Raw genomic sequence first — 57,671 nt, 5'->3', positions numbered from 1 at the left:
TTCAAAAACGAATCCGAAGAATTGAATTTCTGGAACTGGACGGAAACCTTCTAGTGCTAAACCAAAAGCTAAACCGCCGATACCAGATTCAGCAAGAGGGGTATCGAAAACACGATCTTCACCGAATTTTTCTTGTAAACCTTCTGTTGCCCGGAAAACCCCGCCGTTTTTACCGACGTCTTCACCAAAGACTAAAATTTCTTTGTCGTTTTCCATTTCAACAGCTAAGGCATCTGTAATTGCTTGAATCATTGTTTTTTGTGCCATGACTATTTCGACTCCTTCGCTTCGTAAGTTGCAATTTGTTCTTTAATGTTTTGAGGTTGTACTTCAAACATATTTTTCAAGAAATCTGAAACTTTTTGTTTAGGTACACGGTCAGCTTCAGCGATTGCAGCTTTGATTTCTTCTTTAGTTTGTTCAATGATTTGTTCTTCTTTTTCTTCAGACCATAGTCCTTTTTCAGTCAAGTACGTACGGAAGCGAACCAATGGGTCTTTTTGTTGCCATTCGCTGTCCATATCTTTTGAACGGTAACGCGTTGGGTCATCCCCTGATAATGTGTGTGGACCATAACGGTAAGTCAATGTTTCAATCAAAACTGGTCCATTGCCATTTGCTGCCCATTCACGAGCTGCTTTTGAGACAGTGTAAACTGCTAATGGATCCATACCATCCACTTGGATTCCTGGGATACCAGCTGCAGCTGCTTTTTGAGCTAATGTTGGCGCAGCACTTTGAACTTCACGAGGTGTTGAAATCGCAAAACCGTTGTTTTGGATGTAGAATACAGCGTTTGCATGGTAAGCACCAGCAAAGTTGATTGCTTCATAGAAGTCCCCTTGTGAAGAACCGCCATCACCTGTATAAGTGAAGACAACATTTTTCTTGTTGCGCTTTTTCAGACCAAGAGCTACACCAGCAGCTTGCACGTATTGCGCACCGATAATGATTTGTGGTGGTAAAGCTTGCAAGTCTTCTGGATAAAGGTTTCCAGCTACGTGTCCGCGAGACCATAAGAACGCTTCTTTCAATGGAAGGCCGTGTTGGATCAATTGAGGGACATCACGGTAACCCGGTAAAAGCACATCTTCTTTTTCAAATACAAAATGACTTGCTAATTGACTTGCTTCTTGACCAGCTGTTGGCGCGAAGAAACCTAGACGACCTTGACGGTTTAACGCAGTAGAGCGTTGGTCTAATACACGGGACCATACCATGCGAGTCATCAACTCGACTAATTCGTCGTCACTTAGATCAGGTACTAAATCTGGATTTACGATTTTTCCGTCTTTATCTAATGCTTGATAAGTTGGAAAATCTGCATTGACTTGCTCCAAAATTGCTTGGAAATCAAGTGCTTTTTGTTTTTTTGCCATCTTGACACACTTTCCTCTCTGATATAAAAATTCACTTTCGAATGTAACAGGGATAAAATCTGTATCATCGAAAAATCATTTACTACTATAAATTATCATTTAAACGAGAATAAGACAAGTGAAAAGGTATTTTTTTTTAATAAAACGATTCCCATTAGACCAACTCTTAAGAAACGATTAGTGAAAACAATCACATTTAAGCAATCACTTTCTTGCTTTGCTCCTTATTAAATTCTTTTTTTCTTTTAAGAATAGTACAGACTTCGCCTTTTAACTAAACAGAAACGTAACACCTCGAGGACTTTCCCTTGTGAATGTTCCGACTTAGTAAAATTAGTTTTTTTTGATAATGAGAAAAAAATAATACAGAATAGAATAAAAAAGAAACAGATAGCATAAAAGTTAAAATCTTTTATGACTATCCGTTTCTTTTCTCAGATCCACTCTTTTGTATAATGGATATAGATTCTCTTAGCTACTTCTACGCTTACCAGGTAGGCAAGAATAATGCCGACAAACCATGGCCAGTAAGAAGATGGTAGCGCTGCAAAATCAAAGACTGTGTGCAGCGGCGACAAGATAATACCGAAACCCACCAAAATCGCAAGAACGCTTGACAGTAAGACTGCTGGCGATGCGATACTTTGGAAAAATGGCAGTTTACGCGTCCGGACCATATGCACGACTAATGTTTGCGTCACAAGACCGATCATGAACCAGCCGGCTTGGAACAGCGCTTGTTCTTGAATGGCATTTGCTTGGAACACATGCCACATCACGAAGAATGTCAAGATATCAAAAATACTGCTGACTGGTCCAATGCTTACGGTGAATTTCAATAAGCCTCTGACTTGCCACTTGACTGGTTTTTCTAGTTCTTCCACATCCACATTATCCCAAGGAATAGTCAACTGTGCCATATCATAGACTAGATTTTGCACCAGCAATTGAATAGAAAGCATTGGCAAGAAAGGCAAGAATGCACTAGCGACAAGAATCGAAAAAACATTCCCAAAGTTTGAACTCAATGTCATCTTGATGTATTTCATCATGTTTGTGAAAACTTTACGGCCTTCAATGACGCCTTTATCTAACACATTCAAGCTTTTTTCTAATAAAATGATCGAACTTGCGTCTTTGGTAATGTCTGCGGCCGTATCTACAGAAATACCGACATCAGCAGCCCGCAGTGCAGGCGCATCATTGATTCCATCTCCCATAAATCCGACAGTATGACCATCGGCTTGCAGCGACTGAATGATGCGTGACTTTTGCATAGGATTCAACTTAGCAAATAGATTGACCGCTTCTGCTTTTTCAGCCAATTCTTCATCAGAGAGACGATCAACGTCTATCCCTAGAAGATAGTCGTTCACTTCGATCCCCACATCTTTACACACCTTTTGCGCCACGATCGCATTGTCACCAGTCAAAACTTTCACGTTGACACCATGACCATGTAATGAAGCAATAGCTGTTTTTGCGGACTCTTTCGCTGGGTCTAAAAAGCCCATGAATCCGATCATGATCATATTTTGTTCATCTTCAACTGTGTAGACGGCTTCTGCGTGAGCATCTCGCTTGATTGCTACTGTTAGGACACGCATGCCCTGTTTGTTCAAGCGGTGATTTACCTCACGAAGTTTTTCTCTTAATTCATCTGTCAATTCCAGAACTTGTCCGTTGACTTCCACGTATTTGCAGACTTTCTCCATTTCCTCAGCAGCACCTTTTGTGACCATGATTTGGTGTCCATCTGCTTTGACAACCACTGTTAAACGCCGGCGGGAAAAGTCAAAGGGGATTTCATCCACTTTGATGACTTCTTGATACGGTGCTTGGCGCTCTGTATCTTCGAAGTAGTTCAATACCGCAATATCCATCAAATTTTTCCAACCTGTTTGATAGTAGGAATTCAAATAGGTCATATCCAACACTTGTTGGTCTTCTTTACCAAACGGATTCAGATGCTGCACTAATACGACGCGATCTTCAGTGATCGTGCCGGTTTTATCCGTACATAAAACGTCCATACTGCCCAAGTTTTGAATCGAAGGCAATTCTTTGACGATCACTTTTTCTTTAGCTAACGACATGGCACCTTTTGCCAAATTACTTGTGACGATCATTGGCAACATTTCCGGAGTCAAGCCAACAGCTACAGCGATTGCGAAGAAAAGGGCTTCTCCCCAGTCGCCTTTTGTCAATCCATTGATCAAAAAGACGATGGGAAACAAAACCATTACCATTCGCAGCAACAATTTACTGACTTTCGTCAAACCATCCTCAAAAGTAGTCTTTCCTCGTTTTGACGTTGCATTTTTGGCAATATCACCAAAAAAAGTACTTTGACCGGTTTTTAAAATAATTGCTTTACCTTGTCCACTAAGGACATCCGTTCCCATGAAAACCAAATCTTGCATATCTAATGCGGAAATCGTTTCTTTAGAATCTTTGATCCCAGCATCGACAAATTTTTCCACCGGCATAGATTCTCCGGTCAGAGAAGATTGATTGATAAATAAATCTTTTGTCCAAATCAAAATAGCATCTGCCGGAATCATATCCCCGGTTGCCAATGTCACGATGTCTCCTGGTACGACTTCATCCATCGGAATCTCGATCGTTTCGCCGTCTCGAGTGACAGAACATGTATTTTCAATTAATTCTTTTAAAGCCAAACTTGCTTTTTGCGAACGATATTCTTGCACGAATGTGATCGTAACACTTGCTAAGATCATGATTTCCATCACGACCACTGCTTCATAATCACCTGTGAAAAAAGAAATGACCATCAGCAAAGCCAAAACTAATACAAAAGGATCTTTGAAAGCACTTAAAAACATCAGCCAAGCAGGTGTTGGTTTTTGTGCATCTACTTGGTTTGGTCCATATTCTTCCAGACGTTCTGCTGCATCCTCTTTTGATAGTCCATTAAACGAAGTCCGCATTTCCATCAGCAACTCTCTTTCCGAAAGTTGTGCAAGTAATTTTAATTCTTGATCTTTAGATAATTTTTTTAACATCTTCTTTTCCTCCTATAACTAGGAGTTGCATTTGCTACCCCTAGCATTCTTTTTATTGTTCATCTGGGGACTGGGGTATTCCATGTTCATCTTCCTCTCTGTTTATCAAGCAAGAAACTCTGGATCATGCAGAAGTGTTGGTCAAAAATAAAGGCAGTCAGCGATTGTCTTGCAGCACCTCATAAAGGTCTGTATGTATCAGCTAAAATAAAGGCATCAGTGACCATTAACACAAAAAAACGCATGCTCCCAATAAGCATGCGTAAAAAACTCATGATCATTGTAGAGCTTTAGCACTATAGGGCGTAGATAACTTGACGTTATCAGCTGCTTTGGGTTTAACCTTCACGATTAGACCTGTCCTACCAACTAAGCATCTCTCGATACTTTTGCGGCAGCAGCTTGTGTCCATATAGGAGCCTCACCTAACAATTATTTATTTCTATCCTCACTATAGTCTATCTAATTATATAGGTCAACCATTATGTGAAAATACTTTTGTTATTTTTCAATTCCATTTTCAGTTTTTGGATCATTGGATCGAAGGATCTGCCATTCCGGACAGACGGTAATATTGAGCCAACACTTCTTTGATTCGCTGACTTGCTTTACCATCACCATAAGGATTTTCAGCATGCGCCATTGCGGTATATGCAGCGTGATCCTGCAACAACTGCTTCGTTGCTTGATACACATCCTCTTCCCCTGTACCGACCAATTTCAACGTTCCTGCCGCAATGCCTTCTGGACGTTCAGTTGTGTCCCGCAACACCAATACAGGAACACCGAGAGAAGGGGCTTCTTCCTGGACACCGCCGGAATCAGTTAGAATCAATGTGCTTTGGTTGGCAAAATTGTGAAAATCGATGACATCTAAAGGTTCAATCAATGTAACATTCTCTAAAGCACCCAGAGTTTCTTGGGCAATTTCTCGAACTTTGGGATTTTTATGCATCGGAAAAACGACTGAGACTTCTGGAAACTCGCCTGCGATTCGAGCCAATGCCTGAAAAACATTCTTCATCGGCTGACCTAAATTCTCTCTGCGGTGCATCGTCAGCAAAATCTTTCGCTGTTTTTTGTCTGTTAGTGTAGGATGCTGATAGTCTTGAGAAACAGTGTAGCGCATGGCATCAATCGCGGTATTGCCAGTGACAAAGATGGCTTCTGGATCATGATTTTCCGCAAGTAGATTTTCTTTACTTTGAAGCGTTGGAGCAAAGTAAAGATCCGCTAGCACATCGATGAGTTGCCGGTTGGCTTCTTCCGGATAGGGTGATCGTTTATTCCACGTCCGCAAACCAGCTTCAACATGACCGATCGGAATCTGAGCGTAAAAAGCTGCGGTTGCTGCGGCATATGCCGTTGTTGTGTCACCATGAACAAGCACAATTGACGGTTTTTCTTGGTGGAGAATCGGTTCTAATTCCAGCAAGACTTTTGTAGTGATGCCGGTCAACGTCTGTCCCAATGTCATGATATCCAAGTCGTAATCAGGTTCGATCGCAAAAACCTCTAATACTTGATCTAACATCTCGCGATGTTGGGCTGTCACCACGACAATTGATTGAAATCGAGGATCAGCCTCTAATTCTTTTACCAAAGGCGCCATCTTGATGGCTTCCGGTCTTGTCCCAAAAACGGACATTACTTTGATAGTCAAACACTCACCTGCTTCTTTCTGCATGTTTACTTTATTGTGTTATTGCTCTTACTCACTTAGTCAACTGAATATCCGCTTTTAGCTCAGAATATTTTTTAGTTTTTTTTCATCATTTCTTCTATTATAACGAAAGATTAAGAAAAACCAAATAGTCGATAGAGATGATTCCACAAAAAGCAGAAGGTCAGCGCTGAAAATAAAAAAACCAAAAGACTTGTTGCCCTCAGCAGCAAGTGATAAGAATGTTTTGCTATCGCTTGCTGTAAGACCAAAGAAATCTTTTGGATCGAACTTTTATTCATGCCACTGTCAATTCTACAGCCGAAGCAACTTAAATTGTATCGCCATTGAAAATCGAGTTTTTCACGATCACATAATCAACTTTTCGAATCGATTCGAGGTCTTTGCCACCGGCATAGGAGATCGATGATTGTAGATCTTGCTGCATCTCAACCAAAGTATCTTTCAAAGAACCTTTGTAAGGGATCCAGATTTTTTTCCCTTCGACGTTTTTCTTTTCCCCTTTTTGGAATTCAGAAGCAGAGCCAAAGTATTCTTTTAAAACGACACCATTTTCGACTTTTGTTTCCCCGGGAGATTCTTCATGTCCAGCAAACAATGAACCAATCATGACCATCGTTGCCCCAAAACGAACAGATTTTGCGATATCTCCATGGGTGCGGATTCCCCCATCGGCGATAATCGGCTTGCGAGCTGCTTTTGCACACCAGCGTAATGCAGCTAATTGCCACCCACCAGTTCCAAAACCAGTTTTGATTTTAGTGATACAAACTTTCCCTGGTCCGATCCCGACTTTCGTTGCATCCGCGCCGGCATTTTCCAATTCTCGGACCGCTTCAGGTGTGCCAACATTCCCTGCGATCACAAAAGCATCTGGTAAATGTTTTTTGATATGTTGGATCATATTGATGACAGCATTGGAATGTCCATGGGCAATATCGATCGTAATATAATCAGGCACCAGTCCTTCAGCAGCCAATGTTTCGACAAAAGTATACTCATAGTCTTTGACACCGACACTGATCGAAGAGATCAGGCCTTTTTCCTTCATTTTTTTGATAAAAGGAATGCGGGCTGCTTCGTCAAAGCGATGCATAATATAAAAATAGCCATTTTCAGCTAAAAATTCTGCGATTGATTCATCAATGATCGTTTGCATATTTGCAGGAACGACCGGCATTTTAAATGAATGTTTGCCTAAAGTAACCGTCGTATCACATTCTGAACGGCTATTCACGATACATTTATTAGGGATTAATTGTATATCTTCGTAATCAAAAACTTTCATGTCAAACATAAAAATATCCTCCAAATCTTGATAAGAGTGAAGCAAGCATCAAATGGCTGTCGCCTATTTTTAATGCCCACAACAATTTAAACCAGCTCACTCATAAATACAAGTGTTTTAGAATCTTTTTTTTAAAAAGCAACAGGAATGTTCGTCTTTTACGAACATTCCTGAGATAGTTTCCATTAAATAAAGGGTTTCTTCTTTTTTTAAGGTAAAATATTGCCAGCTGCCAAATATACTTCATACCATTCTTGGCGTGTCAACACAATCGTAGATGCCTTAGCGATCTCTTCGATACGATGCGGCGTCATCGTGCCTGCGATCACCTGCATATTTGCTGGGTGCCGTAAAATCCAAGCAGATGCGATTCCTGTCGCAGTCGTTTGATACTTCTCAGCCAATTCTTCCAGTTTTGCATTCAGTTCTGGGAATTTCTCATTTCCGATGAAGACACCTTCAAAGAATCCATATTGGTATGGCGACCACGCTTGGATCGTCATATCATTCAGCCGAGAATACTCAAGAATTCCGCCATCATGATCGACACTGCCGCTATCCGTCATATTGACATGGATGCCTCGATCGATCATTCCAGTATGCATGATGCCAAATTGCAATTGATTGGCCAGCAATGGTTGAGAGACATATTTTTTCAACAATTCGATTTGACCAGGATTTTGATTGCTGACTCCAAAATACTTAACTTTTCCCGCTTTTTCCAGCTCGTCGAAAGCAGCAGCGACTTCTTCGGGCTCCACTAACGTATCCGGGCGATGCAACAGCAACGCGTCAAGATAATCCATTTTCAAGCGTTTCAAACTGCCTTCAACGGATTTAATAATGTGTTCTTTCGAAAAATCGAACATTTTCCCTGGGACGATACCACATTTCGATTGAATGAAAAGATCTTCCCTTTTATATTCGGTTTGTGCAAGGGCATCTGCAAAAATACTTTCGCATTCGCCACCGCCATAGATATCTGCATGATCAAAGAAAGTAATACCATTCTCGATTGCTGTCGTCAGTACAGCTACAGGATCTTTTGCATTATTGATTCGCATCAATCCCAAAATGACACTTGAAATTTCTAAATCGGTTGAACCAAATTTAATTTTTTTCACGTATTTTTCCTCCTCTGTTTGCTCTTCTATTTTAGCATATCCGTTTGAAAACGCTACCTCTTTTTAAGAAAAAAAGATCGCTGTTCTCTCATCAGCGATCTTTTGTTTAAACGATGGAACCAAAGAGAAGTTGCGGTTACTTTAATGCTTTGGCACCAATATCTTTTCGATAAAACATCTTGTTCAAAGGCATTTTTGCTAGCGCTTGGTAAACTTTCTTTTGCGCTTCCTCCAAAGAAGCACCTTGCCCTTCCGCTAAAAATACTCGCCCGCCTGCTGCCACCAATTCTCCTGCTCTTTCAGCAACCCCTGCATAAAACAGTTGAACATCTTCAGCCGCTTTTTGCGGAATGATCATTCCCTGTTGATAGGTTTCTGGATACCCTTCAGCCGCCACGACCACACCAACAGAAAACTGCTGATCCCAAGTAATCTCCGGCTGTCTTCCATTGAGCAATGCATCAATAATCTGAGCTAACCCACTCGTTAGCCGACTCAAAACGACTTGCGTCTCTGGATCTCCAAAACGAGCATTGAATTCAATCACTTTAGGTCCTTCAACTGTGGCAATCAGCCCCGCATATAAAATACCCGTAAAGGGTGTTCCTTGATCAATCATTCCTGTAGCAGCCGGGATCAAAACCGTCTCGATTGCTTGATCGATCATTGACTGAGGAATTTGCGGAACAGGAGAGTAAGCTCCCATTCCACCAGTATTCGGTCCTTCATCCCCATCAAACGCTCGTTTATGATCTTGCGCAATCACCATGGGATAAACTTGCTCTTCATGAACAAAAGCCAGCAGCGAAAACTCTTCTCCTTCCAGAAAATCTTCGATCACAACTTTGGCACCACTTTGACCAAATTTTTGTTCTTCCAACATTTCTTCTACCGCAGCCAGTGCCTGATCCACTGTTGCTGCGACAACGACCCCTTTTCCAGCAGCTAAACCGTCTGCTTTGATTACGATTGGGGCACCTTTTTCTTGGATATACGCTTTCGCTTTTTCACTATCTACAAAAGACTGGTATTCAGCGGTTGGAATCTGATATTTTGCCATCAATTCTTTGGCAAATTCCTTCGAACCTTCAATCATCGCCGCTGCTTTATTTGGGCCAAAAATGTTCAATCCTGCAGCTTGGAAATCATCAACGATGCCATTAAGCAAAGGAACTTCAGGGCCTACAAAGGTCCAATCGATGGCCATCTCTTTTGCAAACGCGATCAAGCTTTGATGGTCTGTTTCTGGGATAGCAACTACCTGAATGCCATCGCTGACCATGCCCGGATTCCCTTTCGCGCAGTAGACTGTTTCTACGATCGGATCTGCGAGTAATTTTTTGGCGATTGCATGTTCTCTACCACCACTACCAATAACTAAAAGCTTCATCTGCTCCTCCTGAATTTAATGTCTTTTAATGTCTAAAATGCCGAACGCCAGTAAAGATCATCGCTACTCCGTATTGATCTGCCATTTCGATAGACGCTTGGTCTTTAATACTGCCTCCAGGTTGAATGATTGCCTTGATTCCCCGTTTTGCAGCATATTCCACGCTATCATCCATTGGGAAGAACGCATCGCTAGCTAAAACTGCATCCGTTAATTTTCCAGCTTCAGCAGCTTGTTCAATGGCGATTTTTACAGAACCCACGCGATTCATTTGGCCAGCACCAATTCCAACTGTTTGATATTGGTTCGCTAAAACGATGGCATTTGATTTGACATGTTTTACCGCTTTCCAAGCAAAAGCCATTGCTTCCAACTCATTCTTGCTAGGCTGACGTTTCGTTACGACCGTCCAATCCTTAGGAGATTCTGCTAATGTATCTTGTTCTTGAACTAATAAACCACCTAATACAGAGACCATTTCTGTTTCGACAGGATTTGCTACAAAATCTAACGTCATCAAGCGAATGTTTTTCTTCTTCGTCAAAATATCCAGCGCCGCTGGTTCAAAAGCAGGCGCAATCACGATCTCAAGAAATATTTGATGCAATGCAGCAGCTGTTGCTTCATCAACGGGGCGATTCAATACGATGATTCCTCCAAAAATCGAAACTGGATCTGCTTCGTATGCCCGTTCAAAAGCGTCAAAAATCGTCGTCGCTGTTCCGATACCACAAGGATTCATATGTTTAAGAGCGACTGCAGTGGGTTCCGTAAATTCTTTTGCGATTCGCAAAGCGGCATCCGCATCTTTGATGTTGTTGTAGGACAATTCTTTGCCGTGAAGTTGTTTTGCACTAGCGATCGAATAAGGAACTGGCAATGCATCTTGATAAAAAGCAGCAGTTTGATGGCTATTTTCTCCGTAGCGCAACGTTTGTTTCAATTTATACGTCAGTGTCAACTTCTCCGGTTCAGATTCTTCAACTGCTTTTGTCAAATAATCGGCGATCAAGGCGTCATAAGCTGCTGTATGGCGAAATACTTTAGCCGCTAAGCGTTTGCGCGTGGCAAGCTGCGTCTGACCGGTTTCCGTCAATTCATCTAGAATGAGGGGATAATCTTTAGGATCAACGATCACTGTCACTGCAGCAAAGTTTTTTGCAGCGGAGCGCAGCATGCTTGGTCCACCGATATCGATATTCTCAATGGCTTGCTCTTCTGTCACATCCGCTTGGGCAATCGTTTCCTTAAAAGGATAAAGGTTGACAACAACCAGATCGATCGGCGCAATGTCATGTTTTTCCATTGCTGCTAAATGTTCAGGCAGGTCCCGGCGACCCAGCAAACCACCGTGGATCTTTGGATGCAATGTTTTGACACGTCCGTCCATCATTTCGGGAAATCCTGTGACCGTTTCTATCGCAATCGGTTCAAGACCAGCCGCTTCCAGAGCAGATTTTGTCCCTCCTGTCGAAATGATTTCGTAGCCGTTTTGTACTAAATTTTTGGCAAAAGATACGATCCCTTGTTTATCTGACACACTGATCAACGCTCTTTTTTTCACGATTGATGGTCTCCTTTATGAATGATTTCAGCTATGACCGCTGGATAGACTCGATGCTCTAATTGATGGATCTTTGCTTCTAAGCTTTCTAATGTATCTTCCGATTCGATACGTACCACTTCTTGCGCAATGATCGGCCCCGTATCGATACCACTGTCAACGTAATGAATGGTGATCCCAGTCACCTTCACTCCATAATGAAAGGCATCGGCAATACCGGATTTTCCAGGAAAACTAGGCAGCAATGAGGGATGCAGATTGATGATTCTATTGGGAAAAGCGGCTAGCAACGTAGGTCCAACGATCCGCATATAGCCTGCCAAAACGATCAGCTCAATCGAATGTTCCGCCAACTCGTTCAACAGTGCGGCTTCGAACGCTGCTTTCGAAGGAAATTTCTGCGGGGATAACTGCAATGTCGGTACCCCCGCGTCTTTAGCCCGTTCCAAGACAAATGCGGCGGCATTATCTGAGAACAGCAGCGCTAATGTAGCCCCTTTGAGTTCTTCTCCTCTAATCGCATCGGCAATTGCGGTAAAATTACTGCCGTTTCCTGATGCAAAAACAGCGATCCTCATAGCGGATCTCCTTGTAAAAGAACCGCATGTTTTTGAGCCTCCGTTACTTTACCAATAACGTAAGCTGCTTCATTCTGCTCGTTTAACAAAGCTAGCACTTGTTCTTTCTTCTCTGGTGCAACAGCAAGAACCATCCCAATCCCCATATTGAAGATCTCATACATTTCATGGGCCGGGATTTTTCCATAAGAAGCTAGAGCCTCAAAAATCGGCAGTTGCGGCCACGTTCCCAGTGTGATTTCTGCTGTTGTCTGCGGCGGCAACATCCGGGGAATATTCTCGATAAAGCCGCCACCCGTGATATGCGAGATACCGTCAATTAATTGTTTTTCAAGTAACGGCAGTACAGCGGATACGTAGATTCTCGTTGGTGTTAACAATTCTTCTCCGAGAGTTTTTCCGCCTAATTCCGGCAACTTCTCTGCCATTTGAAAACCTTGCTGTTCAAAAAAGATCTTGCGAACCAATGAATACCCGTTTGAATGGATACCAGAAGCAGGCAGCCCGATCAGAAAATGTCCCGGTTCAATCGATGCTCCCGTGATCAGACGAGATTTTTCAACAATTCCCACCGCAAAACCAGCCAAGTCATAGTCCTCTTCCGAGTACATCCCTGGCATTTCTGCTGTCTCACCGCCTATCAGAGCCGCTCCCGACTGAACGCAGCCCTCTGCAACCCCGGCGATAATTTGTTCGATTTTTTCGGGATCATTCTTGCCCACTGCGACATAATCCAAAAAATAGATCGGTTCTGCTCCTTGAGCGACAATATCATTGACACACATCGCAACACAATCGATTCCAATCGTTTGGTGTTGATTTTGTTGGATCGCTACTAATAATTTCGTTCCTACACCATCAGTACCGGATACCAGCACTGGTTCTTTCAGCGGATAGTTTGACAAGTCAAAACAGCCGCCAAAGCCACCGATGGCACCCATTACACCTAACCGTTCTGTTCTTTTGACATGTTTTTTGATTCGATCAACGACTTCATACCCGGCGTTCACATCAACACCAGCCTTTGCATAAGCATTTGCCACTTTGAGTTCCTCCTGTACCATTTATTCGAGCGACGCTAAATAGCTTTCTTCATAATCATAAAGCGGTGTAGGATAATCACCATTGAAATAGGCCATGCACAATCCAGAATAGGGGGCATCTAAATCTAACCCGATTGCTTCGATCAAGCCAGTCTCACTGAGAAAAGCCAACGAATCGGCACCGATCGTTTGGCGAATTTCTTCGACACTTTGCCGAGCAGCGATCAGTTCTTTCCGCGTCTGAATATCGATTCCGTAAAAACAAGGATATCTTAATGGCGGTGAAGCAATCCGAACGTGAACTTCTTTGGCACCGGCTTCTTTTAACAATTGAACGATTCGTCGGCTAGTAGTGCCGCGAACGATCGAGTCATCCACCATGATCACTTTTTTTCCTTCAACCACACCGCGGACGGCAGATAGCTTCATCCGAACGCCTTGTTCCCGTAATTCTTGAGTGGGCTGGATAAATGTTCGTGCAATGTATTGATTTTTGACTAATCCTAATTCGTAAGGAATGCCAGATTCTTCTGCAAACCCGCTGGCGGCCGATAAGGATGAGTTCGGTACACCGATCACCATATCTGCTTCGATCGGTGCTTCTTGGGCAAGATTACGTCCCATATTTTTTCGTGCAGTATGGACATTGACGCCGGCAATATTCGAATCTGGTCGTGCAAAATAAATGAATTCCATTGAGCAAATCGCTGGTTGGACTTCTTCCGTATATGTTTCAACACGGTAGCCCGCTTGATCCACAATGACAACTTCCCCAGGACAGATATCTCGAACAAATTCAGCTCCGATCACTTCTAAAGCACAAGTCTCTGAAGCAATCACATAAGCACCATTGACCATTTTTCCTAACGAGAGTGGCCGAAATCCATTTGGATCAAGAGCAGCGATCATCGCATCTTCTGTCAGCAAAAGATAGGCAAATCCACCTTTCACTTGATTCAGCGCTTCTTTGATGCGATCCAGCAAATTCGCTTGACCACTGCGGCGAATCAGATGCATCAAAATTTCGGTATCTGAATTTGAATGAAAAATGGCTCCTTCAGACTCAAGTGATTTCCGCAAACTCTTGGCATTGGTTAAGTTCCCGTTGTGCGCCAACCCAATCTGCTGATCAAAAAACTTAAAAAGAAAAGGTTGGATATTATCGACGCTGCCATTGCCTGCAGTAGCATAGCGAACATGTCCGATTGCTGCTTCACCTGTCAATCGTTGAAGAAGTCGTTCATCGGAAAAAACTTCTGCTAATAAGCCAAGATCTCGATGACCGGCAAGCTTGCCTTGCTGATTTGCGACGATCCCAGCGCCTTCTTGTCCCCGATGCTGTAAACTGTGCAAGCCAAAATAAGTAACTCGGGCAGCATCTGGGTGACCCCAGACACCAAAAACCCCGCATTCTTCATTCAAGCTTTTTACTTCAATAGACATGGAATTGCTTCCTCCCATTTCTTACGTGCTAAGGCTGTTTCCACTACGATCATTCCATCGCTACCTTGGATTTTTAGTTGCGGTTCTGCTGTAACTTTTCCGATGAGACAAGCGCTATCACCTGCCAAAGCTTCAAAAGCGGTTTGATTTTCTGGAGCAATGGACAGCACAAATCGCGTTTGTGTTTCTGAAAAAAGCCAAGATTGCGGCAAATCTAGTTGAACAGATATACCGACATTCTTCTTAAACGCAGATTCAGCTAATGCAACAGCTAATCCGCCTTCTGCACAGTCATGGGCACTTTTTACAAGTCCAGCCTGGATCGCAGATAAGACGATTGCCTGATTCTGTTTTTCTTCTAATAGATCAAATGCCATCAAACGGCCATTGATCGACCCATTTTGTAATTTTTGGAGTTCACTGCCGTTAAAGTCGGCCTTCGTTTCTCCAATCAAATAAATCAAATCCTCCGGTGTCTGGAAATGTTGTGTGGTGATATGTTCGACCTTTTCAATCAGCCCTACCATACCAATCACTGGTGTTGGATAGATTGCCTGCCCGTTGGTTTCATTATACAGCGAAACATTACCTGAAATAACAGGAGTTTCTAGAATTTCACAAGCTTTGGCAATCCCTTCTGCCGATGTCCATAACTCCCAAAAGCCTTCTGGTTTATCCGGCGAGCCATAGTTGAGACAGTCTGTGATCGCTAGTGGTCGTCCCCCAGAAGCAACAATATTGCGAGCTGCTTCTGCTACAGCAATCTGTCCGCCTCGTTCAGGATCAAGGTACAAGTAGCGAGCATTACAGTCCGTGGTCATAGCTAAAGCTTTGTTGGTCCCTTTGATCCGCAGGACTGCAGCGTCACTTCCTGGGCCAACAACGGTATTGGTTCTCACTTGAGAATCATAGGTTTCAAAAATCGATTTTTTTGAAGCAATCGTGGGTTGCTGCAACAATTGTAAAAAGACTGCTGTTGCATCATCAATGACTGGTTCAAAATCAGGCTGTTGACGAAATGCTTGGATTCTAGCAGGTTCTGCTTTTTCTTTATGATAAGTTGGCGCATCTTCTGCCAAAGCATCAACAGGTAAATTGGCAACTTCTTTTCCCTGATGGTACAAGCGATACGCACCATCATCGGTTACTTCACCAATCACTACCGCTTCCAATCCGTATTTTTGAAACAACGCTTCAACTTCTGCTTCATGTCCTTGTTTCACACAGATCAGCATCCGCTCCTGGGATTCTGATAGCATCATTTCATAAGGTGTCATACCAGTTTCTCGTTGCGGTACATCATCTAAATAAAGTTTTAATCCTGAACCAGCTTTTGAAGCCATTTCAGAACTGGAAGAAACGAGACCGGCTGCCCCCATGTCCTGAATACCGATCAAACTGTCTGAATGTTCAAGGATCAGCTCAAGACAAGCTTCTAATAACAATTTTTCCATGAAGGGGTCTCCTACTTGGACAGCCGAGCGCTGCTGTTCTTCTCCCTCCACGAACTCCTCGGAAGCAAATGTTGCACCATGGATCCCGTCTCTACCTGTTTTTGCTCCCACATACATGATTATGTTACCAACGCCTTTGGCCTGTCCTTTTTGAATATCTTTGTGGTCGATCAAACCGACACACATCGCATTGACCAATGGATTCCCTTCGTAACAGGCATCGAAGGCAACTTCACCACCGACTGTAGGGATTCCGATACAATTTCCATAGCCGCTGATTCCTGCCACGACTTCTTCTAAAAGGTATTTGGTCCGCTCATTCGTCAATTCGCCAAAACGCAACGAATCTAGGATCGCGATGGGCCGCGCCCCCATACTGAAAATATCACGAATAATCCCACCGACGCCGGTTGCGGCGCCTTCATAAGGCTCCACGGCCGAAGGATGGTTATGACTTTCCGCTTTAAAGACAACTGCTTGGCCATCACCAATATCGACGATTCCCGCTCCTTCGCCTGGCCCTTGTAAAACTTGCGGGCCTTCGGTTGGAAATTTGCGCAAGACCGGCTTGGAATTTTTATAGGAACAATGTTCGCTCCACATTACTGAAAAGAGACCCGTTTCTGTATAATTAGGTAGTCGACCTAATATTTCTTCTGAAATCATTTGGTATTCTTCATCAGTGAGCCCCCATTGTTGATAAAGCTTGGTTTCTTTGATTTCCTGTGGTGTTGGCTCTGCTATGATTGCTTTATTCATGTACTGGCACCTTCCCGAAATTTTTCAATAAAGACGCAAAGAACTTCTTGCCATCCTTTGAGCCAAGCAACTCTTCCATTGCCCGCTCAGGATGGGGCATCATCCCTAAAACATTGCCTGCCTTGTTGCAAATGCCGGCAATACCATGTAAACTCCCGTTAACGTTATCCACATAACGGAAGACAATCTGGTTATTGGCTTCCAGTTCCTGGTAGGTTTGATCGTCGCAATAGTAATTTCCTTCTCCATGAGCGACAGGGATCGTGATCCGTTCATCTTGCTGGTATTCAGAGGTAAAAGGCGTCTGGTTATTGACTTGCAACTGTACCGGCTTGCAAATAAAGTGCAGCGATTCATTTCTGCGTAAAACCCCTGGCAGCAAGCCAGCTTCTGTCAAGATCTGGAAGCCATTGCACGTACCAAAGACCGGTTTTCCTTCTTCTGCAAAACGAATGACTTCTGCCATAATATTCGAGAAACGTGCGATGGCTCCGCAGCGAAGGTAATCCCCGTAGGAGAAACCTCCTGGAAGCAATACACCATCAAAGCCAGCTAACGAGGTCTCGTCATGCCACACATATTCGGCTTCTTCGCCCATCACATCTTTGATGGCATACATTAAATCGACATCACAATTCGAACCAGGAAAAACGATTACTGCAAATTTCATTGTTCCTTGTCCTCCATCTCAATGATTTCATAACGATAAGTCTCCATATTGACATTTGCCAGTAACTTGTCACAAACTTCTTCAATTTCTGCCGCTACTGATTCTTTGTTGCTGTCTGTAACTTTGATCTCAAAATATTTCCCAATACGTATTTCAGAGACATTTTGATACCCCAAACGATGAACCGCTCCTTTGACTGCTTCTCCTTGAGGATCCAAGACCGACTCTTTATAAGTGACATAAACTTTGACTAAATACATGAACTATACTCCTTTTCTAAGCGATTTAATACTTCTTGATAAACAGGAATCAGATCCCCGATTTCACGACGATAGACATCTTTATCCAAATGTTCTTTCGTTGTCAGATCCCATAAGCGACAAGTATCCGGCGAAATCTCATCCGCTAAAAGAATTTTCCCATCACTTTTTCCGACTTCAATTTTAAAGTCGACCAAGTGGATCTTAATTTTCTCAAAGAGTTGGCACAATGCGGTGTTGATTTGTCGAGCAAGCATTTTGATTTGAGCAACTTCCTCAGGGGTGGCGATTCCCAAATAACGAATGTGATCTTCATTGATGAAAGGATCGTCTAAGCGGTCTTCTTTGTAATAAAATTCAATAATCGGAAAAGGCAGCTGCTCCCCTTCAGCAATTCCCAGGCGCTTAGAAAAGCTGCCGGCAGCCGTATTACGGACGACGATTTCCAACGGGATCATTTCAACTTCACAAACTAATTGTTCGTGTTTAGACAATATTTTGATAAAATGACTTGGAATACCCTGCTTTTCTAATTCTTGAAAAATAAGACTGGTAATCTGATTATTCAGTGCTCCTTTTCCTGAAACTGCATCTTTCTTCAATCCATTCAACGCGGTAGCCTGATCGAGATACTCCACACGGAGCTCTTCATCTTTGCTAGTCTTGAAGAGTTTCTTTGCTTTCCCTTCGTAAATCAATTGTTCTTGCACCACCGGACACCTCACAAAAGTTAGTTTTTTCACATAGATTTTTAGTCTCTTCTTGTTGTTTTCTATTCTAACAACGCAAAGAATAAGGGTCAACAAAATAATGTACATTAACAACTAATTTTTCTTTAAACGTTCGTGTTTAACTTAAAATCATTTTTTGTTCTGCAGATTTCCGACTTGTTCACACACTATAAAGCGTTTACATTTATTTTTTTTCATGTTATATTGATTTTGTGAATATTGGTATCTCCAAGGAGGAATTGATTCATGTGGTCACTGAAAAATCAAGCGCAACGATTTATCGCTCATTTATCGGACACCGACAGAAAACAGCTACATAATGAACTACTTGCCGTTCAACAAGTGTTGACCGCAAATCAAATGACATCTTTTTATTTATTCAGTCCATTCAAAAAACATGCCCGGCCTCATTATTCCGAACATCGAAAACGGGTACTCCAATATAAAAACGGATTAAACGAAGAATTGATTATCCATCAAATCCATCAGCAGACTTTCTTTAAACACACCTATTGTTTCCGTATTTATTTCAATATGGAAGAAATGCAAACTGCCTTTTTGGATGTCTTGCTAAACTTACTCAATGAGGAAAAGACTTTCACTCCTTTAAAACCTAATTTTATAAATAGTTAAACTCACTCTTAAAAAACGCCTAAATTGCGATTTTAAGGGTGTTTTTTGGCTCTATAATTTATGGGACTGATGAATCAGAATTGATTCTTCAGCCCCATTTTTATTTTAGGTATTAAAAAACATATCGTTCTCTAGTATGATTAAATCACGACAAAATAAACAACTGAGAGGACGATATGCTATATGAATGATTCTATCAAAAAAATGCTGCGATTAATAGAGAAAGATTTGATGATTACAGAGGTCTCTTACGAGACCTTTCAGAAGAAAAAGACGTTGATCGTCGATGCTGTTTTCTCACCTGCTCCCCATACCTGTAGAAATTGTGGTTCTACTGTGGTAGATGGAAACGGGAAAGTAATTGTAGTGAAAAATGGGAAGAAGGAAACGATTGTCCGCTTTGAACAATACAATCACATGCCTTTGGTTATGCGCTTAAAAAAGCAGCGCTATACCTGTAAAAACTGTCGAACCCATTGGACGGCTCAAAGTTATTTTGTTCAACCCAGACATTCAATCGCGAATCATGTCAGATATAAAATTGCTTCTTTGCTGACTGAAAAAGTATCTTTATCTTTTATTGCGAAAAATTGTCAGGTATCTTTGACCACCGTTATTCGTACGTTGAAAGAGTTTAAAAGCTACTTACCAAAGCAATCTAAGAGGATTCTCCCCAGAGTATTGATGGTTGATGAATTTCGTTCGCACGCTTCCATAGAAGATAAAATGAGCTTTATTTGCGCAGATGGCGAAACAGGACAATTAATTGATGTCTTGCCTACGCGTAAATTGCCTCGATTAACAAGCTATTTCTTAGGCTGCACTAATCCTGAAGAAGTAAAATTTTTAGTCACAGACATGAACGCCGCCTACTTCCAGCTTACCAAACGTATTCTGCCAAATGCGAAAGTAGTGATTGATCGGTTTCATATTATCAAACACATGAATCAAGCCTTTAATGAGTTGCGTATCCGTGAAATGAATGAACTTCGTAAAGTAGGACAGAAAAGTCAGGCAGAAAAACTGAAAAAGAACTGGCGCTTTTTGCTAAAAAATCGTGCAAACATCAACCATTATGAATACAAAACATGGAAAAGTTTTCGATCACCAAAATACCCATTTCTTACGGAAGCGATGATGATTGATCGATTGCTTGGCTTTTCTACGTCCCTGAAGGAGGCGTATCCCTATTTTCATGAATTAGTTGAAGCCTTTCGAGACAAAGACCCTGACTTATTTTTCTCCTTATTGGCAGAACTTCCCGAAACGTTAGATGACGGCTTTCGGGAAAAGCTCCAAAACCTTCTGACCTATGAAGAAGGCATCACCAACGCGATGATCTATCCTTACACCAATGGAAAAATAGAAGCGAAGAATACCCATATAAAGACAATGAAACGAGTATCCTACGGATTTAAATCATTTGAGAACATGAGAATTAGAATCTTTTTGATCAATCAATTAATCAAAGTAAGATAACAAAAAATCTGAGCCAGAATGAGGTTCATTCTGACCCAGATTTGATTTTGTACAACCCATCAGTCCTTATTGACAAAGAGCCTGTTTTTTTGCTATACTATCTCTTAGAATACAAGAAAGGAATTCTACTCTATGTTATTTACTAATAAAAGCTTTCACGTCTTCCAAGCTTCGAGCTTGGAAGAACGAATGCAGGAAATTCGTAAAGAGATCCAACCGATTTTTCAGCAAATTGGTGAAAAAGTCTGCCCTTTTTTCACAGAAAAGCTAGACACTCCTTTTTATCTGCATATCGCACAGCACCGACGGCGAAGTGTCTATCCTCCAGAAGAAACTTGGGCAGCTTTTGGACCAAACAAGCGAGGTTATAAGATGGATGCCCACTTCCAGATCGGTATTACTCGTGAGTATGCTTTTGTTTGGTTAAGTGTGATTGATCAGCCGAAAAACCAACAGCAAATCGCTCGCTGCTGGTCAGAGAAACCGGCACTGTTTGAAACTCTACCTCAAGATTTTGTCCTCTCTCTGGATCATACGCAATATGGCTATCAGCCGATCCGAGAATGGCCCGCTGCTCTAGAGCGGCTGACTACTGTAAAAAAAAGCGAATTACAGATTGGCAAAGTCTATCTCAAAGATCAGATTTCTACGCTCACTATGGAGCAACTGTTAGCAGATTATCGCTTGCTGCTGCCGCTTTATCGGAATCGCGAAGAGTTACCGATACTTAACCAAGAAGGGAATTAAGAAAAATGGAACGACAAAATCGCCGCTCTCAAAATCAACCACCAAAAAAACGGAAGACTTTACTGATTGTTCTTCCTCTGCTCTTATTGCTTGTAGTAGGTGGCTTTTTCGGCTATCGCTATTATGACAAACAGCAACGACAAAATCAGGCAGAGAAAGTCGTCCACTCATTCATTGAGAACCTTTCAAAAAACAAATTCGACAAATTACCATCCTTGATTCTTTCTGATAGCGCAGAAAGAAATGGTTATACCAATGATCAAGTAGCAGAAAAATATCAAACAATTTTCAGCGGAATTGATGCTGCCAACATCAAGGGTTCCAAAATCACTTTAAGCGACGATGTCAAAAATGCAGATTATCAGTTTACGTATCAGTTATCTCTCACTACTAGCTTGGGGGAAATCAAAGATCTGAATTATTCCGGAACCATCAAATTTGAAAAAGAACAGCCAAAAATCGATTGGGCTCCAAACCTGATTTTCCCTGACATGGCTGGACAAGATAAAGTAAGTATTTCTGTTGATGAGGCTGTTCGAGGTGAAATAGTGGATCGCAACAAATCACCACTGGCTGCTAATGGCACCTTGTACCAGCTTGGGGTGATTCCCGGACAATTAGGAGATGGAGAGGACAAAGAGTCAAGAATCAAAGCGATCGCTAAGCAGTTTGACCTGACTGAGAAAGCGATCCAGCAAGCATTGGATCAATCTTGGGTGCAAGACGATTACTTTGTTCCTTTGAAAATCGTGGAACCCACAGCTGATCTCCCAACCGGTGCAAGCATTCAAGAAACCGCGGGCAGAACCTATCCATTAGGTGAAGCCGCTGCACAATTGATTGGTTATGTAGGAGACATTACGGCTGAAGATGTTGAAAAAGATGATACATTAGCCAGCAATGGAAAAATTGGCCGCTCTGGTCTCGAGGCAGCTTTTGACAAAGAACTTCGAGGAAAAAACGGTGGTAAGATAGCGATCACCGATGAAAAAGGCACAGAGCGAAAAGCATTGATCGAAACGAAAAAAACTGACGGCAAAACGATTCAACTCACGATCGATGCCAAAGCACAGAAAATCGCTTTTGATTCCCTTAAGGATCAGGCTGGTTCTACCGTGGTCACTGAACCAACCACAGGGGATCTGCTCGTTCTAGCTAGTTCTCCAAGTTTTGATCCCAATAAAATGACCAACGGAATTTCACAAGAGGACTATGATGCTTACCATAACAACAAAGATCTACCATTTATCAGCCGCTTTGCAACTGGTTATGCTCCCGGTTCAACCTTTAAAACAATCACAGCAGCCATCGGTTTAGACAATGGAACGATCAATCCAGAAACCGTCCTTTCAATCAACGGATTGAAATGGCAAAAAGATAGCTCTTGGGGAGATTACTTCGTGACTCGGGTCAGCGATGTCGCATCCGTTAACTTGCGTAACGCTCTCGTCTATTCGGATAATATCTATATGGCTCAACAAACATTGGCGATGGGTGAAGACAAATTCCGTGCTGGTTTGGAGAAATTTATTTTCGGTGAAGAATTGGACTTGCCGATTGCCATGAACCCTGCACAAATCAGCAATGACAAATCCTTCAATTCTGAGATTTTGCTGGCAGACACTGGCTATGGCCAGGGAGAATTGTTGATCAATCCAATTCAACAAGCAGCGATGTACTCTGTTTTCGCCAATCAAGGATCTCTGGTTTATCCACGATTAGTGATGGGTGCAGAAACAAAGACGAAAAAAGAGTTGATTTCACCAGAGACGATTTCACTGATCAATGAGGATTTGAAAGCTGTCGTTACCGATGAGAATGGGACAGCCCATTCCCTAGCAGCTCTCGGTTTACCTCTTGCTGCCAAAACTGGAACAGCTGAGATCAAGGAGAAACAAGATGAGAAAGGACAGGAAAATAGCTTCTTATTTGCTTTCGATGCCCAGAATCAAAAGTATTTGATGGTGTCCATGCTAGAAGATCGACAAGAAAACTCTTCTGCTACAGCATTAGCCCCAGAACTTTTGTCTTATCTTTCCGAAAACTATAACTAAATAATAAAACTACCCCAAAAGGCACGCTGCTTACTGAAGCAGCGTGCCTTTTGTTTTTTTTGGGTTTATTCCCTATTCACCTAAACCTACGCGCGCAAAAATCGTATCCACTTGCTTTAAATGATGATGATAATCAAATGCATCATCCAAGTCTTTTTCACTTAACGTAGACATAATGGTTTGGTCAGCTTCTAACAATGGTCGAAAATCCCGTTGTTCGTCCCAAGCTTGTGCCGTCTTCGGCTGAACAAGATCATATGCCTGTTCTCGAGTCATGCCATGATCGATCAATTTCAACATAACACGTTGACTATAGATCAAGCCAAAAGTCGCATTCATATTACGTTTCATATTTTCTGGGAAAACAGTCAGATTTTTGACGATCGTTCCAAAACGATTGAGCATATAATCAATCAAAATCGTTGTATCCGGGATAATAATCCGTTCTGCAGAAGAGTGAGAGATATCACGTTCATGCCAAAGAGAAACATTTTCATACGCCGTCACCATATGACCGCGGATCACTCGTGCTAATCCCGCCATATTTTCTGAACCAATAGGATTGCGTTTGTGCGGCATTGCGGAAGACCCTTTTTGCCCTTTAGCAAAAAACTCTTCAACTTCTCTTGTTTCTGATTTTTGCAATCCACGGATTTCTGTCGCAAATTTTTCAATGCTTGTTGCAATCAGTGCCATGGAAGCAAAATATTCTGCATGGAGATCTCGCGGCAACACTTGCGTAGAGATTTCTTGAGGACGAATCCCCAACTTGTTACATACATATTCTTCAACAAATGGCGGAATGTTGGCAAATGTTCCTACTGCGCCGCTGATTTTCCCAGCTTCAACTCCAGCCGCCGCTCGTTCGAAACGTTCAATATTGCGTTTCATTTCAGAATACCACAAGGCAAGCTTCAACCCAAATGTCGTCGGTTCGGCATGCACCCCATGGGTCCGTCCCATCATGACAGTATATTTGTGTTCTTTTGCTTTTTCACCAATGATAGCTGTGAATGTTTCTAGATCTTTACGGATTAAGTCATTCGCTTGCTTCATCAAGTAACCATAAGCCGTATCTACCACATCAGTAGAAGTCAGCCCATAGTGGACCCACTTACTTTCGTCACCAAGCGATTCAGAGACAGCCCGGGTGAATGCGACCACATCATGACGCGTCTGTGCTTCAATCTCTAAGATACGGTCGATATCGAAAGTTGCCTTCTCTCTAATTTTTTCCACATCTTCTTTGGGGATCTCACCAAGCTCGGCCCACGCCTCATCAGCTAAGATTTCGACTTCTAGCCATGCTTGGTATCGATTTTGATCTGTCCAAATTTTGCCCATCTCAGGTCTTGTATAACGTTCTAACATGCGTTACTCTCCTTTAATCCCAAATATTCGTTTGATAGATTTCTTCCAATGAAGCAGTAATGTCTTCGGTCAACAACGTAATGTGTCCCATTTTCCGACCGCTCTTTGCTTCTTCTTTGCCATAATAATGGAATTGCCAATCTGGCTTATGAGCAATCAGGTCATATGTTTCAATGAGTTCATCACCTAAGATGTTCACCATGACCGCATCACTCAACAGTTTAACCTCTGCAAACGGCCAACCGCAGATCCCACGTACATGGGCATCAAACTGGCTCATAGAACAAGCTTCAATCGAGTAATGACCTGAATTATGTGGGCGTGGTGCCAACTCATTCACATATAGTCCGCCGCTTTTCGTTAAGAACAGCTCGATCGCTAAAACACCGCGTAAATCAAGGGCTTGTGCAATCACACGCGCGATCCGTTCTGCTTCCTCCGCTACCTCAGCATCGATTCGAGCAGGTGCAATCGTTTGATGCAAGATATTGTTGCGGTGGATATTTTCAACCACTGGGAAAGTGGTGATTTCACGACCATTCCCTGCCACCATGATCGAGAGTTCTTTTTCGTAAGGGATCCAAGCTTCTAATTCACAAGTTCCTTCCCGCAAAAGATTCATCGAAGGCGCTAAATCAGCTGTGCTGTATAAAACATATTGCCCTTTGCCATCATAGCCTCCTCGAGTCGTTTTCAATACACAAGGATAGCCGATACTCTCGATGGCATCTTGAATATCGGTAGGACTGATGATTGTCGCATAAGGTGCAATAACAATATTATTGGCTTCTAAGAAAGATTTTTCTAACAAGCGATCTTGGGTGATTGCCAATAGATCAGTTCCCTGGGGAATATTTGCATAGGGCAAAATCGAATTCAAAGCCTCTACGCTGACATTCTCAAATTCATAAGTAATCACATCAGAACGCCGCGCCATTTCTTCCAGTGCAAAGACATCGTCATAAGCAGCAACAATATGCCAGTCAGCTACTTGTGCTGTCGGACAATTGGCTGTTGGATCCAGCACGCCGACACGGAAACCCATTTTTTTGGCACTCATTGCCATCATACGCCCCAATTGTCCGCCGCCAACGATTCCGATCGTCGCATTGGGCATCAAAGGTTTAATCAAGTTGATCACTACTTTCCACTACTTTTTCTTTCAACGTCTTTCTTCGTTGATCCAACTTTTCCGCTATTCCTAAATCATACATGGAAAGCATCTGAGCTGCAAGTAGTCCCGCGTTGATTGCACCAGCTTTTCCAATCGCTGTCGTTGCCACAGGAACGCCTCCCGGCATCTGTACGATGGAAAGTAACGAATCCAATCCATTTAATGTTCGTGATTGAACAGGTACGCCAATCACGGGTAACGTTGTTTTTGCAGCGACCATACCTGGCAGATGAGCGGCACCGCCAGCACCAGCAATGATTACTTTCAGCCCTTTTTCTCTTGCATTTTCGGCAAAGGAAAACATCAAGTCCGGTGTCCGATGAGCCGAAACAACCTTTTTGATATAGGGAATCCCAAGCTCCTCTAAAATCTCACAACTGTGTTTCATCGTCTCCCAATCTGACGTACTGCCCATAATGACTGCTACTTGTTCCATAAGACAACTCCCTTCGATTATTCACTTAAATACTAGCAAGTGACATCCATAAAGTCAAAAGAAAATCGAACTATAGAAAAAATACGAGATATATTGTTCGTCTTTTAACAAAAGATCATTTCTTCTCTCTAAAACAAAAAAAGCATCCTGTTGACCAGAATGCTTTCGTAAATCAAACTTCGTTAAATTCTCCTGATTCGACCGCTTCTTTTTTTGGTAAGCCATTGAATAAAAGATTCAAGATAATCGCAGTCATGCTGCTCATAACAATTCCGTTACCAGTAAACATTTGCAAGGTTTCAGGTAAGCGGCTAAATAAAGTTGGCATAATGTTGAAACCTAAGCCGAATCCCAGTGAAACAGCGATAATCAGCAAATTTTTGTCATTTGAATAGTCGACTTTCGACAACATTCTCATCCCTTGGACAGCCACCATGCCGAACATGACTAACATCCCGCCACCCAATACAGCTTCAGGAATGATTTGCGCCAAAGCACCAACTTTCGGAAACAAACCTAATATAATCAAAAAGACCGCAGAGAAATAAATCGGTTTACGGGTTTTGATACCAGATAACTGTACGAGCCCTACATTTTGTGAGAAGCCCGTATAAGGGAATGTGTTGAAGATTCCGCCCAGAATCACTGCTAACCCTTCAGCCCGATAACCTTTTTTCAATGATTCTGATGAAACAGGTTGTCCTGTAATATCTCCCAGTGCAAAATAGACCCCCGTAGACTCCACCATACTAACGATTGAAATAATGATCATCAATAAAATCGACCAAATATCAAAGGTTGGTAACCCAAAGTAAAACGGCTGCGGCAAATGAAAGACAGGCGCGTGAGAAATCGCGGATAAATCAACTAACCCTAAGACAGTTGCTAGCAAAGTTCCGCCGATCAAACCGATCAAAACAGCAATCGAACGAAGAAATCCTTTGGCAAAAATCTGAATACCAATAATTAATGCAATCGTGACAAAACCTAAGAGTAAATTGTCTGGTGCGCCAAAGGAAGCTGCGGCAGCATCCCCACCACCGATTTTGGTAATGGCAACGGGGATCAACGTCAAACCAATCACTGTAATGACAGTTCCCGTAACCAATGGCGGAAACAAGACTTTGATTTTTGAGAAGACACCGGAGATCAAAACAACAAAAATACCAGAAGCAATAATGGCTCCATAAATGGCACCGATCCCTGACTTAGTTCCGATCAAAATCAATGGTGAAACAGCTTGGATGGCACAGCCCAAGACAACCGGCAATCCGATCCCGAAGAAACGGGTGACGGTCAATTGCAGCAATGTTGCTACCCCGCACATAAAAATATCAATGGAAATCAAATAAGTCATTTGGGCTTCATTAAATCCTAACCCGGTTCCAATCAATAGTGGTACTGCGACAGCACCCGCATACATCGCGAGCAAGTGCTGCAACCCTAAGACAGCAGAGCGTCCATTTTGTTCGTTCATTAAGCGTCACCCTCCAAGAAAGTTGCTTTACCCTCGGATAAGGAAGCGATCCGCGCGAGAGAAACAACAGGAATCGACATTTCTTCAAGCAATGCTCGTCCAGATTGGAAGGATTTTTCAATGACGATTCCGATACCAGCAACCGTTGCACCGGCTTGCTGGCATAATTCGATCAATCCTTTTGCTGCTTGGCCATTTGCTAAAAAGTCATCGATGATCAATACATTGTCTTCCGCAGACAAAAATTTCCGAGAAATCGATACTTGACTCGTGACTTGCTTGGTAAAGGAATAAACCGAGGCTGTCAATAATTCTTCGTCCATTGTCAGACTTTTGGCTTTACGGGCAAAAATCATTGGCACACCTAATGTTTGTGCCGTAAATAAAGCTGGTGCAATCCCTGAAGCTTCGATAGTCACTACTTTAGTAATCTGCTCTGCTTGAAATCGTTTGGCAAATATCGTGCCGATTTCCTGCATTAATTCCGGATCCACTTGGTGCGTTAAAAAACTATCAACTTTCAGAACGCCATCACCTAAAACATTTCCGTCTTTTTCGATCCGTTCGATCAACTTTTTCATCCTATACCTCTTTCCTTTCCATTTAGGCCTATCAACAAAAAAACACCTTTTTTGCTAAAGCAAAAAAGGTGCATCAATGGCACTTTTTTTACTTATAGTCCGATATTTACGGTATCGGGTAGAGACTGTCGACCTTATTACGACGATATACAAGTTAAATTTTATGAATGATAGGTTCGATTATGCCGAAGATTGATTAAAAAGGCAAGTTTAGAAAACTCTTCCAAAATAAGAATGTTCTCATTTTATTTCTCAACGCTCACTAATCAGGTTTTTCCATTTCCCGATAGTGCTGCATTTTTTTGCTGAATAACTCTCCATTGGAAGGTGGTGTATAGGTGATTGCATTGGCGCCTGCTTCGATCGTTTCTAAAATACTTTCATCTGTAGGGCCTCCAGTAGCGATGATTGGCAATTCAGGATACCGCTCGCGAAAATAACGAACAGTCTCAGCGGTTTTTTTCCCAGCACTGATATTGATCACTTTGACACCTAACTTCAATTTTTCATCAATTTTGGTATATTTACTAGTTACGGTACTGATCACAGGAATATCAATGACCTTACAGACCTGCTCCACAGTTTTCAGTGGTGTCGGACCATTTAGCACCACACCAATGGAACCTTGCGCTTCTGCAAACATGCTCATATAAGAAGAACGAAATCCTTGAGTCAAACCTCCTCCGACCCCCGAAAATACGGGAATATCAGCTGCCTCGATAATCGCTTTGGTAATCGCAGGGTGCGGGGTAAAGGGATAGACGGCAATCACCGCATCTGCATTGGTATTGCGGATGATTGCAATATCTGTAGTAAAAATGATCGAGCGGATCTGTTTGCCAAAAATTTGAATCCCGCTTGCTTGTCTGATAACTTTAGGAACTTTCACGATATCTTTTCGCAGTTCCGTTGTGATCTTTGGCATGTATTTTTCTTCCATGGGCACCCACTTCTTTCCGTCTATTGGTCGTATTGATTTAAATGATAGGTTTCAATTACACGAATGATTTTCTCTGCATAATCCGGATCTGTGGCATAACCAGCTTCTTGCAATGCTTTGGCAGCTGTTTTGTAGTCTGTTGCCGACAAAACATTTACATAGAGCGCTGGATTCCAGTCTACACCATTGACAAAGAGCATCGTGTGGTCATCCATGGACTCTTCCCACGAATCATAGACTCGAAAATCGCCTTGGATCGTTACCCACTGCTCATTATAAAACTCTTGGGTATCTAATGTCACTTTTTTACTATGTCCAAATGCTTTGATTCCAAAAAGATTATTGTATTCACTAGCTAGTGTACTTTTGCCCCAATCAGACTCCAAGATGGCTTGCCCTAAAATAATGCTCGGTAAAATACCGTAACCCTTTTGCAATTCCTGTGCATGAGGTGCAATGCGATCAATAAATTCTTGCTGAGTCATTTCTTCACTATCCTCTTGTTTCGGCAAGGGATCGGCTAAACTGTTCATTGAAAAAATAAAAGCAAGCCCAATCAGGAGGATACCTAAAAAGACAAACGGCAGTCGAGTCTTCGTTGTTTTGCGTCGTTTACTCATTTTCTTCCTCCTGTTCTTTTACTTGCTCTAGAAATTCTTCCAGAGTCAGTTGATGTTTTTCAATATATGTAGCAGTTTCTACACCAACATAGCGTAAATGCCAAGGTTCATAATCGATCTGAGTAATGGCCTGCTTTCCTTCTGGGTAACGAATGATAAAGCCGTATTCCCGGGCATGCGCTTGCAGCCACTTGCCGCCATCTGTCTCACCAAATCGGTGGTCCAATACGGTTTCTGGATAAGAATCATACCATTGTCGATCAACTACGTCTACGGCTAAACCCGTATGGTGTTCACTGTAACCTGGTTCTGTCATCGTTCGTTTGGTTGTTTCGATTGCCTTCTCTTTGTTTTGTCCTTGACTCATCAGCATCGTGACATTCTGATCAAAAACAGCCTTTTGCGAGGCGATGGAGCGAAAGGCGGAGATCATCACTAAAGGATGACCAGCTTTTTCTGCGGCAGCTTTTAATTTTTCATAGTCAGAAACGATTCGTTTGTCCACGAGATAGCCATTGGTTAATTTTGCTAATCCCCCCGTATCGATTTCAGTTCCTTTATTCAGGGGGCCCACTAAAACAAGCGCCCAATCATCTAAAGATACTTTGGGAAAATCTTTACTCTTCTGAGAGACTCTTGCTTGTTCTTTTTCACTGCTAGACGCCACTGTCTGACTACTTGCGATTGTTTCGCCGCTCGCTGAATGTTCCTGCTGCAGACTAGCTACCAAACTAATTAATAGAAAGCCAGCAGCAGCTAAGATACCTAAATATTTTTTCAAAAAAACCCTACCTTTAATTATATGTCTCTTCTAAATTCTCTTTGACCCATGCCAACAACTCAATTTTCTCATTCTTGATTTGTTGTTGGACAAAAGCAGGCAGACGGAAGTTCAAAATGTCGTCATAGCCCCATTCATCATACGTAATACTGACTCTTAAATCAAGGTATTGGGTACTTTCTTCAGATTGTGTTAATAATTCCACTTTTGCCAAATCATTTGAAAGCCACGTGCGTGCAATCTGTGTCTTCATTTTCTTGAATTCAGCTACCGCACTTGTTCTCTTTTCGGGATAGATCACCGTTTGACGAACAATTTTTTGAATCAGCATCCATTCATAATCAGAGAACAGCAATTTGATTTTCTGATTTTCAGCAGGTGTCAAACTCGCTGTCCCATTTTTCCAGGCCTCCCATTGTTCTCGATCGATTCCAAGCTGCGTTTCATAGAAACGAGCTTCCGTAGAATATTGTTCAATAACTGTACTTAAAATAATTGCAATAGACACGTTATGCATCATACATCCCTCCTGTATCTATTTTACTGAAAGCTGGACATAAATGGAACTTTTAACTTTGGCTTTGCAATATTTTTAAGATTCACTAAGTTTTGTTATACTAAAAACGAAGGAGCTGATAGAAAATGAAAAAATATCGTTGGGGCATAATTGGCCTTGGAGACATCGCCACACAATTTGCCGCTGGATTTGCAAGCGATGCTAGCGAATTGTACGGTGTCTGTGCCCGCCGTTACTCAAAAGTCCAAGCATTTGCGGAACGTTTCTCGATTCCTCAGGCTTATGAATCTGCTGAAGCAATGTTGGCTGATCCATCGATCGATATCGTCTATATTGCGGTACCAAATGATATCCACCATCACTACATCATGGCAGCACTGGCAGCAGGGAAACACGTTCTTTGCGAAAAAGCGATCACTACAAGTGGCGATGAACTTGCTGAAGAACTGGCCTTAGCCAAAGAAAAAGGATTGGTTTTAGAAGAGGCGATGACCATCTACAACATGCCGCTTTATCACCGTCTAAAAGAAATCGTAGCCTCTGGCAAACTAGGAAAATTAAAAATGATTCAAGCACCTTTTGGCAGTTACAAGGATCCTGATCCTCAAAATCGTTTTTTCAATCCTGATTTAGGCGGCGGTGCACTGCTTGACATTGGTACTTATGCCGTCTCTTTTGCCCGCTTTTTCATGAGTGAGTCACCAAAGGTAGAATTCAGCAGCATGAAGCCTTTTGAAACCGGCGTTGACGAACAATCCGTGACGATTTTGCGTAACCCAGCTGATGAAATGGCCAGTGTGACCCTAACTTTCCAAGCTAAAATGCCAAAAACAGGAATCGTTGCTTTTGAAGAAGGCTATATCACAGTCGAAGAATATCCGCGGGCTGATAAAGCAACCATCCACTATCGTGATGGCTCCAATGAGTTTATTGAAACAGGCGATACGACCCAAGCACTAAATTACGAAATCGCCAATATGATTAAAACTATTGAAGGGACTTCTAAAGGATCGATCCATCTAACAAGTGACGTCATTGCCGTCTTAGACCAGATGCAACAATTTTGGAAGCAAACAAAATAAAACAATTGACTGCCCAGCGAATCAAATCGCTGGGCAGTCGTATTTTTCCTTTTCTTAATGATCCCGTTCAGCAAATTCGGCTTTGATTTCAATAAAACGTTTAAACGACTGCAAAAATTGAAACAATTGCGCGCGATTTTCAAACTCCTCGCGATTTCTAGGCAGCGGTTTTTGTCGATAATCTTGATACAACTCTTCGATCCTTAGCAAAAGGTCTTCGCCGTCGTTAGCTTCATCAAATGTTTCTGCGGTATACAGCAGCAAGGCACGAAATTTCTCTGTATAAATTTCTTCTACCCAAATGGATCGCAAGAGACCAATCATTTCTGTCAACAAACGAACTTGCGCACGCCGCATCGCAAAATACGCTTCATAGTAACTATTCTTTTGGCTCCATTGGTTTTCTTGATGAACCTGTGCTTTTTCTTGTCCTTGTCGAATCTTTGCCAATAATGATTGACATTGCCCTTGCAAGGTCAATCGAGAAGGTTGATTTAAGTGTTCAGACATATCTTTTAAAAGTCTTTTAAACGTCTTTTCTGTTTCTTGCTGCAATTCTTTCAGTTCTTTTTCTCCATCTGGCATATAAAGATTAAATACTAATGCAAAGCCAACTCCGAGAATCATGAGCAAGAATTCATTGACGATCAAGCGCCAAGCAAAGGATTCTTCCAGTAAATAGTGCGTTACTAAGACTGAATTGACCACGATGCCATCTGTCAATGAAAAACGGACAGCCATTGGGATGAACAAAAACAAAAAGAGCACAAACCCTAATGGATTATATCCGAGAAGCGAAAAACTGCAAAATGCCAGAATTGTCGCCAGTGCCAGTGAGATCAAGCGTCCAATGCCCGTATAAAGCGATGTTTTCTTTGTGTTGCCTACGCTCAAAATCGCAATGATCCCTGCGGCTGGCGCATATAATAACCCAATCGCTTGAGCCACTGCCATCGATAAACCCGAAGCAATCGCTGTCTTGACTGTTCTCATTCCAATTTTCATTCTGCACCTCCTTTCAAAGTATACTAAACAAAAAAGGATTTCACTAGAATTTATCGGTTATTTTGGTTATGATTAAAGAAAAGGAGGAAATCGATCATGCAATTTGGCCGCTTTCGTCTAGGGATGCGAACGATAAAAACCGCAATTGCTGTCATGTTGTGTATCTTGCTGTTTCGATTTTTGAATCGCGGACAGCCTTTGATCGCTGCCCTTTCCGCTGTCTTCTCACTACGTCAAGATTTAACAACGACCCTTTCTTTTGGGAAATCACGAGTTTTAGGAAATTCGATTGGTGGGGCTACTGCCATCATCTACTTCTTCATGAAACAATATTTCCACAATGATTTTTTGATCGAGTTATTGGTGCTCCCTGCTTTAGTGGCCTTCATTATCGTTCTTTCGGATGGGATCAATAATAATTCCGGTATTATTTCTGGGATTGCTACGATGTTATTGATCACTCTTAGTGTTCCACAAGGAGAGTCTTTTATTTTTGCATTAGATCGCGTGTTAGACACTTTTATTGGTACGCTGATTGCGATCTTCATCAATTTTGTCTTGAGGCCTCCCGAAAAAGAAAAACAAGCAGAAATCAAAGAAGACTTGGTTGTATTGAAGGAAAGAGAAACGGAATTGAAAACTATGCTGGAAGATGTTCAAGAAGAAATCTCCAAGCAGCAAGAACAAAAATAAACGCCCTCTCACTACTTAGCTTTTTACGTATCAAGACAGCTTGTGAGGAAGGCGTTTTTGCTGTTTTCTTTTGTTGGGCAAGAAAAATTTGATCTACCTTCCAGCTATTGATGAAAATCGATAAAACAATTAAACGTTTTTACAAAAAAAGCACAGATCACCAATTGGCGATCTGTGTCTTTTTTCTGCTTAAGCTTCGTACCGGCAAACACCATCTAAAAATGTCGCTTGCAGATTCATTTGAGGGTCCAACACGATAAAGTCAGCTGCTCGACCTTTCTTGATCATGCCGCATTTGTCATCGATTTTACAACTGATTGCTGGCACTAGACTTGCCATCATGATTGCTTCTTGCGGGGTAGCAATCTCCCACTCAACAACATTTTTGATGGCTTCTTTTAATTTCAAAATACTTCCGGCCAAATTTCCTTCTTTTAGACGAGCTGTTCCATCTTTTACGACAACAGGGAATTCTCCAAGAATATAATCTCCATCCGGCATACCTCCTGCCATCATACAGTCGGTGATCAAAGCAACATGGTCATGCCCGGCTTTTTCCATCAAGATCTCAGCTGCTTGCGGATGAACATGATGTCCATCACAGATCAATTCAGAGAATACTTCTTTTAATGATAGCAATGCTCCTACCATCCCTGGTTCTCGGTGATTTAGTCCTCTCATTCCGTTATAGGCATGAACAAAAACACTGGCTCCTGCTTCAACAGCAGCTTCAGCTTCCTGTAAAGTCCCATTACTATGACCTAAGGCAACCACAACACCTTCTTCTGTCACTTGAGACACAAAATCGGTAACGCCTTTACGTTCAGGAGCTAAGGCAATTTTTTTGATAATCCCACCAGAAGCTTCCTGCCATTCGTGGAATGTATCGATGTCTGGATCACCAAAATAGATTGGATTTTGAGCGCCTTTGTGTTCTTCAGTAAAGAAAGGTCCTTCAAAATAAATCCCTTGGATTTTCGCACCGGTAACAGAATCTTTCACTTGTCCGATAGTTTCTGCTACATCTCTTAGACGTTCTTTGCTGGAAGTCAATGTCGTCGGCAAGAAAGAAGTTACACCACAAGACAATAAGCCTTCTGACATAGCTTTGATCCCTTCTGCATCGTTGTCCATGACATCGTGGTTCATGAACCCATGGATATGGGTATCTACGAGTCCTGGAGCTATCCATTGCCCAGAATAATCAGTTACTTCCGCATCTTCCGGTACTTCATTGACGATATCGCCAAATTTGCCGTCAATGATCTCCAGATAACCTGCCCCATGAACAGCTGACTTCAAAAAGAATTTGTCCGCATAAATATATGTTTTCATCTTGATCGCTCCTTATTTCTTTTCTTCCTTAAAATTACTCTTATTTGAGTAAGAAGTCAAGAAAGGTCTACACCATTTCTCGATGAATTTCGAATATCGACGACCGCTTGATAAAGAGCAAAACTTTCATCGGCTGCTTGCTGATTGTCAAGAGCGACAAAGACATGGCCTTTCAGTTCAAATAATTCTTCTAAAAAATAGAAACTGTTCTTTTCTCTGGCAAGATCGATACCTTCTTCTAGAATTTGTAAAGCAGTGGTGAATTCTTCTTGTTTCGCTAAAAAAACTGCATAGTTGTAGAATACTTTGGTCAAGGTTGTGGTCATCCGTTCTGCCGGCAGCACTTGCACCCCATGGTAACTTTTTTCTAGATGAAAACGTGCTTCTTCTAATTGCTGCATATCATTATACACTCGCCCCATACAACTTAAGAGTCGAATCTCCATCACAGAGATATTGATTTTATCTTGCTGATAAGAGTAGGATAAGCCTTTTTTAAGGCTTTCAATCGCTGCTTCATAATCTTGGAACAAGAAATATTCGCAACTCCCTAAAAAGTAATAGTACATTTGCATGTCTGCGTCCAAATATAGATAGTCCATGATCGTTTTATCCTGCAGTTTGGTCAATAACTCTTGGTACTCTTTATGAACAAAATGGCTTTCCATTTGAGCGAACACTTGATTCGTTCGATTGATCTCTTCAGCATGGAGCATCATTACTTGATCTAAGGTAACGCCTAATCGTTGACAGATTTGATGCATGACCAATACATTCGGTAATTCTTCATTATTTTCGATCCGGCTCAAAACACTTTGTGAACAGATATCTTCTGCCAACATCTTTTGTGTCATCTTGCGCTTTTTGCGGAACGTGCGAATGATTTGGCCAAAGGATTCTTGTGAATTTGCCATGACTCTCCTCCAACTTTTTCAACATTAAAAAAATGCGAATTCGCATTTTTAATTTTCTTCATTTTAGCACATAATAGCAAAAAGGAAAGCAATTCCAACAATATCTTGGTATTTTTTAACAATTTAAAACGAGGTGTTTCTATGACGATTAACAGCACCATTACCTTCACTTGGGAAGGCAAGGTCTATGCAGGAAAAGTCGAAAGAGAATATGAAAATTCGGTTCTTGTCCAAGTGACAGACCCTAGCGAAGAAATGCTGGAAAAATTCAATGATCGAATGATCATCAGTAAAAAAAAATGTCAGCAGACTGCTGACTAAGCATATGCAATAAGCGCTATGATTTTAAGATATTCGATCAATCAAAAAAACGAGCAGTTGGATCTGGTCCGATGCCTTGCTACAAGGTACAGGATAAGGAGCCAACTGTTCGTTTTTTTTACTATTGTTCATTCCTACTATTGCTTACTTATTTTTGCTGATAAGTGGCTAAAAACTCCCGCATCTTTTCGGTCGTTGCTTTCAAATCATCCATATTCGGTAAATAAACGATTCGGAAATGATCTGGTTCTTGCCAATTAAATCCGCCCCCGTGCACTAATAGCACATGGTGCTCATGCAGAAAATCCAACACAAACTGTTCATCATTCTTAATATTGAAGCGTTTGACATCGATCTTAGGGAAAATATAAAATGCCGCTTTAGGTTTAACAGCTGATAAACCAGGAATGTCATTCAATGCTTGATAAATATACTCTCTTTGCTCATAGATCCTTCCTCCTGGAAGCAGCAGTTCATCCGAACTTTGATAGCCACCTAACGCCGTCTGAATGATCTGCTGAGAAAGAACATTTGAACAAAGCCTCATAGAGGAAAGCATATTCAAGCCCTCAATATAATCTTTAACGTTTCTCTTATCCCCGCTAAGGACCATCCAGCCAACCCGGAATCCGGCTACACGATGTGATTTAGACAATCCACCAAGAGTCACAACAAAGCGATCCGGAGCTAATGTAGCGATTGGGACGTGAACATAATCATCCATCACTAACCGATCATAAATTTCGTCAGAAAAAATAATCAAGTCATGGTCGCGAGCCACATCAACAATTTGCTGCAATACTTCTTTTGGATAGACAGCACCTGTAGGATTATTAGGGTTGATGATCACGATGGCTTTCGTTTTACTTGTGATTTTTGAACGAATATCTTCAATATCTGGGTTCCAGTCAGATTGTTCATCGCAAATGTAGTGTACAGGTTTTCCACCAGCTAAAGAGATCGATGCCGTCCATAAAGGATAATCAGGCATCGGCACCAACACTTCATCGCCATTATTACATAGCCCTTGCATACACATGGTGATCAGTTCTGATACACCATTTCCGGTATAAATATCATTGATCGTCACATTTGGAAACTTTTGTAATTGATAATATTGCTCGATGGCTTTGCGGGCTGAAAAAATTCCTTTAGAATCAGAGTAGCCTTCAGACTCCCGCACATTCATAATCAAGTCACGGACGATCTCATTTGGCGCTTCAAAACCAAATGGTGCCGGATTACCTGTATTCAATTTCAAGATGCTGATGCCTTCTTCTTGCATCCGTTCTGCTTCTTCTAGGACTGGTCCCCGGACATCATAACTTACGCCTTCTAGTTTTGATGACTTTTCAAATTTTCTCATTCGAATTCTCCTTTGACAGTAGAATCAATGCAAATTACCTTGGTTCTAGTGATATTCTTTTTTAAAAGATTGCATTTATTATAGCAAAAAGTTTAGAAAAAAAACGGTCAAATTGACAGAACTTTACGACTTTTAAATAAATTTTTTTCTAAAAGAAACGAATGAACGCTCTTTTATTGCCTAGGCGTTCATTCGTTTTTGTTCAGTCATTCTCTGGAAAGAATTTTAAATAGCGTTCAGCTAATGCGAGATGGCCAATTGAAAATTCTGTAAAACCAGCTTCAATAAAGCGTTGCGGCAGCTGAGGATCACTGATTTCGATTAAATAGACCTGTTCTTGAAGATCGATTGTCAATGTTGTTAATTCGGGAAATGAAACCAAAAACTCTGGATCTTTTGCTTTTAAATAAATTGGTTCATCTACTAAAGAATTCTTTCCCAGGTATTCATGGATAATCTTGCCATCTTTCAAAAACAAAACGCGATCTGCATAACTATCCAAATTGGTCAAAATATGGGAAGCAATCAGGATCGATTTCTTTTTCTCCCGCAACCCTTTTAAAACGTTAGAAATCAATTCCACATTGGTCGGATCCAACCCATTCATGACTTCGTCCATCAACATATAGGGCGTGTCTGTCACGATCTGCATCGCAAAACACAGTCTTTGACGCATCCCCAACGAATAGGTTCCAACCGGCCGCTTGATATAGTCAGTCATTCTTAATTGATTCACGGTTTGATCAATCAGCGCTTCCTCTGATCGCCACATTCGTTGATAAAGTTTTAGATGTTCTAATCCGCTGAGATCATTATATAGATCGTTCTGATCAGGGAAAAAAGAGATTTTCTGGTGAGCTGCCATTTCTGACTTCTTGGACGTGTAAAGCTGTGTTTGATCGAGAAAGATCTCCCCACTAGTCGGCTGAACAAAATTCATCAATACATTGAGTAGTGTTGATTTTCCAGTACCGTTCGGCGCCACTAAGCCGACGATTTCTCCAGGATGAAAGGCCAACGTTAAATCATCCAAAACATTTCGTTTAAATGTCACAGTTACGTTTTTCATTGCTAACATTTCCAAACCTCCTAAACAAGATTAAATTGCTTCTGCTGTACACGAACAAAAAGACCGATCTCGATCAGCAGCCACACTACACCAAAAAGCAGCAGTCCTTTCGCAAGGACAAACTCAGAGGACCCAAAATAAAAACGGCTGAATCCTGAAAGGATCTGACCATAATTTTGATACAAATAGGCATCATTTGATTTATCCAAGAATGCACTAAACCAGCGTCTCTGAAAAATAAGTGGACTAATCAAGCCAAAACCAGCAAGAAAGAGATTGGCTAATTCTGAACGCCAAAGTGTGCTCAGCAAAAGAATGCCTCGGATATAGATCAATTGCAGCACGATTCCTACCCCTATACACTGAAGTAAGAAAACTCCAACAGGGCGTGTATAAAAAACATCGGCAGAAGAAATAGGATAACGGGCATCAAAGGATGAAGACAAGATACTGACGGGTAGGTCCAATGAGCCAAAGCCGAATTGGCAGCCGACACCGATCCAAATCAAAACGAGTGTACTGATCATCATCAGTGTTGACACAATAAACAGTGCCGCTGTCTTCGCCCAAAGAATCTCATCTACCGTCACCGGCAAAGATAAGAATAAGCTTTTGTGTCGACGATCTTTGGTCAGACTATCGATTGCCAAAAAGATCGTCACGCCAAGAAAGAGAAACGGCAAGTAATTCGTAAATGCCCGCTGAACAGATTGGATACCCGTTTTTTGTTCCAACACATACTTGGAAAGCTTTTTGTTTGGTAATTGGCTGGCACTTTCCATCCATTTTGCAGTGGAGGCATAGCCGTATTTCCCATCATAAGCCGCATAATAGTTCTGATAAGTATAATAGTCAGGCGTGAAGAAAATTGTTTCATCATCGGTATATTGGAGACTCAGCTGATACCATTGGCTCGTTGCTTTGGCATACTTTTGCCAATCATTGGCAGCTAGGGAAGTTAATCGTAAGCTATCTGCTTGATTCCATGGCTCGAACATCGCTACTGCCATGGCGGCGGACCAATGATCTGAGGGATTTTCTGCTTGTTCATCCAAAAAGGATTGTCTAGTCAAATACCGCTGTTCAATTTCATTTTTGTCTATTCGCTCAATTGGCCGATAGGTGCGATCACGAAAACTGTATACGCCAGCAACGATTACTAACAAGCACCATAGCCCGATCGTTTTTTTACTTTTGATTAATTGCTGTAGTTCAAAGAGAAAATAATTTTTCATTATATGACTCCTTTCGCTAGCCAGTTTTTCTTATCTGCGATCAGCAAGAAGGTGACCGCTCCCACCCCCCATAAGAAAAGAAGGATGAAAGCTGTCCCTAACCCGACTGTCGATTGCGATCTGACTGCAAACTCACCTGTGAGGATCTTTTGCAAATCAAAAACAGCAAAAGGGGAATATTTACTGAATGGTGTACTAGCTATTGTACCGAGACCATAGCAAAGACAAAGGAGAAAAAAAGAAACATAGCGATTTGGAATCAAAACATTGGCCACAAAGCCCAGTAATTCTGTCACAATAATCAAAGTTGTCAAAAGCACGAGTACCAATAGAAAGTATTGCCAGAAAGGTACGGCATGCCAAGTATGATGATAATAGATAGCCGTTGGATAGTGCCAATCCCCCCATCGTCCGATCACCGACATGGCCGCAGCGATTCCTAGAAGCAACAGGCTGATCGTTGCCAGATGACCAATCATCTTTACCCCGACTTTACTGATCATCCTTATAGGGAAGACTTGTGGATAGGAATGGATCAGAGAAAAATGGCGCTTTTCTTCCAGCAAATTATCGCTAGCAAAAAATGCCAGGAATAAAAAGCCAAATCCCAATAACACTTGAATAGTCAACGCAACAGCAGTCTGCGCATTGTCAACAGTAAGAAAAGGAGCTTTTTCCTGTTCTTCTAATTGCGCTGCTACCACTTTATTTTGCTGCAATTGCCAGATAGATGGTAAAAAGGCTTTATCTGGTAAAGCGGTTTCCCATAATTGCAGCTGAATTTTTGCAATCTCTTCACTGGTCCGATTGAAACGAGGAAATTCTTCCATGATTAGATTCGAGGCTTGCCGATTAGATAATGTGTTGTTTGCCAGCAGCAGTTGATAGGTTTCTTGCTTGTCCTGAGATTCATTTGGATAATTCTGATAATTGTCTACAAGCCGTAATGCTTGCGCTTTTTGCATAGTGATTTCTGCCTGTACATTCACTGGTTCCATGAATGTAAGATAAAAAGCGAGCCCCACACCAATCAAGAACGCTGCTATCATCGTAAACAAAAAACGGCGCTGCCGAATCGATTTAGCCAGCAGATTTTTAAAGTAGTTCATTTATCAATCTCCTTAAAGCTCCAAAGTTATTTTCTCATTATACCAGATTCTGCCACTTAAATATTTTTTTTCAATAAAAAGCAAGAAAAATGTCCTTTTATAAATCCCTAAAATAGCATTGACAAACGTGAAGATAATCGGTAACATGTTTTTTAGACGTGATGGCTGCAATCAGCTGTCAGTATACAAAAACAATAAGCAGACGTGGTGGAACGGCAGACACGCACGCTTGAGGGGCGTGTGAGCTTAGCTCGTGTGGGTTCAAATCCCATCGTCTGCATCGTACCGGCAAATTACTTCGGTAATTTGCTTTTTTTGTATTTCCAGTTCAATTAGTTTTATGCAATTGTTATTTATAAATCTATGACAAAGACACAACTAGGACGAAATTGCCGTCCTAGTTATGTGGTTTTGTCATTTTCGGTTATACTGTTTCTAAGTATTTCTTCTATTTGTCTATACGTTGAGTCAAACACATAGAGGATTGCATGGAAATTCTATCTTGATCAAAGGAGCGAGAACATGTCTGATGAACGATGGCTGCAATTGAGGAGACGCCGAAAAATCGAATTGTATCTTTGCTTGATCGTGGTTATGCCGATGGTCTACGGATTATGGTTCAATCTAATTTTTCTTATCAGATATACGACTTTACTTTTTTGCATTGCAGTACTCACGGCTCTCTATGAGTTGCTCAAACTTCTCTATGATAAAAGAAACCAAAAAAAAGAAACTAGAGTCAGCAAATAATTGCTTTTCATTTAGACCGTCGTTAGTCAGGTCTCACTAATTAACAGCACTCGATTGACCAGTAAAAAAGAATGAACTTGTCTATAAAAAGACACAGACAACCGAGCTGTTTTGGTTTAAACATTGTTTGGTAAATACGTGCAGGACACTTTCTTGATCCTTTAGTATTTTTACACCATTCTCATCGATCACCCCCTTAACATATACGTACGAATAAAATCATAAAAAAGGAGAAATAAGATGAAAAAAATCTGTTTCGTTTTGACTGCAAGTAATGGGCTCAGTTATACCACATTGTCACCAGCGTTCTTTTTTGCAGATTATTCTGAGCTTAAGAATTATTTCGCCAATGATTATGATGTCTCAATCAATTATTTCCGCGATAAAGACCAAGTGGATTATTTGGTTGTACCTGATCCATTTGTCCCGTTTGACAACGAAAATGATCTGCCGATCATCAATGTCCCAGCCAACTATTTTGTTACAAAAGACTATAAACAAATAAAAAACACACTAGCTGCGTTTTTTATTAACAATCCCTAACTATCCCAGTACAATAGCTACGGCTTTGAGCCAATCAATCGATTACAGGAGTTCATATTGAAAAATCAAATAAAGCTACATTATTACCCAAAAGTTTGGGCATCTTTACTCTATTTACTACTGATTTTTTTGGCACTATTTGCCTATTTATCAAAATATCTAGATATAACCTTTTTTACAGCGATTTTCCCCGACTTTTATTTACACATTTCCAATTTCTCTATTAGCTTGATCATTGGTCTGCTAGGGTATTTTTGGTTATTGATGGGCGTCAAATTCACCTATACTCTCGGATTGACTATTTTCTTGCTGATTGCCAATTTATTAAGCGAAACGGTATTAGGCGTTATGAATACCCCCGATCCCCTAGACATGTTTTTTGGATTTGTTGGTACCCTGATTGCTGCTGTTCTACTGTGGGTGATCTCTAAATTTAGTCTCAAACTTGCAGCCGAAGAATCTCAGTAACTTTCTGCTTATGAATCTTTGGAAAAATAATTTGGTAACGAGACGCTTACTTGCTCTTTATCAAGCAAATGGGTTTATTTTGACAACTAATGGCAGAATCAGCCTGTAAAAAGCAGCTTCTGCTCACTGACAGACGCTCGATCCATGCGCATGACGAAATCTCTTTGCTCCTCAATTCTTTATGAGAAAGTTTTTCAGATCTGTTTTCAGATTTCGATCACTAAAGTTAACGACCTACACTAGCAGCTAAGCTGCTTTTTTGTTACTCTCTCTATCTTTCATGCGATTGAATAGGCATTTTAAAACTTATACCTATGATATAGTAATAAAAAAGAGACTAGGGGTTGATCATATTGGATCCTTTTGAATCTGTTGCTGCAAGACTGACCGACTTGAACATTTCCTTTGAAGTGATCGAACACCCGCCTGCAAGTACAACTGCGGAAGCAGATAGCTTTATTGCTGGAATTGATGGGGTTCGAACAAAATCGATGTTTTTAACCAATAAAAAAAAGACCGCCTATTATCTCCTAATAATGGACGATCAAAAACGGCTTGATCTAAATCTGCTCAAAGAAATCACTGGTGAATCACGAGTCAAATTAGCTTCTCCTGATCTTTTGAGGAAAAAAATGCACTTGCCACCTGGCGTTGTCTCCATATTTGGGCTCTTAAGCAATTCGGAGCGAGATATTCAGATTTTCTTTGAGCGCGAAATCACTAAAGAACCACGAATGAGTTTCCATCCTAATACAAATACCAAGACGATCTTCCTTGCTACCAAGGATGTATTCAACTTTTTAACGGTCAATGGCTTTTCTTATCAGATCATAGATATCTCCTGATTTTCATGGGGTTGTGCTGGAATCAATCCGCACAGCCCTGATACTTTTTACTGGCATCTATTTTGTCAAACCCGCCAGTCACCCCTCATCAATGTGCACAAAACTTGCTGCCCGGCAAACTATCATCTAAAAGGTATTTTTTGCTTCACATCCGCTACTGACTTTCAAAAACAAAAAAGGACCCACTGACGGGTCCCCGCTTATTTTTTTGTCATTGATACTTTCATTAATTGATGTTTCCAGACGGATTGGACGCCATATAATCCAATCGCAAGAATACCAATCAATGCCAAGTAAGCAAATTTCGCCATTGGATCGATGCCATAATTAGTCATAAATGGGTCTTGAACAAATAGTACCAACAAACTAGTTAAAATCAATGAAACCCATAGCGTATTCATCAGATGCCACCATTTCATGTTCCTGCACTCCTTTTTTGATATGCCAAGTATCTCATAAAGCCGATCTTTCCCCATCCGTCTTTAGACTGAAACTGCTATCAAGGATTCAAAAACATCAAAAGCTATCATTTTTACCTAGTATTCCATTTTGACTTGGATGCCATTTGGATCCAATAAAGCCAAACGCCTACTTGATTCAAGAGTAAGGGATACATTTTCCTTCTCAAGATGCGTGAGCAATGACTCAAAGGCTTCTTTGTCTGGGAGCACAAAGGTATAATAAGCCAATCCTAGGTCATTGTCTGCCATAGGAGTCACACCTTTGCCCATCCAAGTATTCGAGCCAATATGGTGATGATAATCTCCTGCCGCAAAAAATTTTGCTTGGTTCCCAAAATTATTTTTTAAGCTCAGTCCTACGACTTGGGTATAAAAAGTTTCTGTCTGGGCTAAATCAGCAACTTTTAAATGAACATGTCCCACAATAGTACCTGTGGGGAAACTTGATTGTTGGCTGTCTGCTGCTGCGACAACCCCCTCTGCATCCATTTCTTTTGTAATTCCAACAATTTCGCCATCTTCTCGAATATCCCATTCAGATTTTGGTTTATCACGATACACTTCAATCCCATTCCCCTCGGGATCTGTTAAGTACAATGCTTCGCTGTAGCCATGATCACTGGCGCCATCGATCGGTGCATTGCTTTGTAAATAATGGATCAATGTATTGCCTAAATCTTTGCGAGTCGGCAAAAGGAAAGCGACATGAAACAGTCCTGTTTTCCTTGTGAGAGGCAATGGATTTTCGACTTTGATCAATTCAAGCAGTATTTTCTCTGCCGTACCTAAGCGAGCTGTCTGCTGATTTTTTTCGATCAATGATAGTCCGATCACTTGAGTATAAAAAGCAATCATTTTTTCTAAGTTGGCTACTTTTAAGACAACTTTCCCAATTTGAGTCTGTTCATGAAGTTGAAATTCTGGAATAATCACCGTCATTGTTTCTGCTCCTTTTCTCATCTCGAATGGATGACTTGTTACTTTAATAATAACACTAACTAAAGTAAGTAAAGAGATTTGCTTGACTAGCAGAATTCTTCATTTTTTGCCAAAACACGCATCCTTCTCCCAAAGCGATCGGTGGCTGTCTCAATTTGTTGATAGCCCAATTTTTCATACAAACCTGACAGCTGAGTGACAATATAGATCGTATCAAAACCGATCTGATGCAAGCGCCGTTCTGCAGCAGATACCAATTGCTGACTAAGATGATTGCCGCGATAGCTGGGAGCAACATACACGGTCGCAATAAAAGGGGCGACTTGAAGAGGGACAATATCCTCTTTGACGATCGTACAAAATCCAGCTAATTGATTGTGGGCAACAGCCACAAAAACGCCTTCCCAGTCGTTATAGCTTCTCTGACGCATCTTATTTGCTACAAATGCAGCAGCTTTCCAATCGACGCTGGCAATTTGACCCGCATAAGCCAACCAGTTTGGTTGATCTTTTTGCAAAAATTTAATTTCCATTTCAAAAATCCTTCCTTATTGAAATTAAGCAGCATTCGCATTATTTTACCACTTTCGGCTTGATAATTGTTTTTTCGGAAACCCTTTTGGCGTAGTTAGCTTCTCTAATATAATAAGTTCTTATAAAGCACAGACGATATAAAACGGCTGGCAAGCCCCCTCTAGGCTGCCAGCCGTTTTTATATCTGATTTACTTTCTGATCCATCAATACGCATTATTGTAGATTCAGAACTGTTGATTGTTATTGAGTATGGTGGTCCAGAGTGGTTTGTCCTATGAACGAAAATTTTAAAACACCGTACTTTCACCATGTTTTCTCTCACCAAATTCCCAAATATCGATTGCTCCACCTGCATAACCCTCAGCGATCAATTTTTCTAGAAAACTTTCTGGCTGCAAATAGTGACTGCTACTGCGTAATTCTTCTTTGCCAATAGAAAAACTGCCTCCATGAGAGTGGTTGAAAAGAACAAACGGCACTAGCTTTTTCTCATAAGGATAGGCAAAAATAAGCCGACACTGGTTCTTGTTAATTGAGTTCTAACAAAAACTTTTCGAGACAATCGTTTTCTCATAAAAGAACTTTCTTACAAGAACTATTGGTTCCTTTCTATGAAATGATCCAAACCTTTGCAACGTTTGCCGCTGTTTCACGAAAAATCACCATGAAGCACGAGAGGCTTACCATTTTCTTGGGAACGGTCAACTTCAATCCCCTGGCTATTCTCGATATGGAAGGCATGTTCAACATCGACTAATTCTAAACGGTCAAAATGAATATTTTTAGCACAGCCAATATAGAATCCTTGACTGGTCATCTCTTCCATTCCAGTCATCATAGCTGGTTTTCCGGGTATGGGCTCTTTTGCCATGGAAATTGCTACTTCATGAAACGAGATATCTGAAATGAATTGTTCAGATAAACCATAAATAAAACCAGCAGCAGCATGAACATTTCGCGCGGAGATATTGACAAAATGAATTCTCCTAAACTGAGGAGTCTCCTCAGAGATTGGGTAAGGATTTTTATCCCAAACATACTTTTCTTTTCCTTTGGGACCACAAAAATAATACAAATTCAGCGTAAATGGGCAAATCACATTGTCCATAATTAGGTTGTTCACTCGAATATCCTCAATAATCCCGCCGCGTCCTCTACGAGATTTCAAACGAATGCCGCGATCGGTGTCTTGGAATATACAATTTGAGATGGTCACATTGCGAATATCTCCGCTCATTTCGCTTCCTAAAACGACCCCACCATGACCATGGAGCATTTGACAGTTGCTGATCGTGATATTTTCACAGGAAACGCGTTCTTTTGTCTCTTCTGTTCCTGATTTAATGGCAATACAATCATCCCCTACATCGATCAAACAATTGCTGATACGAACATTTTTGCAAGACTCCGGATCAATGCCATCAGTATTTGGCGAGTCTGCAGGATTTTTGATCTTAATATTATCCACAGTGATGTCTTGGCATAAGATTGGATTGACTGTCCAGCTAGGAGAATTAACCAAACTAACATCTCGCAATGTGATTTGCTGACAGGAATCAAAACTGATCAGTTTTGGTCGCGGATATTCTAACTGCTCTGGATGATTGCGAAAGACATCCCACCATTTCTGACCTTGACCATCTATCGTGCCAAAACCTGTGATTGCAATATTTTCGGCACCGTCGGCATAGATACAAGAAGCATAGACTTCCCGTTTCACCCCTTCCCAACGCGAAACCACCACTGGATACTCTTTGGGATCATCCGAGAATCGAAGAACAGCTCCCGGTTGTAGATGGAGTTCAACATTACTTTTTAACATCAGTGAACCTGTTGGATACACCCCCGAGGCAAACATCAGCCTCCCTCCTCCTGCCTGATGAAGCTGATCGATATACCCTTGGATTGTTGCTGTCACTGACTTTTCATTTAAATAATCGTTGATGTCAATACTAATTTCCATTCTTTTCCCCTTCCTTCTTTAAAGGTTCTATTAAAAGGCTGGTTTGCACAGCTGTGCAAATCCTTTAAAGCGATCTGAATTTTTTGATCGAGATTTCCTTTGACTTGCTGAACGAAATTTTGCTGATTTTGGACCAATGTTTTCTGAATATCCTTATACGTGCGAGGATAAATGAAACTTCCAAACGCTATTATTAAAACGCTTCTAATTATAGAAACTGGAAGGAAAATGTTATAAAAAAAGGTTGAATGTTTCTGATTAGCCCTACCCTTTTCATGAGATTTCTCCTGTAATTACTGACAGAATCATTTCTTAAGATATTTCCATTCTAGCATAAAAAATTTCTTGTGAATACAGGTTCAAAGAAAAAAGTTAACGTGTGCATTATTGATATATTGACATTCCTCTCTTTAGGATATATGCTAAAACCAATGAGAAAGTCGAGGGATACATATGGTCACTATCAAAGATATTGCAAAAATCGCAGGCGTCTCCCATACCACGGTTTCAAGAGCGTTAAATGACAGTCCACTAATCAAGCCAGCCACAAAAAAGAAAATTGGTGACATTGCGCGTTCTTTAAATTATACGCCGAATGTCAATGCCAAAAGTCTAGTCAATCAGAAGTCGTATATTATTGGCCTTTACTTTTCTAATTTGTCGGCAGGTACATCGGATCGCTTTTTGGTTGAAGTGATCAAGGGAATCAATACCACCCTACCGCCAGAGTATCGCTTAGCGGTCCACGATATGACGACCCTTACCAGTCCAGTTGAGGACTTGCCAAGGATGGATGGCATCATCGTTATGAGTCAAAGTGATCAAGATGACACTTTCATCGAAGAAATCAGTCACTTAGATTTGCCAGTGGTCGTTCTCAATCGACAAATGGATAGACCATCATTTTTAAATGTCACAAGCAATGATGCGCAAGGCGTTTATCAAGCCATTGACTACGCGATTCAGTTAGGCTATAAGAAAGTTGCGATCATTGAAGGCAAGCCAACTTTTCGTTCCAGTATAGAGCGTAAGACAGGTTTCATGCGGGCTCTTACTGAGCACGGGCTAGCGTTTCCAACAGAATACGCTGTCACTGGAGACTATTCTATCGAGAGCGGTCGAAAATGTGCCAAACAATTACTGGAACTTGCAGAGCCGCCAGAAGTGATTTTCTGTTCCAACGATGACATGGCCATTGGCGCAATCAACACTTGTCTTGAATATGGCCTTGCAATCCCTGCCGATATCGCCATTATTGGATTTGACAATGTCCCGTTTTCAAAATATACGAATCCCCCGTTGACAACCATTAGCAAGCCCGTTTTTGAAATGAGTCAGCTTGGGGCACAACTGCTTCTAGATTCAATCAACGGCTCTGTTTCACAAAAACAATACCTTTTAGATACAGAACTAACAATCAGAGATTCCCTCTAGCATTCGCTTCTTGAATGCTTTTGGCTGTTGCCAAAAATGTTAACGTGTGCAAAATGGCAGACGTTCATTATAAATCAATGAATATTGGAGGTTACAATGAAAAAAATAACTGAAATGACTCATCCTACTCGCAAGTCGGAAAAAGTGATTCAATTCGGCGAAGGAAACTTTATGCGAGGCTTTTTTAACTGGCAGCTACAGCAGATGAATAAGCAAGGTCTCTTCAATGGTAGCGCTGTAGTAGTCCAACCAATTCAACAAGGTCTAGGATCTCTATTGGCGCAGCAGAATCATTTGTATACGGTAATTTTAGAAGGATTAGCAGACGGCCGTCCTGTCCAAACCTCTGAGATCATCACGACGATTAGCCGCGTATTGAATCCCTATGAACAATGGCAGGATTATTTAGCTCTAGCTGAAATTGATGACTTGGACATCATTGTTTCCAATACAACTGAAGCAGGAATTGCCTTTGATCCTCAAGACAAACGGACAGATATGCCGCCAAAAAGTTTTCCGGCTAAGTTAACTGCGCTGCTCTATCAACGGTACCAAGCGAATAAATCAGGTTACACGATCATTCCCTGTGAGTTGATCGATCGAAATGGAGAAAAATTAAAAGCGTGTATCCAACAATATTGCTCACTGTGGCAACTAGAGGACAGCTTTCATACTTGGTTAGAAAATGAAAACACTTTCTGCTGTAGTTTAGTCGACCGAATCGTTCCTGGCTACCCCCAATCAAAAGCAGAGGAGTTGAATCAATTACACGGGTATGAGGACCGTTTGATGGTCACTGCCGAACCATTCATGTTGTGGGTGATCGAAAACCCATCGCATACTGTATCTCAGAAACTTCCATTGCCAGCTGCGAGTTTGAATGTAATCTTTACTGAAGACCTGACCCCCTATCGTGAACGGAAGGTGCATCTTTTGAATGGCCCTCATACAGCCATGGTCCCTCTGGCCCTTCTAGCTGGTTTGGCAACGGTTGAAGAGGTGATGCTTGATCCTGATTTTACATGCTTCATTGATGAGCTATTCAATGAAGAACTGATTCCTATGCTAGACCTGCCGCAAGAAGAATTGATCCAGTATGCGGAACAGATCAAAGAACGGTTTAAAAATCCTTATGTTCATCATCAACTGCAGTCGATCGCCTTGAATAGCGTCTCAAAATTTAAAGCACGTCTCTTGCCGTTGTTGCTCCGTCATCATCAGCAACAGTTACTGCCGCCAAGAATCATTGCATCATTAGCCGGACTGATTTACTTGTATTTAACGACCGATTGTCAAGACGATGAAGCTGTGCTAGCTCTCTTTGAAAAGGCACGGGCCCTCGACTCTTCTGAACAAGTCAGTTTTATTCTAGGACAAGAAAAGTTATGGGGAGTGGACTTGAGCGTGTTCAACAAAGAAGTTTCACAAATGGTAGTGCTACTTTCAAACAAGGGTTCTCGACACCTCGTTGACTCATTAAAAAATGATCCGACTCAAAAAAAGGCGGAATGATTATGACAGAAATAAAAAACAAAAGCGATTTTCTCAAATTGCATCTAAAAGACAATGTTGCGGTTGCTCTGCATGCAATCACGAAAGAGACACAGCTTACATTTGAAGGGCGATCCTATAGTTTTACAGAGGAGATTCCTCAAGGTCACAAGATCGCACTTATTGATTTGAATAAAGGCGATCACGTCATCAAGTATGGTTACCCTATTGGTCATCTTTTGTCCGATGTAAAAGCTGGACAGTGGCTACATACCCACAATGTCAAGACCAATCTTTCAGGAACGCTGGCTTATACCTATGAGCCGAACCTACAACCAGTAGTGTATCCAAAAAGCCAATTGACTTTTAAAGGCTACCGGAGAAAAAATGGCAAAGTCGGGATTCGTAATGATTTGTATGTCATACCCACAGTGGGCTGTATCAATGGAATCGCTGAGATCATCGTCGAAAATTTCAAACAAAGTCATCCCAACTTAGGAACCTTTGACTCGGTCACGATTCTCAAACATCCTTATGGGTGTTCTCAATTAGGGCAAGATCACCAAAACACCCGGAAAATTTTGATTGATGCTGTGCAACACCCAAATGCTGGTGGGGTGCTCGTTTTCGGACTCGGATGTGAGAACAATACGGTCGCTGAATTTAAAGAAAAGCTAGGTGATTATGACACAGATCGTGTCAAATTCTTAGTCGCTCAAAAAAGCCAAGATGAAATCGAAGCGGGTGAAGCATTATTGCACGAATTGCTGCAAGCTACCAAAGACGACCGGCGGGAAGATGTGCCTTTAAGTGAATTAAAAGTTGGCTTAAAATGCGGCGGCTCAGATGGATTTTCTGGTATCACTGCCAACCCGTTATTAGGAGCATTTTCAGATTTCTTGGTTTCTCAAGGTGGCAGCACTGTGTTGACGGAAGTACCGGAAATGTTTGGTGCCGAGCAAGTATTGATGTCTCGTGCCAAAGACCAAGCAACTTTTGAAAAGATTCTTCATCTGATCAATGACTTTAAAGATTATTTTCTTTCGTATGGCGAACCTGTTTATGAGAATCCTTCTCCAGGCAATAAAGCGGGTGGAATCACCACATTGGAAGATAAGTCTTTAGGCTGCACGCAAAAATCCGGCACCTCTGCGGTCGTCAACGTCTTGAAATACGGAGATAAAATCCGCGAAAGCGGTCTCAGTCTTCTTGAAGGACCTGGTAATGACCTAGTGGCTGCTTCTGCTCTCGCTTCGGCTGATTGTCAGTTGGTCTTATTTACGACAGGACGAGGAACCCCCTTTGGTGCCTTTGTCCCTACGATGAAAGTTGCCACCAACCAAGAATTATTCGAGAAGAAACCCCATTGGATGGATTTCAATGCAGGTCGGTTATTATATGAACCAATGGAAGACGTTCTCGCTGATTTTATTCAAGCGATCATTGCGGTCGCTAGTGGGACCAAAACCCGTAATGAAGCAAACAATGTTCGAGAAATCGCCATCTTCAAGAATGGTGTCACTTTATAAACGAAGAAAAGAGGAAGCCAATGTTTTTAAATGATGATTTTTTACTAACGAATGACTTTGCCAAAGATTTGTATCATCAATACGCCAAGAAAATGCCGATCATTGACTACCACTGCCATTTAGATCCCCAAGAGATTTATGATGATCATCCTTTCCGAAATATCACCGAAGCTTGGTTGGCCGGTGACCACTACAAATGGCGGTTGATGCGGGCATGTGGAGTAGATGAATCGTTGATTACTGGCGAAGCAGCGGATTATGACAAATTTATTGCTTGGTGCCAGACAGTTCCTAAAATTATCGGCAACCCCCTTTACGTCTGGACCCACTTGGAGTTAAAACGTTTCTTTGGTGTCGATCTTATGATTAATGAAGAAAACGCGCCAGAAATCTGGCAAATCGTCAACCAAAAATTGCAATCAAAGACCTTTAGCAGAAGAGAAATCATCGCCAACAGCAATGTGCAACTCATTTGTACTACCGATGATCCGACAGATTCACTAGCATTTCATCGCAAATTGGCTAATGAAGAAAGCCGCTTTCGGGTATTACCAACCTTTCGTCCTGATAAAGCCTTAAATATCCAACAAAGTGGGTTTAACCACTATATCGATCAATTAGCAACAGTTGTTGGCCACAGGATCGATAGCTATGAAGACTTGTTAACAGCACTTGACTGCCGAATTACTTTTTTTCACCAAATGAATTGTCGCTTATCCGATCACGCATTGGATCACTTCCATTTCCTAGAAAACAGCGTGACTCCTCAAGCTATCTTTGAAAAAGCGAGAAATCAGGAAATCATTACAGAAGCAGAAGCAGCAGTCTATCGCTCTGCCCTCTTGCTTCATTTATTTGAACAATATCATAACCATGGCTGGACAATGCAACTGCATCTTCATGCTTATAGAAACTGCAACACGAATATGCTCAATCAATTGGGACCTGACACAGGTTATGACGGCATCAACGATCAGCCGATCACTGGCCCACTTCAAGCATTACTGGATGCTGCGGAGAGGAAAGAGGCTCTTCCGCAAACGATTTTGTATTCATTGAATCCAAATGATTATGATGTGCTGGTAGCGCTGATGGGCTGTTATCAAAAAGAAGGCAACAACAAACTTCAACTCGGTTCTGGCTGGTGGTACAACGATACCCGTGCCGGCATGCGTCGGCAATTGACGAAGTTTGCAGATGGTAGCGTGTTAGCAAATTTTGTTGGTATGCTGACTGATTCCCGTAGTTTTCTTTCGTATACCAGACATGAATATTTCCGAAGAGTTTTTTGTGAATGGTTGGGAGAACTCATTCTTCGCGGCGAAGCACCAAGTGATACCAGACAGTTAAAAGAATTTGTTGAAGGTATCTGTTACCAAAATGCAGCGGATTATTTTGATTTTTAGAGGTGGATGATGGTTAAACTAATTATTGCCGGTGATTCAACTGCTGCAACTAAAATGACTGACAAGCGTCCGGAAACTGGCTGGGGTGAAAAATACCAACCTTCCTCTCCCCAGAGGTTACGGTCATTAATTTAGCTATGAATGGACGTTCAACCAAAAGCTTCATTCAAGAAAAACGCCTCTTGCACGCAGAGCAACTACTTGCTCCCGGAGACTATTTCTTGATTCGGTTTGGCCACAACGACCAGAAAACAGATCCTGAACGAGTAACGACGCCAAAAGAACATCAAGAAAATTTAGCACAGTTTATTGCTGTTGCACAAAAAAGCAAGCAAATCCAGTTTTACTGACTTCTATCACTCGCTTGAAGTTCCATCAGCATAATGACTTGAATCACCTAGCCATGGGACCTTATCCAGAAGCTATGAGAGATTTTGCTGCTGCCTTTGAGATTCCTTGTCTGGATATATTCACGATGACGCAAAACTATTTTTCCACATTTGCAACTAGGCAAGCTCGCCAGTATTTTTTGCATCTTTCAAAAAACGAATATCCGAATTATCCCGAAGGTATCAGTGACAATACTCACTTGAATGATCAAGGAGCTTTAATCGTTGCTCGCTTGATTTGTCAAGCAATCAAAGAAGCGAATCTTTCTCTCAGCAGTGAGATATTGCTGTAATTCGGTTAGAATTCTTTGTTTACCAATCAACAACAAGCAACGTGTTTCCAAAGTGAGAAAAACACGTTGCTTGTTTATTTCAGCTATGTGAATGTCGCAGCCTTAGTGAATTAAGGGCTTGTTTCTTACTTTGTTTTATTATGAAAAAAGGTTGAACTTTACGGATAGAAAATTTTTTTACTGAGGCGCATCTTCAAACATCCAAACCAGCGAGCCGTGATACTCCCCGACATGATCCGTTGGTCGCAATAACAGCTTCAATCGATTCTCAGCTAATGTGGCGGATCCACTGCCTTCCCAGACCGGCTGTGCTTTGTCCGACAAGAGAATATCCCCTGTTTTATCAACAAAAATCAGCGCATCTCGCAGCTCATGTTGCTGACTGTTTTTAAGCGGCGTATCGATTTTTACTTTCACTGTCCATTTGCTTTTTTCTAAGCGACTGTTATCTTCCACTTTGATTGGTTGACTTTCAGCAAAAAGATACTGATTAAAAGCTGGAATAGGGTGTGTTCCAAAAGATAAGACTGCCGGCACTTGCAGCCTTGGTCCTGACTCAGGAACAAACACGCGAGTTTCTGCTGCTGATTGATCCCCCTCTTTATTCTCTAGATATAATTTTACCTCTTTATTAAGCCATTCTTCTGGTACTTCGAAAACGACCGAGTCTTCCGTTTGTGTATTTCCCACATCATAGTTTCTTAGCACCTGTTTTTTCTCCCCATATTGGGCAACAACTTGGACGCTTTGATGGCTGTCATGGGAAAGGTCATAAGATAACTTGACTTCTTTAGAAAAGCGTGGAATCACGATTCTTTGTTGTCGGTCTTTTAATGTAAAGAGTAGTGGGACACCTTTTTTGTAACGATGGAAAACTTCTTGAGAACCTGGCATGACAATGATGTGGTCTTTTTCTTCTCGGATCGGATAGTACCCAGTAATGGTGGGATAGAACGAAGATAAATCAACAGAATGGGTGATCAGCCCTCTGATTTCCCCCGAATCTAAGAGCGGTTGATTTTTTTCATCAACAAATTTGAACTTCACTTCGTTATAGTAGTAAATGGACGCAGAAAGTTTTCCGATTAACTGTTCACCATCACCAATATCTTCATAAAGAATTGGTTGAAGTTGAAAACAGTCATTCTCGATCAGTGCAGGATCGACCGGTTGTTCTGCACTTCCAGTGAAGGTGTGGTGAATGATAAACTGATAACTATTGTCATAAAAGGCCCGGTTTTTTAGTGTAGAAGCTTTTGCATGAACAAGCAAATTCCCCTCATCATCGATGGTCTGGTCAAACCAATTTGTTCGATCCGTTCCAGAAAAATCTTTGATCTCGACTCCTTTTAATTGAAACTGATTTTGATCTGGATTTTCGATTCTGTAAGATAAAGTTGTTCGAGAATTGTTTGTTTCAGTGTAAGGAACTGTTTGTTGGAAACGAGTGATCACTTCATTGTTTTCGATGTTCTGAGTGGCTAGTGTTTGTGGATAGGCATAAGGAAATTCAACTGCTGGGAAAAAAACGGATAAATACTTTAATTCAGATATCCCAGCGATAGAAGATCTTGTGTCATTATTTTTGACAATAAACTGAAACTTCGAGATAGATTTTGTTGTGATTGCCAGTTTACAAGCATCATCTGACCAATTATCTGCGTTTCCTTGTCCTTTTAACGTCAAAGTGCCTTGCTCGTCTTCGCTGTATTGGATCGTGGAATCGGGAGCAGCAAAGATATGTTCTATGGCAGTAGCAGCCTGAGGAATTCGTATGTCTTTCCATTTGTTCAAACCCATTTCATTAAAAGTCGTCTTTAGTTGAATTGGCTGCATCTTATCGTCTAAAAATTCATAGGTGATTTCTGATGTACCATTTGCCCATATTTTCAATCTTAGAAATTCGTTTTTCGTGATAAGCATATCCGCACCTGAAGGTTCCAACATCTTGACAGTCACCTTGACATTGACCGGTTGCCCTTGATAATACCCAACATTTCTTATCAGAGCAGCGCTCTCTTTTACAGAATTAATCCCAGTAACTATTCTTTCACTATTCACGACTCCAGACACTTTTTCTATCGTGGTTGATTCACCATTTCTCATAATAAAAGCATGATCTGCAGGAATCTTCTCGGTTAAAGCGTTGCGATAATAAGAGGAATCTGTGATCGAGCCCTCCGTTTGGGCAGCTGCCTTTTGCGTACTAACAAAGACACTACAAATAAATAGCATTGCTACTAGAAACCATTTTTTCATCTTAATCCTCCTATCAATTGATTTAGTGGAAAATCGATAGAACCCCTAATCTATTTACTCATATCCACTGACAATTGAATAGTCTAAAAAATTTATCAAATAAAGAAAAAAACTAGAGCAAAGCTGCAAGAAAACTAACTGTTGGTTCTTTAGTAAGCGGCTCCCCCCCTTCTTCTTGATCGAACTTGGCTAGAACCACGATCCGCCTTCTCAGAGAAGAGGTTCTCCCATTCATTTTTTTATCGGAAAATTCGACAAAGAAAACCCCTACTCTTTGCAAAATCCATTGAGGATGTGCGAAGAATAGGAGCTTTTTTGATTGCTAAGTTCGCCTGTTTTAGAAATCAGGAACTTAGGAGGATTACTCAGGCTGTTTGCCAATATAAGCCAAAATACCACCGTCCACATAGAGAACATGTCCGTTGACAAAATTGGAAGCGTCAGAAGCCAAGAAGACAGCAGGACCGGCTAAGTCTACGGGCTCTCCCCAACGCGCTGCTGGCGTTTTTGCCACAATGAACTGATCAAAGGGATGACGAGATCCATCTGGTTGGATCTCTCTTAATGGTGCAGTTTGCGGTGTCGCGATATAACCAGGGCCAATGCCGTTACACTGAATGTTTGCTTCACCAAACTCAGAACAAATGTTTTTGGTTAGCATTTTAAGCCCACCTTTAGCAGCTGCATAACCAGCAACGGTTTCGCGGCCAAGTTCACTCATCATAGAACAAATATTGATAATTTTGCCATGTCCTTTTTTGATCATGGAAGGCAAAACGGCTTTAGAAACGATGAATGGCGCATTCAAATCAACATCAACTACCTGACGGAAATCAGCGGCTGACATCTCCAACATTGGGATCCGTTTGATGATCCCTGCATTGTTGACTAAGATATCAATGACACCTACTTCTTCCTCTATGGTTTTGACCATTTCATTGACTGCTGCTTCATCGGTGACATCACAGACATAGCCATGGGCTTTGATGCCGGCTGCTTGATAATTTTTTATGCCTTCATCGACTGATTCTTGT

The 57,671-nt window shown here is 41.4% G+C and carries 54 protein-coding genes, 1 tRNA gene and 2 riboswitches (2 of these 57 cut by a window edge); of the genes, 17 read left to right on the top strand and 38 right to left on the bottom strand.

From position 1 onward, the window contains the following. From EGX73_RS12130 to purC, 15 genes are all read right to left on the bottom strand, one after another. Positions 1 to 267, bottom strand: the beginning of a protein-coding gene (locus tag EGX73_RS12130; protein WP_003127215.1) for an alpha-ketoacid dehydrogenase subunit beta. Its footprint begins 711 nt before the window's first position; the window shows 267 of its 978 coding nt (coding positions 1-267); its start codon is at positions 265 to 267; its stop codon lies beyond the left edge, outside the window. Positions 268 to 269: 2 nt separating this feature from the next. Continuing rightward, on the bottom strand, positions 270 to 1,379 hold the full coding sequence (pdhA, locus tag EGX73_RS12125) for a pyruvate dehydrogenase (acetyl-transferring) E1 component subunit alpha (protein ID WP_123866971.1): 1,110 nt from the start codon (positions 1,377 to 1,379) through the stop codon (positions 270 to 272). Positions 1,380 to 1,813: 434 nt separating this feature from the next. Then, positions 1,814 to 4,405: a magnesium-translocating P-type ATPase gene (mgtA, locus tag EGX73_RS12120; protein WP_123866970.1), complete on the bottom strand. Its 2,592-nt coding sequence runs from the start codon at positions 4,403 to 4,405 to the stop codon at positions 1,814 to 1,816. 269 nt (positions 4,406 to 4,674) lie between these two features. Beyond that, positions 4,675 to 4,845, bottom strand: a riboswitch (M-box (ykoK) riboswitch). Between the two features lie 92 nt (positions 4,846 to 4,937). After that, positions 4,938 to 6,068 (bottom strand): non-hydrolyzing UDP-N-acetylglucosamine 2-epimerase, encoded by a 1,131-nt coding sequence (gene wecB / locus EGX73_RS12115; RefSeq protein ID WP_021150953.1) that lies wholly within the window; start codon positions 6,066 to 6,068, stop codon positions 4,938 to 4,940. Positions 6,069 to 6,399: 331 nt separating this feature from the next. Then, positions 6,400 to 7,377: a GMP reductase gene (gene guaC / locus EGX73_RS12110; RefSeq protein ID WP_003127210.1), complete on the bottom strand. Its 978-nt coding sequence runs from the start codon at positions 7,375 to 7,377 to the stop codon at positions 6,400 to 6,402. 209 nt (positions 7,378 to 7,586) lie between these two features. After that, entirely contained in the window at positions 7,587 to 8,501 is a 915-nt protein-coding gene (locus tag EGX73_RS12105; RefSeq protein ID WP_005472514.1) for an aldo/keto reductase family oxidoreductase, read from the bottom strand. 136 nt (positions 8,502 to 8,637) lie between these two features. Then, the gene (gene purD, locus EGX73_RS12100; RefSeq protein ID WP_003127208.1) at positions 8,638 to 9,891 is read right to left on the bottom strand and encodes a phosphoribosylamine--glycine ligase; all 1,254 of its coding nucleotides are present in this window, start codon (positions 9,889 to 9,891) and stop codon (positions 8,638 to 8,640) included. Positions 9,892 to 9,916: 25 nt separating this feature from the next. Beyond that, positions 9,917 to 11,455, bottom strand: coding sequence for a bifunctional phosphoribosylaminoimidazolecarboxamide formyltransferase/IMP cyclohydrolase (purH, locus tag EGX73_RS12095; RefSeq protein WP_123866969.1), 1,539 nt, complete (start codon positions 11,453 to 11,455; stop codon positions 9,917 to 9,919). Further along, on the bottom strand, positions 11,452 to 12,033 hold the full coding sequence (gene purN / locus EGX73_RS12090; RefSeq protein ID WP_021150959.1) for a phosphoribosylglycinamide formyltransferase: 582 nt from the start codon (positions 12,031 to 12,033) through the stop codon (positions 11,452 to 11,454). The genes purH and purN overlap by 4 nt, the downstream gene beginning before the upstream one ends. Next, the gene (gene purM, locus EGX73_RS12085; protein ID WP_123866968.1) at positions 12,030 to 13,076 is read right to left on the bottom strand and encodes a phosphoribosylformylglycinamidine cyclo-ligase; all 1,047 of its coding nucleotides are present in this window, start codon (positions 13,074 to 13,076) and stop codon (positions 12,030 to 12,032) included. The genes purN and purM overlap by 4 nt, the downstream gene beginning before the upstream one ends. A 21-nt stretch (positions 13,077 to 13,097) precedes the next feature. Continuing rightward, positions 13,098 to 14,519 carry an amidophosphoribosyltransferase gene (gene purF, locus EGX73_RS12080; RefSeq protein WP_060814870.1) on the bottom strand — a complete coding sequence of 474 codons (1,422 nt, stop codon included), beginning with the start codon at positions 14,517 to 14,519 and terminating at the stop codon, positions 13,098 to 13,100. Beyond that, a complete protein-coding gene (gene purL, locus EGX73_RS12075; protein WP_003127202.1) occupies positions 14,504 to 16,732 on the bottom strand; it encodes a phosphoribosylformylglycinamidine synthase subunit PurL in 2,229 nt (742 codons plus the stop codon). Before purL ends, purF begins: the two co-directional genes overlap by 16 nt. Continuing rightward, a complete protein-coding gene (purQ, locus tag EGX73_RS12070; protein WP_003127201.1) occupies positions 16,725 to 17,402 on the bottom strand; it encodes a phosphoribosylformylglycinamidine synthase subunit PurQ in 678 nt (225 codons plus the stop codon). The genes purL and purQ overlap by 8 nt, the downstream gene beginning before the upstream one ends. After that, positions 17,399 to 17,662, bottom strand: coding sequence for a phosphoribosylformylglycinamidine synthase subunit PurS (gene purS, locus EGX73_RS12065; protein ID WP_003127200.1), 264 nt, complete (start codon positions 17,660 to 17,662; stop codon positions 17,399 to 17,401). Before purS ends, purQ begins: the two co-directional genes overlap by 4 nt. Continuing rightward, positions 17,653 to 18,375, bottom strand: coding sequence for a phosphoribosylaminoimidazolesuccinocarboxamide synthase (purC, locus tag EGX73_RS12060; RefSeq protein ID WP_005472501.1), 723 nt, complete (start codon positions 18,373 to 18,375; stop codon positions 17,653 to 17,655). Before purC ends, purS begins: the two co-directional genes overlap by 10 nt. Before the next feature lie 264 nt (positions 18,376 to 18,639). On the opposite strand from purC, the gene EGX73_RS12055 reads away from it, so the two are divergent. The 4 genes from EGX73_RS12055 (at position 18,640) to EGX73_RS12040 (ending at position 23,306) form a co-directional block, all read left to right on the top strand. Continuing rightward, a complete protein-coding gene (locus EGX73_RS12055) occupies positions 18,640 to 19,026 on the top strand; it encodes a hypothetical protein (protein WP_003127198.1) in 387 nt (128 codons plus the stop codon). Positions 19,027 to 19,209: 183 nt separating this feature from the next. Then, positions 19,210 to 20,505 (top strand): ISL3-like element ISEfa5 family transposase, encoded by a 1,296-nt coding sequence (locus EGX73_RS12050; protein ID WP_123866709.1) that lies wholly within the window; start codon positions 19,210 to 19,212, stop codon positions 20,503 to 20,505. Between the two features lie 189 nt (positions 20,506 to 20,694). Beyond that, on the top strand, positions 20,695 to 21,252 hold the full coding sequence (locus EGX73_RS12045) for a DUF1054 family protein (RefSeq protein WP_229073611.1): 558 nt from the start codon (positions 20,695 to 20,697) through the stop codon (positions 21,250 to 21,252). Between the two features lie 5 nt (positions 21,253 to 21,257). Further along, positions 21,258 to 23,306 carry a penicillin-binding transpeptidase domain-containing protein gene (locus EGX73_RS12040; protein WP_123866967.1) on the top strand — a complete coding sequence of 683 codons (2,049 nt, stop codon included), beginning with the start codon at positions 21,258 to 21,260 and terminating at the stop codon, positions 23,304 to 23,306. A 72-nt stretch (positions 23,307 to 23,378) separates the two neighbouring features. Here the strand turns inward: EGX73_RS12040 and purB are convergent, their stop codons facing one another. The 9 genes from purB to EGX73_RS11995 all read right to left on the bottom strand — a co-directional run bounded on the left by purB (position 23,379) and on the right by EGX73_RS11995 (position 31,203). Beyond that, positions 23,379 to 24,677, bottom strand: a complete 1,299-nt coding sequence (gene purB / locus EGX73_RS12035) for an adenylosuccinate lyase (RefSeq protein WP_041119285.1) — start codon at positions 24,675 to 24,677, stop codon at positions 23,379 to 23,381. A 13-nt stretch (positions 24,678 to 24,690) separates the two neighbouring features. Further along, complete coding sequence (gene purK, locus EGX73_RS12030; RefSeq protein ID WP_172956425.1) at positions 24,691 to 25,809, bottom strand: 5-(carboxyamino)imidazole ribonucleotide synthase; 1,119 nt, start codon at positions 25,807 to 25,809, stop codon at positions 24,691 to 24,693. Next, entirely contained in the window at positions 25,802 to 26,287 is a 486-nt protein-coding gene (purE, locus tag EGX73_RS12025; protein ID WP_003127192.1) for a 5-(carboxyamino)imidazole ribonucleotide mutase, read from the bottom strand. Before purE ends, purK begins: the two co-directional genes overlap by 8 nt. Positions 26,288 to 26,459: 172 nt before the next feature. Continuing rightward, a complete protein-coding gene (locus tag EGX73_RS12020) occupies positions 26,460 to 27,764 on the bottom strand; it encodes a nucleobase:cation symporter-2 family protein (RefSeq protein WP_003127191.1) in 1,305 nt (434 codons plus the stop codon). After that, complete coding sequence (locus EGX73_RS12015; protein ID WP_005472492.1) at positions 27,764 to 28,345, bottom strand: xanthine phosphoribosyltransferase; 582 nt, start codon at positions 28,343 to 28,345, stop codon at positions 27,764 to 27,766. Before EGX73_RS12015 ends, EGX73_RS12020 begins: the two co-directional genes overlap by 1 nt. A 75-nt stretch (positions 28,346 to 28,420) precedes the next feature. Then, a riboswitch (purine riboswitch) is annotated at positions 28,421 to 28,518 on the bottom strand. Positions 28,519 to 28,607: 89 nt separating this feature from the next. Further along, complete coding sequence (locus EGX73_RS12010; RefSeq protein ID WP_029486902.1) at positions 28,608 to 29,285, bottom strand: hydrolase; 678 nt, start codon at positions 29,283 to 29,285, stop codon at positions 28,608 to 28,610. 20 nt (positions 29,286 to 29,305) lie between these two features. Then, entirely contained in the window at positions 29,306 to 29,905 is a 600-nt protein-coding gene (locus EGX73_RS12005; protein ID WP_003127188.1) for a glycoside hydrolase family 73 protein, read from the bottom strand. After that, on the bottom strand, positions 29,898 to 30,686 hold the full coding sequence (locus EGX73_RS12000; RefSeq protein ID WP_081131359.1) for a D-alanyl-D-alanine carboxypeptidase family protein: 789 nt from the start codon (positions 30,684 to 30,686) through the stop codon (positions 29,898 to 29,900). The genes EGX73_RS12005 and EGX73_RS12000 overlap by 8 nt, the downstream gene beginning before the upstream one ends. Before the next feature lie 13 nt (positions 30,687 to 30,699). Then, positions 30,700 to 31,203: a hypothetical protein gene (locus EGX73_RS11995; protein ID WP_034704725.1), complete on the bottom strand. Its 504-nt coding sequence runs from the start codon at positions 31,201 to 31,203 to the stop codon at positions 30,700 to 30,702. Positions 31,204 to 31,328: 125 nt separating this feature from the next. Here EGX73_RS11995 and EGX73_RS11990 point away from each other — a divergent pair, with 125 nt between their 5' ends. After that, positions 31,329 to 32,285 carry a Gfo/Idh/MocA family protein gene (locus EGX73_RS11990; protein ID WP_081131358.1) on the top strand — a complete coding sequence of 319 codons (957 nt, stop codon included), beginning with the start codon at positions 31,329 to 31,331 and terminating at the stop codon, positions 32,283 to 32,285. A gap of 54 nt (positions 32,286 to 32,339) precedes the next feature. On the opposite strand, the gene EGX73_RS11985 is transcribed toward EGX73_RS11990, so the two are convergent. Continuing rightward, positions 32,340 to 33,290, bottom strand: a complete 951-nt coding sequence (locus tag EGX73_RS11985; RefSeq protein ID WP_003127184.1) for an aromatic acid exporter family protein — start codon at positions 33,288 to 33,290, stop codon at positions 32,340 to 32,342. A 96-nt stretch (positions 33,291 to 33,386) separates the two neighbouring features. Between EGX73_RS11985 and EGX73_RS11980 the strand changes: the two genes are divergently transcribed. Continuing rightward, positions 33,387 to 33,983, top strand: coding sequence for an aromatic acid exporter family protein (locus tag EGX73_RS11980; protein WP_003127183.1), 597 nt, complete (start codon positions 33,387 to 33,389; stop codon positions 33,981 to 33,983). 189 nt (positions 33,984 to 34,172) lie between these two features. Here the strand turns inward: EGX73_RS11980 and nagA are convergent, their stop codons facing one another. Both nagA and EGX73_RS11970 read right to left on the bottom strand, forming a co-directional pair. After that, the gene (gene nagA, locus EGX73_RS11975; RefSeq protein ID WP_005472479.1) at positions 34,173 to 35,318 is read right to left on the bottom strand and encodes an N-acetylglucosamine-6-phosphate deacetylase; all 1,146 of its coding nucleotides are present in this window, start codon (positions 35,316 to 35,318) and stop codon (positions 34,173 to 34,175) included. A gap of 56 nt (positions 35,319 to 35,374) precedes the next feature. Then, positions 35,375 to 36,232 carry a helix-turn-helix transcriptional regulator gene (locus EGX73_RS11970; protein ID WP_003127180.1) on the bottom strand — a complete coding sequence of 286 codons (858 nt, stop codon included), beginning with the start codon at positions 36,230 to 36,232 and terminating at the stop codon, positions 35,375 to 35,377. A gap of 141 nt (positions 36,233 to 36,373) precedes the next feature. On the opposite strand from EGX73_RS11970, the gene EGX73_RS11965 reads away from it, so the two are divergent. Continuing rightward, on the top strand, positions 36,374 to 36,553 hold the full coding sequence (locus EGX73_RS11965; protein ID WP_003127178.1) for a DUF2187 domain-containing protein: 180 nt from the start codon (positions 36,374 to 36,376) through the stop codon (positions 36,551 to 36,553). A gap of 148 nt (positions 36,554 to 36,701) precedes the next feature. Here EGX73_RS11965 and EGX73_RS11960 read toward each other — a convergent pair whose 3' ends face one another. From EGX73_RS11960 to EGX73_RS11945, 4 genes are all read right to left on the bottom strand, one after another. Continuing rightward, positions 36,702 to 37,919: a pyridoxal phosphate-dependent aminotransferase gene (locus tag EGX73_RS11960; RefSeq protein WP_003127177.1), complete on the bottom strand. Its 1,218-nt coding sequence runs from the start codon at positions 37,917 to 37,919 to the stop codon at positions 36,702 to 36,704. A 202-nt stretch (positions 37,920 to 38,121) separates the two neighbouring features. Then, complete coding sequence (locus tag EGX73_RS11955) at positions 38,122 to 38,997, bottom strand: ABC transporter ATP-binding protein (RefSeq protein WP_005472477.1); 876 nt, start codon at positions 38,995 to 38,997, stop codon at positions 38,122 to 38,124. 11 nt (positions 38,998 to 39,008) lie between these two features. Beyond that, positions 39,009 to 40,223, bottom strand: coding sequence for an ABC transporter permease (locus EGX73_RS11950; RefSeq protein WP_123866965.1), 1,215 nt, complete (start codon positions 40,221 to 40,223; stop codon positions 39,009 to 39,011). Next, positions 40,223 to 41,332, bottom strand: a complete 1,110-nt coding sequence (locus EGX73_RS11945) for a hypothetical protein (protein WP_123866964.1) — start codon at positions 41,330 to 41,332, stop codon at positions 40,223 to 40,225. Before EGX73_RS11945 ends, EGX73_RS11950 begins: the two co-directional genes overlap by 1 nt. A gap of 198 nt (positions 41,333 to 41,530) precedes the next feature. On the opposite strand from EGX73_RS11945, the gene EGX73_RS11940 reads away from it, so the two are divergent. From EGX73_RS11940 to EGX73_RS11920, 4 genes are all read left to right on the top strand, one after another. After that, a tRNA-Leu gene (locus EGX73_RS11940) sits at positions 41,531 to 41,612 on the top strand. Positions 41,613 to 42,322: 710 nt separating this feature from the next. Beyond that, positions 42,323 to 42,625 (top strand): hypothetical protein, encoded by a 303-nt coding sequence (locus EGX73_RS11930; protein WP_003127173.1) that lies wholly within the window; start codon positions 42,323 to 42,325, stop codon positions 42,623 to 42,625. Positions 42,626 to 42,682: 57 nt separating this feature from the next. Continuing rightward, complete coding sequence (locus tag EGX73_RS11925) at positions 42,683 to 43,093, top strand: hypothetical protein (RefSeq protein ID WP_123866963.1); 411 nt, start codon at positions 42,683 to 42,685, stop codon at positions 43,091 to 43,093. A gap of 353 nt (positions 43,094 to 43,446) precedes the next feature. Beyond that, a complete protein-coding gene (locus EGX73_RS11920; RefSeq protein ID WP_029486906.1) occupies positions 43,447 to 43,938 on the top strand; it encodes a prolyl-tRNA synthetase associated domain-containing protein in 492 nt (163 codons plus the stop codon). A 200-nt stretch (positions 43,939 to 44,138) separates the two neighbouring features. Here the strand turns inward: EGX73_RS11920 and EGX73_RS11915 are convergent, their stop codons facing one another. The 5 genes from EGX73_RS11915 to EGX73_RS11895 form a co-directional block, all read right to left on the bottom strand. Continuing rightward, on the bottom strand, positions 44,139 to 44,357 hold the full coding sequence (locus tag EGX73_RS11915) for a hypothetical protein (RefSeq protein ID WP_005472469.1): 219 nt from the start codon (positions 44,355 to 44,357) through the stop codon (positions 44,139 to 44,141). 117 nt (positions 44,358 to 44,474) lie between these two features. Beyond that, the gene (locus EGX73_RS11910) at positions 44,475 to 45,338 is read right to left on the bottom strand and encodes a VOC family protein (protein WP_034704718.1); all 864 of its coding nucleotides are present in this window, start codon (positions 45,336 to 45,338) and stop codon (positions 44,475 to 44,477) included. 86 nt (positions 45,339 to 45,424) lie between these two features. Further along, positions 45,425 to 45,871, bottom strand: a complete 447-nt coding sequence (locus EGX73_RS11905; RefSeq protein WP_003127167.1) for a GNAT family N-acetyltransferase — start codon at positions 45,869 to 45,871, stop codon at positions 45,425 to 45,427. 289 nt (positions 45,872 to 46,160) lie between these two features. After that, entirely contained in the window at positions 46,161 to 46,352 is a 192-nt protein-coding gene (locus tag EGX73_RS11900; RefSeq protein WP_021150994.1) for a hypothetical protein, read from the bottom strand. A 170-nt stretch (positions 46,353 to 46,522) separates the two neighbouring features. Next, positions 46,523 to 47,836: a glycoside hydrolase family 28 protein gene (locus tag EGX73_RS11895; protein ID WP_003127164.1), complete on the bottom strand. Its 1,314-nt coding sequence runs from the start codon at positions 47,834 to 47,836 to the stop codon at positions 46,523 to 46,525. A gap of 453 nt (positions 47,837 to 48,289) precedes the next feature. On the opposite strand from EGX73_RS11895, the gene EGX73_RS11890 reads away from it, so the two are divergent. The 6 genes from EGX73_RS11890 to EGX73_RS16275 all read left to right on the top strand — a co-directional run bounded on the left by EGX73_RS11890 (position 48,290) and on the right by EGX73_RS16275 (position 54,378). After that, the gene (locus EGX73_RS11890) at positions 48,290 to 49,270 is read left to right on the top strand and encodes a LacI family DNA-binding transcriptional regulator (protein ID WP_003127161.1); all 981 of its coding nucleotides are present in this window, start codon (positions 48,290 to 48,292) and stop codon (positions 49,268 to 49,270) included. A 96-nt stretch (positions 49,271 to 49,366) separates the two neighbouring features. Further along, positions 49,367 to 50,782 (top strand): tagaturonate reductase, encoded by a 1,416-nt coding sequence (locus EGX73_RS11885; protein WP_123866962.1) that lies wholly within the window; start codon positions 49,367 to 49,369, stop codon positions 50,780 to 50,782. Between the two features lie 2 nt (positions 50,783 to 50,784). Further along, positions 50,785 to 52,290: a UxaA family hydrolase gene (locus EGX73_RS11880; RefSeq protein WP_123866961.1), complete on the top strand. Its 1,506-nt coding sequence runs from the start codon at positions 50,785 to 50,787 to the stop codon at positions 52,288 to 52,290. Between the two features lie 20 nt (positions 52,291 to 52,310). After that, positions 52,311 to 53,696, top strand: coding sequence for a glucuronate isomerase (gene uxaC, locus EGX73_RS11875; RefSeq protein WP_021150999.1), 1,386 nt, complete (start codon positions 52,311 to 52,313; stop codon positions 53,694 to 53,696). Between the two features lie 137 nt (positions 53,697 to 53,833). Continuing rightward, a complete protein-coding gene (locus EGX73_RS16280) occupies positions 53,834 to 54,046 on the top strand; it encodes a hypothetical protein (protein ID WP_021151000.1) in 213 nt (70 codons plus the stop codon). Positions 54,047 to 54,099: 53 nt separating this feature from the next. Further along, on the top strand, positions 54,100 to 54,378 hold the full coding sequence (locus tag EGX73_RS16275; protein WP_021151001.1) for a rhamnogalacturonan acetylesterase: 279 nt from the start codon (positions 54,100 to 54,102) through the stop codon (positions 54,376 to 54,378). Between the two features lie 177 nt (positions 54,379 to 54,555). Here EGX73_RS16275 and EGX73_RS11865 read toward each other — a convergent pair whose 3' ends face one another. Continuing rightward, positions 54,556 to 56,637 carry a hypothetical protein gene (locus EGX73_RS11865; protein ID WP_123866960.1) on the bottom strand — a complete coding sequence of 694 codons (2,082 nt, stop codon included), beginning with the start codon at positions 56,635 to 56,637 and terminating at the stop codon, positions 54,556 to 54,558. 361 nt (positions 56,638 to 56,998) lie between these two features. After that, positions 56,999 to 57,671, bottom strand: the 3' portion of a protein-coding gene (locus EGX73_RS11860) for a gluconate 5-dehydrogenase (protein WP_005472446.1). It continues 134 nt past the right edge of the window; 673 of the gene's 807 nt are visible here — the last part of the coding sequence; the start codon falls outside the window, past its right edge — the gene reads right to left on this strand; its stop codon occupies positions 56,999 to 57,001.

It is taken from the genome of Enterococcus sp. FDAARGOS_553 (assembly GCF_003812305.1).
GTDB classification, from domain to species: Bacteria; Bacillota; Bacilli; order Lactobacillales; family Enterococcaceae; genus Enterococcus_D; species Enterococcus_D gallinarum.
Note: the sequence above shows the minus strand (reverse complement) of the source record. Positions and strands in the feature narration are given on the sequence as shown.

What these genes read in the sequence shown, in the direction of transcription:
- EGX73_RS12010 (WP_029486902.1), bottom strand. Translation starts at nt 29,285, where the DNA reads ATGGAAGAAAAATACATGCCAAAGATCACAACGGAACTGCGAAAAGAT.
- EGX73_RS12015 (WP_005472492.1), bottom strand. Translation starts at nt 28,345, where the DNA reads ATGAAAAAGTTGATCGAACGGATCGAAAAAGACGGAAATGTTTTAGGT.
- EGX73_RS11985 (WP_003127184.1), bottom strand. Translation starts at nt 33,290, where the DNA reads ATGAAAATTGGAATGAGAACAGTCAAGACAGCGATTGCTTCGGGTTTA.
- EGX73_RS16275 (WP_021151001.1), top strand. Translation starts at nt 54,100, where the DNA reads ATGGGACCTTATCCAGAAGCTATGAGAGATTTTGCTGCTGCCTTTGAG.
- EGX73_RS12005 (WP_003127188.1), bottom strand. Translation starts at nt 29,905, where the DNA reads ATGAGTAAACGACGCAAAACAACGAAGACTCGACTGCCGTTTGTCTTT.
- purN (WP_021150959.1), bottom strand. Translation starts at nt 12,033, where the DNA reads ATGAGGATCGCTGTTTTTGCATCAGGAAACGGCAGTAATTTTACCGCA.
- EGX73_RS11880 (WP_123866961.1), top strand. Translation starts at nt 50,785, where the DNA reads ATGACAGAAATAAAAAACAAAAGCGATTTTCTCAAATTGCATCTAAAA.
- EGX73_RS12045 (WP_229073611.1), top strand. Translation starts at nt 20,695, where the DNA reads ATGCAGGAAATTCGTAAAGAGATCCAACCGATTTTTCAGCAAATTGGT.
- EGX73_RS12020 (WP_003127191.1), bottom strand. Translation starts at nt 27,764, where the DNA reads ATGAACGAACAAAATGGACGCTCTGCTGTCTTAGGGTTGCAGCACTTG.
- EGX73_RS11995 (WP_034704725.1), bottom strand. Translation starts at nt 31,203, where the DNA reads ATGCATAACGTGTCTATTGCAATTATTTTAAGTACAGTTATTGAACAA.
- EGX73_RS11905 (WP_003127167.1), bottom strand. Translation starts at nt 45,871, where the DNA reads ATGGAAATTAAATTTTTGCAAAAAGATCAACCAAACTGGTTGGCTTAT.
- mgtA (WP_123866970.1), bottom strand. Translation starts at nt 4,405, where the DNA reads ATGTTAAAAAAATTATCTAAAGATCAAGAATTAAAATTACTTGCACAA.
- EGX73_RS11945 (WP_123866964.1), bottom strand. Translation starts at nt 41,332, where the DNA reads ATGAACTACTTTAAAAATCTGCTGGCTAAATCGATTCGGCAGCGCCGT.
- pdhA (WP_123866971.1), bottom strand. Translation starts at nt 1,379, where the DNA reads ATGGCAAAAAAACAAAAAGCACTTGATTTCCAAGCAATTTTGGAGCAA.
- EGX73_RS12050 (WP_123866709.1), top strand. Translation starts at nt 19,210, where the DNA reads ATGAATGATTCTATCAAAAAAATGCTGCGATTAATAGAGAAAGATTTG.
- EGX73_RS11990 (WP_081131358.1), top strand. Translation starts at nt 31,329, where the DNA reads ATGAAAAAATATCGTTGGGGCATAATTGGCCTTGGAGACATCGCCACA.
- purQ (WP_003127201.1), bottom strand. Translation starts at nt 17,402, where the DNA reads ATGAAATTTGCAGTAATCGTTTTTCCTGGTTCGAATTGTGATGTCGAT.
- EGX73_RS16280 (WP_021151000.1), top strand. Translation starts at nt 53,834, where the DNA reads ATGAATGGACGTTCAACCAAAAGCTTCATTCAAGAAAAACGCCTCTTG.
- EGX73_RS11865 (WP_123866960.1), bottom strand. Translation starts at nt 56,637, where the DNA reads ATGAAAAAATGGTTTCTAGTAGCAATGCTATTTATTTGTAGTGTCTTT.
- EGX73_RS11930 (WP_003127173.1), top strand. Translation starts at nt 42,323, where the DNA reads ATGAAAAAAATCTGTTTCGTTTTGACTGCAAGTAATGGGCTCAGTTAT.
- guaC (WP_003127210.1), bottom strand. Translation starts at nt 7,377, where the DNA reads ATGAAAGTTTTTGATTACGAAGATATACAATTAATCCCTAATAAATGT.
- EGX73_RS12055 (WP_003127198.1), top strand. Translation starts at nt 18,640, where the DNA reads ATGTGGTCACTGAAAAATCAAGCGCAACGATTTATCGCTCATTTATCG.
- purD (WP_003127208.1), bottom strand. Translation starts at nt 9,891, where the DNA reads ATGAAGCTTTTAGTTATTGGTAGTGGTGGTAGAGAACATGCAATCGCC.
- purF (WP_060814870.1), bottom strand. Translation starts at nt 14,519, where the DNA reads ATGTCTATTGAAGTAAAAAGCTTGAATGAAGAATGCGGGGTTTTTGGT.
- nagA (WP_005472479.1), bottom strand. Translation starts at nt 35,318, where the DNA reads ATGAAAACATATATTTATGCGGACAAATTCTTTTTGAAGTCAGCTGTT.
- EGX73_RS11915 (WP_005472469.1), bottom strand. Translation starts at nt 44,357, where the DNA reads ATGAAATGGTGGCATCTGATGAATACGCTATGGGTTTCATTGATTTTA.
- uxaC (WP_021150999.1), top strand. Translation starts at nt 52,311, where the DNA reads ATGTTTTTAAATGATGATTTTTTACTAACGAATGACTTTGCCAAAGAT.
- purB (WP_041119285.1), bottom strand. Translation starts at nt 24,677, where the DNA reads ATGTTAGAACGTTATACAAGACCTGAGATGGGCAAAATTTGGACAGAT.
- EGX73_RS11890 (WP_003127161.1), top strand. Translation starts at nt 48,290, where the DNA reads ATGGTCACTATCAAAGATATTGCAAAAATCGCAGGCGTCTCCCATACC.
- purS (WP_003127200.1), bottom strand. Translation starts at nt 17,662, where the DNA reads ATGTATTTAGTCAAAGTTTATGTCACTTATAAAGAGTCGGTCTTGGAT.
- purE (WP_003127192.1), bottom strand. Translation starts at nt 26,287, where the DNA reads ATGGAACAAGTAGCAGTCATTATGGGCAGTACGTCAGATTGGGAGACG.
- EGX73_RS11910 (WP_034704718.1), bottom strand. Translation starts at nt 45,338, where the DNA reads ATGACGGTGATTATTCCAGAATTTCAACTTCATGAACAGACTCAAATT.
- EGX73_RS11965 (WP_003127178.1), top strand. Translation starts at nt 36,374, where the DNA reads ATGACGATTAACAGCACCATTACCTTCACTTGGGAAGGCAAGGTCTAT.
- EGX73_RS11955 (WP_005472477.1), bottom strand. Translation starts at nt 38,997, where the DNA reads ATGTTAGCAATGAAAAACGTAACTGTGACATTTAAACGAAATGTTTTG.
- EGX73_RS11950 (WP_123866965.1), bottom strand. Translation starts at nt 40,223, where the DNA reads ATGAAAAATTATTTTCTCTTTGAACTACAGCAATTAATCAAAAGTAAA.
- EGX73_RS11960 (WP_003127177.1), bottom strand. Translation starts at nt 37,919, where the DNA reads ATGAGAAAATTTGAAAAGTCATCAAAACTAGAAGGCGTAAGTTATGAT.
- purL (WP_003127202.1), bottom strand. Translation starts at nt 16,732, where the DNA reads ATGAATAAAGCAATCATAGCAGAGCCAACACCACAGGAAATCAAAGAA.
- EGX73_RS11895 (WP_003127164.1), bottom strand. Translation starts at nt 47,836, where the DNA reads ATGGAAATTAGTATTGACATCAACGATTATTTAAATGAAAAGTCAGTG.
- EGX73_RS11970 (WP_003127180.1), bottom strand. Translation starts at nt 36,232, where the DNA reads ATGGCAAATTCACAAGAATCCTTTGGCCAAATCATTCGCACGTTCCGC.
- EGX73_RS11885 (WP_123866962.1), top strand. Translation starts at nt 49,367, where the DNA reads ATGAAAAAAATAACTGAAATGACTCATCCTACTCGCAAGTCGGAAAAA.
- EGX73_RS12040 (WP_123866967.1), top strand. Translation starts at nt 21,258, where the DNA reads ATGGAACGACAAAATCGCCGCTCTCAAAATCAACCACCAAAAAAACGG.
- EGX73_RS11980 (WP_003127183.1), top strand. Translation starts at nt 33,387, where the DNA reads ATGCAATTTGGCCGCTTTCGTCTAGGGATGCGAACGATAAAAACCGCA.